At 39.0% G+C, this 57,671-nt stretch carries 57 protein-coding genes, 1 tRNA gene and 1 pseudogene (1 of these 59 running past the window's edge); 21 read left to right on the top strand and 38 right to left on the bottom strand.

Annotated elements, in window-relative coordinates; genetic code table 11:
* The 4 genes from PR808_RS07880 to PR808_RS07865 form a co-directional block, all read right to left on the bottom strand.
* Window positions 1-148, bottom strand: the start of a protein-coding gene (locus PR808_RS07880) for a fimbrial protein (protein ID WP_206082841.1). 392 nt of this gene lie to the left of the window's left edge; 148 of the gene's 540 nt are visible here — the first part of the coding sequence; it begins with the start codon at window positions 146-148; the stop codon falls past the left edge of the window.
* 85 nt (window positions 149-233) lie between these two features.
* Window positions 234-776, bottom strand: a complete 543-nt coding sequence (locus PR808_RS07875) for a fimbrial protein (RefSeq protein WP_206082842.1) — start codon at window positions 774-776, stop codon at window positions 234-236.
* 183 nt (window positions 777-959) lie between these two features.
* The gene (locus tag PR808_RS07870; protein ID WP_206082843.1) at window positions 960-1,280 is read right to left on the bottom strand and encodes a helix-turn-helix domain-containing protein; all 321 of its coding nucleotides are present in this window, start codon (window positions 1,278-1,280) and stop codon (window positions 960-962) included.
* A gap of 520 nt (window positions 1,281-1,800) precedes the next feature.
* Window positions 1,801-2,118 (bottom strand): MGMT family protein, encoded by a 318-nt coding sequence (locus PR808_RS07865; protein ID WP_206082844.1) that lies wholly within the window; start codon window positions 2,116-2,118, stop codon window positions 1,801-1,803.
* Window positions 2,119-2,344: 226 nt separating this feature from the next.
* Between PR808_RS07865 and PR808_RS07860 the strand changes: the two genes are divergently transcribed.
* The 5 genes from PR808_RS07860 (at window position 2,345) to PR808_RS07840 (ending at window position 7,324) form a co-directional block, all read left to right on the top strand.
* Window positions 2,345-3,016, top strand: a complete 672-nt coding sequence (locus PR808_RS07860) for a heavy metal response regulator transcription factor (RefSeq protein WP_272539053.1) — start codon at window positions 2,345-2,347, stop codon at window positions 3,014-3,016.
* The gene (locus PR808_RS07855) at window positions 3,013-4,377 is read left to right on the top strand and encodes a heavy metal sensor histidine kinase (RefSeq protein WP_272539052.1); all 1,365 of its coding nucleotides are present in this window, start codon (window positions 3,013-3,015) and stop codon (window positions 4,375-4,377) included. Before PR808_RS07860 ends, PR808_RS07855 begins: the two co-directional genes overlap by 4 nt.
* A gap of 89 nt (window positions 4,378-4,466) precedes the next feature.
* A complete protein-coding gene (gene msrP / locus PR808_RS07850) occupies window positions 4,467-5,474 on the top strand; it encodes a protein-methionine-sulfoxide reductase catalytic subunit MsrP (protein WP_206082847.1) in 1,008 nt (335 codons plus the stop codon).
* Window positions 5,474-6,082: a sulfite oxidase heme-binding subunit YedZ gene (locus tag PR808_RS07845; RefSeq protein ID WP_206082848.1), complete on the top strand. Its 609-nt coding sequence runs from the start codon at window positions 5,474-5,476 to the stop codon at window positions 6,080-6,082. The genes msrP and PR808_RS07845 overlap by 1 nt, the downstream gene beginning before the upstream one ends.
* A gap of 237 nt (window positions 6,083-6,319) precedes the next feature.
* The gene (locus PR808_RS07840) at window positions 6,320-7,324 is read left to right on the top strand and encodes an FUSC family protein (protein WP_206082849.1); all 1,005 of its coding nucleotides are present in this window, start codon (window positions 6,320-6,322) and stop codon (window positions 7,322-7,324) included.
* Window positions 7,325-7,457: 133 nt separating this feature from the next.
* Here the strand turns inward: PR808_RS07840 and PR808_RS07835 are convergent, their stop codons facing one another.
* The 22 genes from PR808_RS07835 to PR808_RS07730 form a co-directional block, all read right to left on the bottom strand.
* A complete protein-coding gene (locus PR808_RS07835) occupies window positions 7,458-7,691 on the bottom strand; it encodes a hypothetical protein (protein WP_206082850.1) in 234 nt (77 codons plus the stop codon).
* Window positions 7,692-7,739: 48 nt separating this feature from the next.
* Entirely contained in the window at window positions 7,740-8,117 is a 378-nt protein-coding gene (locus tag PR808_RS07830) for a CrcB family protein (protein WP_272539051.1), read from the bottom strand.
* Window positions 8,118-8,129: 12 nt separating this feature from the next.
* Complete coding sequence (gene crcB / locus PR808_RS07825) at window positions 8,130-8,510, bottom strand: fluoride efflux transporter CrcB (protein WP_206082852.1); 381 nt, start codon at window positions 8,508-8,510, stop codon at window positions 8,130-8,132.
* 146 nt (window positions 8,511-8,656) lie between these two features.
* Entirely contained in the window at window positions 8,657-9,256 is a 600-nt protein-coding gene (locus tag PR808_RS07820; protein ID WP_206082853.1) for an ATP-binding cassette domain-containing protein, read from the bottom strand.
* An 18-nt stretch (window positions 9,257-9,274) separates the two neighbouring features.
* Entirely contained in the window at window positions 9,275-10,510 is a 1,236-nt protein-coding gene (locus PR808_RS07815) for an SLC13 family permease (protein ID WP_272539050.1), read from the bottom strand.
* 100 nt (window positions 10,511-10,610) lie between these two features.
* Window positions 10,611-11,786: an ion channel gene (locus PR808_RS07810; RefSeq protein ID WP_206082855.1), complete on the bottom strand. Its 1,176-nt coding sequence runs from the start codon at window positions 11,784-11,786 to the stop codon at window positions 10,611-10,613.
* 31 nt (window positions 11,787-11,817) lie between these two features.
* The gene (yut, locus tag PR808_RS07805; RefSeq protein WP_206082856.1) at window positions 11,818-12,810 is read right to left on the bottom strand and encodes an urea transporter; all 993 of its coding nucleotides are present in this window, start codon (window positions 12,808-12,810) and stop codon (window positions 11,818-11,820) included.
* Window positions 12,811-12,977: 167 nt separating this feature from the next.
* Window positions 12,978-13,943, bottom strand: a complete 966-nt coding sequence (locus tag PR808_RS07800; protein WP_206082857.1) for an urease accessory protein UreD — start codon at window positions 13,941-13,943, stop codon at window positions 12,978-12,980.
* Between the two features lie 2 nt (window positions 13,944-13,945).
* Window positions 13,946-14,578: an urease accessory protein UreG gene (ureG, locus tag PR808_RS07795; RefSeq protein ID WP_206082858.1), complete on the bottom strand. Its 633-nt coding sequence runs from the start codon at window positions 14,576-14,578 to the stop codon at window positions 13,946-13,948.
* A 29-nt stretch (window positions 14,579-14,607) separates the two neighbouring features.
* Complete coding sequence (locus PR808_RS07790; RefSeq protein ID WP_206082859.1) at window positions 14,608-15,294, bottom strand: urease accessory protein UreF; 687 nt, start codon at window positions 15,292-15,294, stop codon at window positions 14,608-14,610.
* A gap of 29 nt (window positions 15,295-15,323) precedes the next feature.
* Window positions 15,324-15,986 (bottom strand): urease accessory protein UreE, encoded by a 663-nt coding sequence (gene ureE, locus PR808_RS07785; RefSeq protein ID WP_206082860.1) that lies wholly within the window; start codon window positions 15,984-15,986, stop codon window positions 15,324-15,326.
* A 62-nt stretch (window positions 15,987-16,048) separates the two neighbouring features.
* Window positions 16,049-17,767, bottom strand: coding sequence for an urease subunit alpha (locus tag PR808_RS07780; protein WP_042848772.1), 1,719 nt, complete (start codon window positions 17,765-17,767; stop codon window positions 16,049-16,051).
* Between the two features lie 62 nt (window positions 17,768-17,829).
* A complete protein-coding gene (locus PR808_RS07775; protein WP_206082861.1) occupies window positions 17,830-18,255 on the bottom strand; it encodes an urease subunit beta in 426 nt (141 codons plus the stop codon).
* Between the two features lie 19 nt (window positions 18,256-18,274).
* Entirely contained in the window at window positions 18,275-18,577 is a 303-nt protein-coding gene (locus PR808_RS07770) for an urease subunit gamma (RefSeq protein WP_206082862.1), read from the bottom strand.
* A 226-nt stretch (window positions 18,578-18,803) separates the two neighbouring features.
* Window positions 18,804-19,583, bottom strand: coding sequence for an ATP-binding cassette domain-containing protein (locus PR808_RS07765; RefSeq protein ID WP_206082863.1), 780 nt, complete (start codon window positions 19,581-19,583; stop codon window positions 18,804-18,806).
* A complete protein-coding gene (locus PR808_RS07760) occupies window positions 19,583-20,389 on the bottom strand; it encodes an ABC transporter permease (protein ID WP_206082864.1) in 807 nt (268 codons plus the stop codon). The genes PR808_RS07765 and PR808_RS07760 overlap by 1 nt, the downstream gene beginning before the upstream one ends.
* Complete coding sequence (locus PR808_RS07755; RefSeq protein WP_206082865.1) at window positions 20,386-21,354, bottom strand: ABC transporter permease; 969 nt, start codon at window positions 21,352-21,354, stop codon at window positions 20,386-20,388. The genes PR808_RS07760 and PR808_RS07755 overlap by 4 nt, the downstream gene beginning before the upstream one ends.
* On the bottom strand, window positions 21,354-22,943 hold the full coding sequence (locus PR808_RS07750; RefSeq protein ID WP_206082866.1) for an ABC transporter substrate-binding protein: 1,590 nt from the start codon (window positions 22,941-22,943) through the stop codon (window positions 21,354-21,356). The genes PR808_RS07755 and PR808_RS07750 overlap by 1 nt, the downstream gene beginning before the upstream one ends.
* Before the next feature lie 103 nt (window positions 22,944-23,046).
* Window positions 23,047-24,291, bottom strand: a complete 1,245-nt coding sequence (locus PR808_RS07745; protein ID WP_206082867.1) for an ammonium transporter — start codon at window positions 24,289-24,291, stop codon at window positions 23,047-23,049.
* 857 nt (window positions 24,292-25,148) lie between these two features.
* Window positions 25,149-25,601: a glutaredoxin-dependent arsenate reductase gene (gene arsC / locus PR808_RS07740; RefSeq protein ID WP_272539049.1), complete on the bottom strand. Its 453-nt coding sequence runs from the start codon at window positions 25,599-25,601 to the stop codon at window positions 25,149-25,151.
* Between the two features lie 10 nt (window positions 25,602-25,611).
* Complete coding sequence (locus PR808_RS07735) at window positions 25,612-26,901, bottom strand: arsenic transporter (protein WP_206082869.1); 1,290 nt, start codon at window positions 26,899-26,901, stop codon at window positions 25,612-25,614.
* A gap of 63 nt (window positions 26,902-26,964) precedes the next feature.
* Window positions 26,965-27,300, bottom strand: coding sequence for a metalloregulator ArsR/SmtB family transcription factor (locus PR808_RS07730; RefSeq protein ID WP_206082870.1), 336 nt, complete (start codon window positions 27,298-27,300; stop codon window positions 26,965-26,967).
* Window positions 27,301-27,663: 363 nt separating this feature from the next.
* On the opposite strand from PR808_RS07730, the gene PR808_RS07725 reads away from it, so the two are divergent.
* Window positions 27,664-28,200 (top strand): MarR family winged helix-turn-helix transcriptional regulator, encoded by a 537-nt coding sequence (locus tag PR808_RS07725; RefSeq protein ID WP_206082871.1) that lies wholly within the window; start codon window positions 27,664-27,666, stop codon window positions 28,198-28,200.
* A 78-nt stretch (window positions 28,201-28,278) separates the two neighbouring features.
* Here PR808_RS07725 and PR808_RS07720 read toward each other — a convergent pair whose 3' ends face one another.
* Entirely contained in the window at window positions 28,279-29,211 is a 933-nt protein-coding gene (locus tag PR808_RS07720) for a DMT family transporter (RefSeq protein ID WP_206082872.1), read from the bottom strand.
* Between the two features lie 220 nt (window positions 29,212-29,431).
* On the opposite strand from PR808_RS07720, the gene dcuC reads away from it, so the two are divergent.
* The 3 genes from dcuC (at window position 29,432) to PR808_RS07705 (ending at window position 33,219) form a co-directional block, all read left to right on the top strand.
* Complete coding sequence (gene dcuC / locus PR808_RS07715; protein ID WP_206082873.1) at window positions 29,432-30,796, top strand: C4-dicarboxylate transporter DcuC; 1,365 nt, start codon at window positions 29,432-29,434, stop codon at window positions 30,794-30,796.
* 26 nt (window positions 30,797-30,822) lie between these two features.
* On the top strand, window positions 30,823-32,097 hold the full coding sequence (locus PR808_RS07710; protein ID WP_206082874.1) for an amidohydrolase: 1,275 nt from the start codon (window positions 30,823-30,825) through the stop codon (window positions 32,095-32,097).
* Window positions 32,098-32,169: 72 nt separating this feature from the next.
* Complete coding sequence (locus PR808_RS07705; protein ID WP_404462689.1) at window positions 32,170-33,219, top strand: asparaginase; 1,050 nt, start codon at window positions 32,170-32,172, stop codon at window positions 33,217-33,219.
* 176 nt (window positions 33,220-33,395) lie between these two features.
* Here the strand turns inward: PR808_RS07705 and PR808_RS07700 are convergent, their stop codons facing one another.
* The 5 genes from PR808_RS07700 to dpaL all read right to left on the bottom strand — a co-directional run bounded on the left by PR808_RS07700 (window position 33,396) and on the right by dpaL (window position 40,320).
* Window positions 33,396-34,742, bottom strand: coding sequence for a cytosine permease (locus tag PR808_RS07700; RefSeq protein WP_206082876.1), 1,347 nt, complete (start codon window positions 34,740-34,742; stop codon window positions 33,396-33,398).
* A gap of 27 nt (window positions 34,743-34,769) precedes the next feature.
* The gene (hydA, locus tag PR808_RS07695; RefSeq protein ID WP_272539048.1) at window positions 34,770-36,176 is read right to left on the bottom strand and encodes a dihydropyrimidinase; all 1,407 of its coding nucleotides are present in this window, start codon (window positions 36,174-36,176) and stop codon (window positions 34,770-34,772) included.
* Window positions 36,177-36,246: 70 nt separating this feature from the next.
* On the bottom strand, window positions 36,247-37,845 hold the full coding sequence (locus tag PR808_RS07690) for an N-acyl-D-amino-acid deacylase family protein (RefSeq protein ID WP_206082878.1): 1,599 nt from the start codon (window positions 37,843-37,845) through the stop codon (window positions 36,247-36,249).
* Window positions 37,846-37,897: 52 nt separating this feature from the next.
* The gene (locus PR808_RS07685; RefSeq protein ID WP_206082879.1) at window positions 37,898-39,088 is read right to left on the bottom strand and encodes a YgeY family selenium metabolism-linked hydrolase; all 1,191 of its coding nucleotides are present in this window, start codon (window positions 39,086-39,088) and stop codon (window positions 37,898-37,900) included.
* 14 nt (window positions 39,089-39,102) lie between these two features.
* Complete coding sequence (dpaL, locus tag PR808_RS07680; protein ID WP_272539047.1) at window positions 39,103-40,320, bottom strand: diaminopropionate ammonia-lyase; 1,218 nt, start codon at window positions 40,318-40,320, stop codon at window positions 39,103-39,105.
* A 347-nt stretch (window positions 40,321-40,667) separates the two neighbouring features.
* On the opposite strand from dpaL, the gene PR808_RS07675 reads away from it, so the two are divergent.
* Both PR808_RS07675 and PR808_RS07670 read left to right on the top strand, forming a co-directional pair.
* Window positions 40,668-42,422 carry a sigma 54-interacting transcriptional regulator gene (locus tag PR808_RS07675; protein WP_272539046.1) on the top strand — a complete coding sequence of 585 codons (1,755 nt, stop codon included), beginning with the start codon at window positions 40,668-40,670 and terminating at the stop codon, window positions 42,420-42,422.
* A 271-nt stretch (window positions 42,423-42,693) separates the two neighbouring features.
* Complete coding sequence (locus PR808_RS07670) at window positions 42,694-44,034, top strand: 2-carboxy-D-arabinitol-1-phosphatase (protein ID WP_272539045.1); 1,341 nt, start codon at window positions 42,694-42,696, stop codon at window positions 44,032-44,034.
* A gap of 82 nt (window positions 44,035-44,116) precedes the next feature.
* Here PR808_RS07670 and PR808_RS07665 read toward each other — a convergent pair whose 3' ends face one another.
* On the bottom strand, window positions 44,117-44,332 hold the full coding sequence (locus PR808_RS07665) for a YccJ family protein (protein WP_047756975.1): 216 nt from the start codon (window positions 44,330-44,332) through the stop codon (window positions 44,117-44,119).
* Window positions 44,333-44,514: 182 nt separating this feature from the next.
* Here PR808_RS07665 and rhaB point away from each other — a divergent pair, with 182 nt between their 5' ends.
* The 6 genes from rhaB to rhaM all read left to right on the top strand — a co-directional run bounded on the left by rhaB (window position 44,515) and on the right by rhaM (window position 50,716).
* A complete protein-coding gene (rhaB, locus tag PR808_RS07660) occupies window positions 44,515-45,963 on the top strand; it encodes a rhamnulokinase (protein WP_272539044.1) in 1,449 nt (482 codons plus the stop codon).
* Window positions 45,964-46,007: 44 nt separating this feature from the next.
* On the top strand, window positions 46,008-47,258 hold the full coding sequence (locus tag PR808_RS07655) for an L-rhamnose isomerase (protein WP_272539043.1): 1,251 nt from the start codon (window positions 46,008-46,010) through the stop codon (window positions 47,256-47,258).
* A gap of 10 nt (window positions 47,259-47,268) precedes the next feature.
* Complete coding sequence (gene rhaD / locus PR808_RS07650; RefSeq protein WP_206082885.1) at window positions 47,269-48,090, top strand: rhamnulose-1-phosphate aldolase; 822 nt, start codon at window positions 47,269-47,271, stop codon at window positions 48,088-48,090.
* A gap of 74 nt (window positions 48,091-48,164) precedes the next feature.
* Window positions 48,165-49,199 carry an L-rhamnose/proton symporter RhaT gene (gene rhaT, locus PR808_RS07645; RefSeq protein WP_004913498.1) on the top strand — a complete coding sequence of 345 codons (1,035 nt, stop codon included), beginning with the start codon at window positions 48,165-48,167 and terminating at the stop codon, window positions 49,197-49,199.
* Window positions 49,200-49,238: 39 nt separating this feature from the next.
* Window positions 49,239-50,390, top strand: coding sequence for a lactaldehyde reductase (fucO, locus tag PR808_RS07640; RefSeq protein ID WP_206082887.1), 1,152 nt, complete (start codon window positions 49,239-49,241; stop codon window positions 50,388-50,390).
* Window positions 50,391-50,401: 11 nt separating this feature from the next.
* Entirely contained in the window at window positions 50,402-50,716 is a 315-nt protein-coding gene (gene rhaM / locus PR808_RS07635) for an L-rhamnose mutarotase (RefSeq protein WP_206082888.1), read from the top strand.
* A 33-nt stretch (window positions 50,717-50,749) separates the two neighbouring features.
* On the opposite strand, the gene PR808_RS07630 is transcribed toward rhaM, so the two are convergent.
* The 3 genes from PR808_RS07630 to PR808_RS07620 form a co-directional block, all read right to left on the bottom strand.
* On the bottom strand, window positions 50,750-51,607 hold the full coding sequence (locus tag PR808_RS07630) for a helix-turn-helix domain-containing protein (RefSeq protein WP_206082889.1): 858 nt from the start codon (window positions 51,605-51,607) through the stop codon (window positions 50,750-50,752).
* Window positions 51,608-51,649: 42 nt separating this feature from the next.
* A complete protein-coding gene (gene rhaS, locus PR808_RS07625; protein WP_206082890.1) occupies window positions 51,650-52,456 on the bottom strand; it encodes an HTH-type transcriptional activator RhaS in 807 nt (268 codons plus the stop codon).
* 830 nt (window positions 52,457-53,286) lie between these two features.
* Window positions 53,287-54,477, bottom strand: coding sequence for a hypothetical protein (locus PR808_RS07620; RefSeq protein ID WP_206082891.1), 1,191 nt, complete (start codon window positions 54,475-54,477; stop codon window positions 53,287-53,289).
* A gap of 306 nt (window positions 54,478-54,783) precedes the next feature.
* Between PR808_RS07620 and PR808_RS20685 the strand changes: the two genes are divergently transcribed.
* Both PR808_RS20685 and PR808_RS07615 read left to right on the top strand, forming a co-directional pair.
* Window positions 54,784-54,939, top strand: coding sequence for an Arc family DNA-binding protein (locus PR808_RS20685; protein ID WP_442960055.1), 156 nt, complete (start codon window positions 54,784-54,786; stop codon window positions 54,937-54,939).
* Window positions 54,940-55,099: 160 nt separating this feature from the next.
* Window positions 55,100-55,297, top strand: a pseudogene (locus PR808_RS07615) (tyrosine-type recombinase/integrase); the annotation flags it as partial.
* 21 nt (window positions 55,298-55,318) lie between these two features.
* On the opposite strand, the gene PR808_RS07610 reads toward PR808_RS07615, so the two are convergent.
* Window positions 55,319-55,395 (bottom strand) — tRNA-Arg (locus PR808_RS07610).
* Between the two features lie 187 nt (window positions 55,396-55,582).
* On the opposite strand from PR808_RS07610, the gene folD reads away from it, so the two are divergent.
* On the top strand, window positions 55,583-56,440 hold the full coding sequence (gene folD / locus PR808_RS07605; RefSeq protein ID WP_272539042.1) for a bifunctional methylenetetrahydrofolate dehydrogenase/methenyltetrahydrofolate cyclohydrolase FolD: 858 nt from the start codon (window positions 55,583-55,585) through the stop codon (window positions 56,438-56,440).
* A gap of 18 nt (window positions 56,441-56,458) precedes the next feature.
* Window positions 56,459-56,671, top strand: a complete 213-nt coding sequence (gene ybcJ / locus PR808_RS07600; RefSeq protein ID WP_206082893.1) for a ribosome-associated protein YbcJ — start codon at window positions 56,459-56,461, stop codon at window positions 56,669-56,671.
* Between the two features lie 47 nt (window positions 56,672-56,718).
* On the opposite strand, the gene PR808_RS07595 is transcribed toward ybcJ, so the two are convergent.
* Complete coding sequence (locus PR808_RS07595; protein ID WP_272539041.1) at window positions 56,719-57,468, bottom strand: hypothetical protein; 750 nt, start codon at window positions 57,466-57,468, stop codon at window positions 56,719-56,721.
* Window positions 57,469-57,671: the final 203 nt, after the last annotated feature.

Raw genomic sequence — 57,671 nt, 5'->3', positions numbered from 1 at the left:
GACTATCAGGATCGATATTACAAGAAGCCTCAATTAACTCGCCTTGCATAACAATATCACCTGGGGTGTTATTTACAGCACTTCCCCAGCTTAATAAGGGCCATAATAAACTAGAGCTTAATGCTATTTTTTTAACTCGAATTATCATGGGTAACACCGCTTTAATTATATTTCTAGGCTCAGTATTGCGGAGTATTTAATACTCCGCATACAATCACTAAATTAATTCCAAATTATTGGTAATCGATTTGGAAGTTAATTGTAGAATCGAAGTTACCTGGAGTAACAGCATTAGATGCGTTATCTGATTTCAGGTATGCAACAAATGGAATTGTTGTTTTACCATTAGTTAAGTTAACCGCTGTAGAAGCCTGGCCCCATACAACATCTTGATTTCCATTATCTCTTAAACCAATACCAGCACCGCTTGCTGTTCCTGAAGTAAATGCAGCTAATGCGCTATCATTCGGATTTACTGTAGATGGCGTGTAAGTAACAGTTGCAGTTTGAGCTACTGTAGTATCACAGCCTTGCAGAACGATATCTTTTTTAACATTACCTGCACGCTCACCATTTTTTAAATTTGATACAGGGATTTGGTAAAAATTAACTTTTACAGGGCTTGACTCTTCGCTTAAACCACAAGCAGAGTTAACAAGCTCACCTGTAATTTCAATTGTACCGTTAGTTGGGGTACCTGTATAAGCGGCCATAGCTGCAAATGAAGCAAAACCTGATGCTAATACTGCGCCGACTACAAATTTATTTAATTTCATATTAATTTAATCCTGTATGATTTATATTTTGCTATAATAGTTGTTCATAACAACTTTAGATAAAAATAATCATTAATCCATATAATGATTATTTTTAATAAAGTTATCACCTTGACAAAGTTAAATTTATTTATTTGTATTATCTGTTTATCATGCCTTGTTCTTAATTGTCATGAGCAAAAATTATCGCCACATTTTTTTTGTATCTTTATCTAAGATCGAATAATAGTTTTTTTCATTCATTACAATGCATTTTAATCTTTCGTTATCATGCTTATCTATTACATGATTAAAAAAATCTCGCCATGACTTATTAAATAGTGCTAAGATGGTGTCCATCATTTCAAACGTTAATTTCGTTTTTCCCGTTTCATAGCGAGAAATTTGTTGTTGACTCACATTTAACTTTTTTGCCAGTTCGCTTCCTGTTAAGTTTTGCTCTTTCCTTATCCCTCGCAAATACTGTCCTATTTCTATATTTATCCCTTTAGAAAAATAAGCCATCTTTATTTAACCTTTATATTAAATAATAAATTTTAGACACTTTGTTAAATTTAGAATGATTATATGTCTGAATATTTAGTTTGTATAATTGATAGTGCAAATCTATTTTTATTAAAAAAAAACACCGCCCTATTAAAATAAGTATTTGTTACAAAAAAATGAAACTTAAAGTAAATAACCATTGAATAACAAAGAGTTAATTTTTTGGTAGTGAAAATACTTAGTTAAATATTTACAAATTGATACAATTTAAAATATCAATATATACTTTTAACCCGCGCCATGTTTATTTAGGTTAAAATTTAACCACTAAAGTTAATGAAATAAAATTTTTCCACTCGTATTTTGGGTTTAATTTTATCTTAAATATTTTTTTAAGACTTATCTTAGCCTGTTAAAAAATGAAGTGTTTAGCTCACTAAGCGTAAAGGGGATTTTTAGAATCATATTTATGTGGTTTTAGAATCATAGTGAGAGGATTCATCAGTGAGGTCGAGAATTGAAGTTCGAAATTTCCCTTCTAGCTAAGCCCTTCCCACAAATATTGTTTCAGCTTTATCTTATCATTTGAATCAAAAATAATGCCTTCACTGATAAGTGCTTTTTTATGTCGCGTATAGCTCTCCCCTTTCACAGACAATTTCCCTTGCCCATTTATAATGCGATGGCACGGCAAAGTACTGTCTGCGGGGATCGTGCGGATCACTTGGCATACTTGTCGTACATAAGTAGAGTAACCCGCCATTTTGGCCAGCGTGCCATAAGTCACGACTCGGCCTTCAGGGATACTACCGATTAAGTGATAAATTATATCTTGAAAAGAGGGAGTGCTATTCATAATAAATTACTTATATTCAATATGTTACTTAACTTAGTAACGTTATTAAGTAGGCCTATATTTAATATAGAAAGCCCATGATACGTCTAAAATCAGAGCAGACAATAGAATGTATTATCACTCTAAATCGCCTTCACAGCCACGACCCTATGATTTTTAATTGTTAAACACACCTAAGTTTCTTTAATATAAAATAAAGTCAAATTGAGGTTACCGTTCGAATTTCATGAAAATACTCTTAATTGAAGATCATACAAAAACCCAACATTGGGTTAAAAATGGCTTAGAAGAAGCAGGTTTTCTTGTGGATACTGCCCAAGATGGCCGTGATGGTCTCTATTTTGCCTTAGAGAATAACTACCAGTTAGTTATTCTCGATATTATGCTCCCTGGCATGGATGGCTGGGACATTTTGAAAATTTTAAGGACATCTAAAAATGTTCCTGTAATTTGCCTCACCGCTCGCGATGCAGTAGACGACCGAATTAAAGGATTAGAGCTCGGTGCAAATGACTATCTCGTTAAACCATTTTCATTCTCAGAATTACTCGCTCGGGTTAAAAATCTCTTAAAAGTTCATCAACCCACATCTACAAATATGGCGGTTGCGGATTTAAAAATAGACCTCACTCGCCATGAAGTTGAACGTAGTGGTATAAAAATCACCTTAACCCGTCAAGAATTTTCTCTTTTACTGTTTTTTGTACTGCATTGTGATGAAATCTTGCCGAGAGCATTAATTGCAAGTGAAGTTTGGGGGATTGATTTTGACAGCGATACCAATGTTATTGATGTCGCTATTCGCCGGCTAAGAAAGAAAATCGATGATAATTTTGACGTTAAACTCATCGAAACGATTCGTGGTATGGGATATCGCTTAAATAGGCCAGAAAAATGAAAAAAAAATCGCTACGCTTTAAGCTTATTTCATTATTTATTGCTTTGATGGTTGTAAATGCAGGTATGGTGACGTGGGTTTTGTATCACTCACTTAAAAATGAGCTCGTTGAACAAGATAACAACTTACTCATTAACCGAGCCCACCAGCTCGCCAAGTTAATTTCCAGTGGTATTGATATCAAAACGCTTCCCATGTATTTCCAAAGCATGATGGATATGCGCCAAGATATTATCCAAATCTCGGATGACGCTGGGCGCGTATTAGTTTCGACAAATAATGCGCAACTTGATACCCAACAACTCAAATTAGTGCCACAAAAACAATTAAATCTCAATGTTATCAACCATGGGAAAACAGCGCAGGGGATCCCCTTTTCCTCCGTATATTTCCTTTCAAACTCCCCACAAGGGCCCTTACAAGTTGTTCTCGGCAAAATATCGGTCGACCGCAGTGGCATCTTAGCCCAATATTTAACCCAAAGTATGCTGGTTTCAGCATTTTCAATATTACTCATGGGGATACTCAGTATATGGCTCTTGAAAAAAGGACTGTCAGATATTCAATCGCTTAGCCAAATCACAGCAAAAACAGATATTTATACATTAAAGAACCCTATCGATATTGAGCAGTTGCCGCAAGAGCTTAAAGAGCTGGGTAAATCAATGAATACCATGCGCCAACGATTGAAGCATGATTTTGTTAAACTCACCCAATTGGCTGATGACTTAGCCCATGAGTTAAGAACCCCAATTAATGCTATTCGTGTGCAGAATGAAGTTACATTGCAGCGGCCTCGTAGTGTTGCCGAATATGAAACGATGATCGTCAGTAATATCGAAGAGTTGGATAAACTGGCTAAAATGATCCAAAACACCCTATTTATTGCCCGTGCTGAAAATAAGAACATTACGTTGAATCGCGAAAACATCGTTTTATTTCAAGTTATTGATGAGGTGTATGAGCTATTTTCCGCCTATGCACAAGAAAAACAAATCGAGCTATCATGTGAGCCATCGTCATTAACCCTTTATGCTGACCCTACACTACTCACTCGAGTTTTCATTAACATTTTCTCAAATGCAATTAAATTTTCTCACGCACAAACTCGCGTACTCACTGAAATCACTACATATCCAAACCACCAAGAAATTAAAATCACTAACCAAGGCGATCTGCTGCAAGATAATGAGGAAATTTTCACTCGTTTTTGGCGGGGGGATAATGCTCGTTCAACAGAAGGCTCTGGTTTAGGATTAGCAATTGTTAAAGCAATTGTTGAATTGCATGGTGGGTCAGTAAGCTTTGAACACTGCTCAGGTACCAGTACAATTACCCTCCGATTCCCTACGATCAAGTAAGATGACAAATTTGTCATCTTACTGTCAGCTTTATTTTTTGCGCGTTTGATATAACAGATTTAATCCACCTTATTACTCTGGAGCGCACAATGAAAAAAACACCAAAAATTCCGACGTCTCAAATCACAGATGAGTCGATTTTTTTTATGAAACGCCGACAACTTCTTAAAGCCTTGGGTATCGGAGCCGCAGGATTAACCCTTGCATCTACGGCAAATGCAGGTTTATTTTCTTGGTTTAGTGACGATACCCCCGCGACTCCAACCGTGCCTAGAAAATCGCTGATATTTATTCAACCTCAGGAATACCAATCATCACTTATTCTGACACCAGAAGATAAAGTGACTGGGTATAATAACTTTTATGAGTTTGGGCTCGGTAAGTCAGATCCCGCCGATAATGCTCATACATTAGTCACTGACGAATGGACTGTCACGATTGAGGGTGAAGTTAGCCATCCAATGACTCTCAATTTAGATGACATCAACACTAAGTTTCCCTTAGAAGAACGTATTTATCGAATGCGCTGCGTAGAAGCGTGGTCGATGGTTATTCCATGGGTTGGTTTTCCACTTGCGAAGTTATTAGCGCTAGTGGAACCTACGAGCAAAGCTAAATATGTCGCCTTTGAAACACGTTACGCCCCCGAACAAATGCCTGGGCAAAAAAGTCGTTATGTTGGTGGCGGGTTAGCCTATCCCTATGTGGAAGGATTACGCTTAGATGAAGCAATGAATCCACTCACTTTATTGGCCACTGGCGTATATGGAAAAAGCTTACCTAACCAAAATGGCGCACCTATCCGACTAGTCGTTCCTTGGAAATACGGCTTTAAAGGCATTAAGTCTATCGTGAAAATCCGCCTAACTGAGCAAATGCCCGAAACAACGTGGAACCTTTCTGCACCAGATGAATATGGTTTTTATGCCAATGTAAATCCTCACGTAAACCACCCCCGCTGGTCACAAGCAACTGAACGTTTTATTGGTGCAGGTGGCTTAGGCCAAGTAACTCGGCAACCCACGTTGCTCTTTAATGGATATGCCGACCAAGTGGCAAGCTTATACCAAGGAATGGACTTGCGGAGATACTATTAATGTCCCAAGAAAATAAACTAACAGTATGGTTAACCAAAGGGAGTATTCACCTTGTTGCTCTACTCCCTTTGTTGTGGTTAATTTTTTTGATAGATACCCAGCAACTTGGCGCCGATCCCACTAAAGATATACAACATTTTACAGGGATCACTGTGTTACGTTTATTAGTTCTGATTGCGTGCATCCCACTTATTGCTCAATTATTACGATTTACCACATTGTTTCAAACACGCAAAGCACTTGGGCTCTGGTGTTTTTTTTGGGCAGCTCTACATTTAAGCAGTTATCTGTTACTTGAAATCGGTATAAATAATTTGGGGTTATTTTTTGAAGAAATTTATTCGCGAGTTTATTTAGTTATTGGCGCTATCGCTTGGCTATGTTTATTTCTGATGGCTATTAGCTCATTAAACTGTATACGTAGTTGGTTAGGTACATGGTGGAAAAGAGTCCATATGCTACTTTACCCTACCCTCTTACTTGTACTTTGCCATTACATTTTGTCACTCAAAACACTCACACCTGAACCTTTTATCTATTTAGGGCTAGTTGGATGTGCATTTTTTTATCGTATAAAGAATCAATGGAAAATGTCTATTTCATCATAAATATAAATTGAAATGAATAAAACCTATCGTTTATTTTTCTATATCTTTTTATGATATGTTTAAACATAATTCGAATACTTTTAAACACCTCTAAAAAATACATGCCAACAAAAATAATTTTATATTTTCAATGTATATTCAGAGTTATCACATACTAAAACAATTCTTTAATTTACGATATAACTCGACTAAGATAGATGGTGAAAATAACTAAAAAAGATAGAGTGAGTAGTTAACATGAAAGATATTAATAAAGAAAATAAATATATTAGCTTTAGAAATAATGGAGTTTTTTTGATTACTGCTATAGTCAATTCAACCATTTGTTTTTCTTTATTTGGCTTCATAGGTGGGACATTTGGTCTTTTAACAACACTATTCTCTAATGTCGTTTATGATACAAAGCCTGATAGTAGTAATATTTTTTATGTATTTTTTTTATTATGTTTAGTTATCGTTGGTGGGGGGATTGGTTTTATACTAAAACTAACAATTTATTTTCATATTTACTTATTTATCCTCTCCTATTGCTATTACCTATTTTACAAAAAAGATGATTACTTAGATCGTACATTTCCATTTTTGATTATCTTTTCTTGTATGGGAACAACACTTGACTCTATTAGCTTTGACTTGCCGATGGCCTTTATCTCAGGGGTTGCTATTAGTCTGCTTACATTTAGCTTACTTAGACATAAAAATTTTGAAAGTCATGCATTTAAAAATGGATTATTTTCAAAGGAAATATATCATAGTGATGAAAAAGTATATATACGCGCTTTCTTATTCAGTTTTTTTCTATTTTTAAGTCTTTCAATACCTGACTATCTAAATTTATATAAACCTTATTGGGCGCCTCTAACATTCATTATGTTACTCCATCCAAAAGAAATGCACATAATAAAGGTTACCTTACTTAGGTTTTTAGGAAGTCTATTGGCAGCCGTTTTTGTTATTGCCATGTTTAGCATAACCAAATCACAGGAAACTTATATTTACTTAGCAGTTTTAGCTTTAATCATATTTTTTATGCCAACACTTTTCCGCTTAAATTATCTACTAAAAACATTTTCTATTACTGTTTTTGTTCTACTTCTTCTTGAAGAAACTCAATTTTTACATAACCCAAGTTACTTACTACCGATATCAAGAGCATATGAGACATTTATCGGTGGTGCTGTTGCAATTCTTGCAAGCTTAGTTTTAAATATTTTTAGGATCCTAAAAAAAGAAAAATCATAAATTAAAATTTATAGTAATAAAAATAAGGAAGCCTTCTTTAAGTAAATGTTGAAGCTTCCTCTATATTTAGACTACCATTGAAGAAAACCATAACAAAAAAATAACTACACTCTTATAAAAGTTTTCATACATATTATTTATTTTTACTTCTATTACAATACCAGTGGCTAAACCAACGTGTAATGTAAATATAAACTAAAATAATTAATGTAATAGTGAAAATATCCATATTTAATGTTTTTGTGTCAAAACCAATTATGCTGATAAATATCACAGGTGATAATACCAAAAGTATTAAATCAAAAAACAATTGTAATCTATAAGGCTCTGAAGTAATTCCATGCCATATTGATTTAGCTATTTTCATTTCAAAACTCCTTGTTCTATTATAAACTTAAAAATAACAGTATCATATTTAACTATATTGCTTATTACTCACTGAGTATCCAATATAGATAGCAGCAAACCCGATAACGACACTTAAAATCAAGTAACTAACTGCCACTAAGAAAGCCCCTGGATACTTCATTATCTCAACGGCGCCATAGACAAAACTAGAAAATGTTGATAACCCACCCATTACACCTGTGGCAAAAAATGCATTCATCCCTTGGCCTATTTTCTTCCTCATTAATAGTCCAGCGACAATACCCAGCAATAATGATGCGAGAATATTTGCTATAAATATGTCAAGGGGAAAGTGATCATTCATGGTAGGAACAGACACCATCAGTAATTCTCGGGAAATTGCGCCAATTGCACCACCAATAAAAACTAAGATCATAATATTCATTTTTAGCCCCTGTTAGTTTGCTAACCAAGCACCAATAAATGCCGCAGCTAACCCAAATAAAACCGAAATTAATAAGTAAAAGAGTGCGAGTAATTTTTGTTTAGTTTGAGTCAACTTCAAGGCATCAAGCTGCATGCTACTGAATGTTGTATACCCCCCCAGTAACCCTGTTAAAATAGCTGATTGTAGAAATGTCCCATAGCGGTCATCCCAATCAATAGAAAAATAACGGCTTAAAAAACCAATAACAAATGCGCCAGAAATATTAATGATGAACGTTGATAATGGAAATTTTCCGTGATAGCTCTCGCCCACTAGGCGACCAATCCACCAACGCAGTAGTGAACCAATACCTCCGCCAGCTCCAACTAATAAAATATCAATAGCTACCATTGCAGCATCCTCTATTTGATATCATAGATATAAAAACATCGTTTCTAGAATTTAAATTAAATACATTAATGTAATATCAAAAATTAACAGTCATTAAATGAGCATAATTAAATAGCCAGTGAATACTTTTGATAATTTAAAATAGTTCACTCTGATATTGTTATATTCCAAATCGATGTACATACCTTTTCTAATAGGAATTTATTGTGGCTAAAAACAATCATCGATAATGGTCTTTCTTCCGAGAGCTGAATTAAAAACTGCCATATATCTTTCTGTAAGTGAGCATCTAATTGTGCAGTGATTTCATCTGCAATTAAGGTTTTTGTTCTCGGGTCTAATGCTCTTAATAAGGCAATTCGAGCAAGCTCTCCGCCCGACAGTTCATTTGGTCTTCTAGCCAACCACTCTGATTTAATAAACAAACGTTCAAGGTAGTATGGAGCAGGCTCCCAAGCATCCTTCACACTTTCACCGACTGTCCGATAAGGGTTAAAGCACTTTTCAGGATGTTGAGGAACGAGCTGAACAGGGCAATATTCGTTTTGAGACAATTTTTTTCCATTAAATAGCACATCTCCTTGCGCAGGTATTTGCCATTGGGCTAATACACGGCCTAATGTTGTTTTACCAAAACCACTCGGTGCTGAAATCCCTAGGCGCTCATTTTTATTCAGTGAAAATGACAGTGAATCCCATAATGTACGGTTATCTTGCTTTATACATAAGTTTTTGACTTCTAACATGTTGAAACTCTCTATAAACTAATAGATGGATAACCAAACAACAGCAATAAAAATACAAATAATGGAAATAATACCGCCTGATTTTGTAAACTCTAAAAACGATATTTTAATACCATGCGCAGAGGATTGCTCAACAGCAATAATCCCTGCAATACTACCAAATATAAATATATTACCCGCAAAACAGGCCCCTAAAATTAACGCAGCACCTAACAAATCGACATTGCCATGAGGGTAAACAAACTGGATCAATAAAATCACCGTTGGTGTCGTCCCTACAAAAATACTCATTACGATGGTGACCAAAAATAACGTAATAGGGCTATTTAGGTCGATACCTTTGCCCAATAGATAATGCAATATCTCCTGAGGGATACCAGTATTAGAAAATGCGGTATTAATAATAAATAACCCCATCATTAAAAGAATTAAGTCTCCATCAACATGCTTTAACATGTCACTGGACGCTATTTTTCTGTTTAACAATAAAAAACAGGCTGCTGACAATGCAACAAGCTCACGAGGTAAATCACTAAATAAAAAAGCGAGAATAACCGCAAATAAAACCGTAGCGGCTTTTATCGTTTCCCACCAATTGAATTCAATAATCGAAGGCTCGCCATTGGACAATGTTGACTTTTTATCGTCAGATAAATACCAACGATTACGGTAAAGCAAAGTGATCACACACCATACAATGGGAATTGAAAATAAGACTGGAATAGCCGTAATATTGAGTATGCCAATAAAAGATAAATCCAATCCTTGTGCCACAACCATATTTTTAGGGCTGCCAATTAAAGAACCTGCGGCACCGTTATTGGCCGCAAAGCAAAAGCCAAGTAAAAATGGAATTGGGTTAAGACCACGAGATAATGTAACGGAAACCAATAAAGGCGTCATCGCCACCACAACAATATCGTTTGTAAGTACCGAGGCAAGAAGTGCGCCAACAATAATGAAAACAGCCATTAATTTAGGTGGGCTAATATTTAAGCTCGCCACTTTTTGTGCCGCTTGGTGATAAAATCCTGATACTGTAAATGATGCAGATACCACCATTAAGCCAAATAGTAATCCAATCGCACTGTAATCAATTGCATTCCAAGATACTTTGGGCGAGATAATCCCAAACCCTATCATGGCCAATGCCCCCGCTACAGATGCACCAGTACGGTCAATTTTAATCCCAGGGAAAGTCCCAAAAGCCATTGCGACATACACTAGAATAAAAATAATAACGGTTAGATCCATAATAAACTCTCTATCTCTTATCTATATTTTTATTTCTTCGTATAAATGATAAAGCTGCAGATACTCCACAGCAGCAATTTTCTATTGGGACTCCAGCATATTATGATTCTAATATGTTGTTTGAAAAAATAATATTTTCCATCACTTGGTTATTAATGTTTTCACCAAAGATCATTTTAATCAGAACTTCACTTCCTAAAGATGAAAGCGAAATGAGTAAATCCGCATGTAGTAGCTGCATGTTTTCGTAGTTTTTGTCATCATTTACAGCAATAACACTTTTAATATTTCCACCAACAATTTCTTTCGCAGCCAACATAGAAATGGTGTTTTCAGAATCAGAGTCACCTAAAATAAATAACGCTTTTGCCTGATCTAAGTTAGCGCTATTTAATGTATGTTTATTAATTTGGGCTGTGACAATAACTTGCGCATTATCTGGATAGCTCTTTTTTTGATCTTCATGACAAAGCACCATGACATCTAAGTCGCGCTTTCTTAATCCGTGGTAGGTGTTTAAAGCTAGGGGGCTTGCGCCAACAATAATATAGTGGTTTTTCATACGGAATAATCTCTTCTTAACAATTTCCTGTGTGCTTTTTGCAAATACCCCTAAAAAATAAACAATAGAGGTTGTGAAAATTGTAATACCTAAAATTACAATCGAAATGGTGAACAGTCTTGCCTCAACGCTAATTGGAATAATGTCACCAAATCCCACCGTCGTCATACATACCAGAGCAAAGTAAAATGCTGATGAAATATCAGTAACATGGGGTTGAAATTGTTCGCCTAAATACAAAGTTCCAAATACAGAATAACCCAATAATACGCTTAAGCTCATGAAAGCAACAAAGCCTGCACCAGATAAGCTATGGCGATTAAATGCTTTCCAATTTGCAACAGCAATAATCAGTACTATCAGTGAAAAAGTTCCAGTCAGGACATTTTCCCTTGCTAATACCAAGTTAATTAACATAATAATAAACAGCATAAAGCAGCTAAATAACCAACCGATCCGCAGGCCTAAATATGTAGGAATAGCAAGGATAATGAGTACAACTCCAATAGCAAATCTTGGAATATCTAATAACTTAACTAATCCTAAAGATTGTAGCCAATCAACAAAACCTAGATGCTGAGGGTATAAATGAAAATCATAAGTTGAGATGATGGGGATAATAATCAATATCCCATCTACAAGTATTAATAATGAGAGCACTAAGCGTAGCATTCTCATATTTTGAATATATTTATATATTGCATTTTTTTTCATAATTGAATACCAAAAAGTTTTAGTGCAAATATTACTGCCGATGCTTAGGCATAATATCTTGATTCGGTACTAGAAATAGCCATGATGCTAGAACAAATGGCATCGTTAAGGTCGGGATACCAAATGGTTCAAGAATAATATCGAGTGCCCCTTGAACAAATACGGTAAATATCACACCAACGATGGCATAAACGACCACTCGATAGCTCGGTTTATTAAAGGTAGAACCTAAAGCAATCGCAGTTAATACAGCGCTAAATGAATATAAACCAGTATGAATACTCGAAAAGTCACCTTTTAAAAGAGTTGCAACAATAAAAGCAAGAAGAGAACCAAATACGGCAAATATCGCTGCCCATATAGAGCTAACCGCAAGACCAATGACAAAAAGAATGCCGACAATCATGCTACTGAGTAAAAATACTTCCGAGACACCACGGAAAATATCAGCAACCAGATCGCTATGAGGAATTAACCCAATGGGTTCAATAAGTTGTTTAGGTAATGCGGGGGTCGGCAATGCAACACCTTCAATACCTAAGAAATTGTAACTCGCGAGTAAAATGATCCATGATACTAAAACAAAAGGGGCTGTTAATGCTGCAACTTTCCAGTTTTTTAGAAAATCCATTAAAGAGATAGTCGCTATAACAGAAACGATACTCCCTAATACGATTGTTACCCAAACAAATGGGGTATTCTCTAAGAAAGTAGGAAGAGCAACCCCAACTAAGCAACCATTGTATCCATAAAGCCCCGAGCGCAGTGATTCAGTATCTAATTTACTAATATAAGCGGTAAGTGTAGCCACAATGGTACCTAACAAACAACCTAAAGCGACTTGCGGCATGCCTTCTAAAAACGCACCGATGAAAATGGCAATAAAAAATAGAAGTCCGGTGAGTGCGTTATTTTGAAACATAACTTGAGCACAGCCACGCAAGACGATATCAATAAATTGTATCGCTATATTTTTGCTGGCTAACTTATTCCAAGCATTCTGATTTATTATTTTTTCCATCATGAAATTCCTTGATAGGAATATCAGTAGAGAAATCATAAAAATTACTCTACTGATAATATATTAATAAATTACTTTGATAACCTAACCGGTTATTTCAGTCACTTTATGACAACCATTACTATTTTGTATTAAATGCAATAATAAACATTTAATGTAATAAACCGCATTTAACGCCATAAAAAAGGTTCTTGTAGCGAAATACCTAATATCTCTTCTCTCGCTATTTGCCAAAAATATCTGACAGCATCCTTCACTTTTGGACTATCAACCCCCAATGCTTTAAATATTAATCCACAGTCATTCGGTAATTGAGTTGCACCAAAAGCAATTTCATTTTTCGGGTCATATATCGCATCTAGACGTTCTAAAATACGCTCATGATGAATTTTAGGTGTCAGTAAAATAACATTGCCAAAAGTATCAAAGCTATCCATAACCGCTTTAAGATTTAACGGTGATTTTTTTGGCTCTAAAATGTATTTCTCAACAAATAATTCTTTATTGAACGATGATTCTGCTCGAATATGGGATGAAAAAACATCAAATCCAAACTGTTCATCTGGGTGGTGATATTTCCTGCCCGACATGAGTATTTCGGAATAAATCATTGTCGCACTTGGATGAATATTAATCCGCGTGTCAGTAATAAACCGAGAATTACGGTGAGGAATTATAGGATCGGGTAAATACTCTAAATACCCATCTTCCTCAACGATAATATTCTGGTACTGTGTGGCATAGTTGGCTTCCATCATATGAACCTTGGTCGCAGATTGCGTTGTCACATGAGCACAAGCACCTTTTTCAACTATAATATCAAGGGCTTGCCTATCACCTTGCAGTAAACTACCAGAGGTAGAGATCATAGTGACGCAGGGTAGATGGGGCATCAACTCATCCCAATACAGCGCTTTTTGCACTAAAGAAGGAACGCGACGCTCCATTTCCACCAGCTCACTACGATACTCTCCTTGAGCAAACCTTAATTTTAAGTAACCACTTTTACCAACAGCACCACTTTGCATTTGCTTCGGTTCATCTTGATATGCGGCGAGTTCAGGTGCATTGCTGCCTAAAATATGAGCTTTAACACGCGTTGGAGTATTTGCTATATCTGCCCTGAAATTCGTCATCTTTACCCCCTTGGTACTTGGTGCGTAAAGAGGAATTTATCCATGATCATATCAACCAACTCAACAACCCCTTCCCCCGTTTTACAGTTAGTCAGTATATAAGGGCGGTCGCCACGAACAATTTTGGTATCATGTTCCATCACTTCAAGACTGGCACCAACATAAGGCGCTAAGTCAATTTTGTTGATAACTAAAATATCGGCTTGAACTAAACCTGGACCATTTTTACGTGGAATTTTTTCACCTTCAGCCACATCAATAACATAGATGTAAAAGTCAGCAAGTGCAGGGCTAAAGGTTAAAGTTAAATTATCACCGCCACTTTCGATCATAATCACATCGCTATCAGGGAAGCGTTCTTCCATATCTTCAACTGCAGCAATGTTCATACTTGGGTCTTCACGTACTGCAGTGTGAGGACATGCCCCTGTTTCAACACCTAAAATTTTCTCTTCATCAAGAATGCCTTTCAAGGTGCGCTTTACTTGTTTTGCATCTTCAGTCGTCACAATGTCATTCGTGATGATTAGCGGTTTAATACCTCTTTCAATGAGGATCGGGGTGATCACTTCAATAATTGCTGTTTTTCCTGAACCTACTGGTCCACCAATTCCGATCCGAGTCATTTTTTTCATCATTTTTCCCCAAAATTTTTAGTTGTTCGTTAGTTCATAAACAAACGGACAAACGATTTAGTGTGTACCGCAGCTAAGACATCAATCACAGGAACATATGAGGACATTTGCTCTATGTCACCATTAGCTGCGATGTCACAAAAAACCTTAATTTCTTCATTTAATTCAAAAAGAATATGCTGTGTTTCATAGTGTGTGATACGCATTAGCCGCATCGCAGCACTCAAAATGGTCATGGCAATACCATATTGGTGCATCACAACAACATCTCTTTCCGCGATCCCTTGAACAGCCATAACAATGGCTTGTGTTACTGGCTGAGTCCCTGGAACCTCATTAGCTTTGATTTTCGCAAGCCACCCACTCACTTGTGGGTTCTCAAAAATATGGACTGAGATTTCAGCGAGTTTTTTCCCCATTCGGGTTGTCATTATGCGTGCTTCTTCATTCAATTTACGGTTATGTACCGCCCAATCAACCTTCGCTAATGTGTCGTTATCTTGAGCAATAGCAGCACGATGAGCCGCCACAATGGCGATACAATCTGAATGAGCTGCGACACTCAAAGACGTATGAACAAAAGATTTCAGCGTTTCTTTGTCGTGAACAACACCTTTTTGAATGGCGGATTCAACCCCATTTGAAAATGTAAATGCACCAATTGGTAGTGCTGAATCACCAAACTGCATAATTCTAATTAGGTCAGATGCTTCCATATCACTTTCCTTACTCATGAACACGAACGTTATTTGTGTGTATGAGTGTGCCCATGGTCATGATGGTGATCATGACTGTGATCGTGGCTGTGTGCATGATCATGACTGTGACTGTGCCCGTGGATCTGCCCTAATTCCACATGAACATGCGTATCTGTTTCCTCTGCACCACCAAATAATAAACGCGCTTCAGAGTGGCTCAATTCAGGTAAAATGCTTTCACCTTTCACAAAGGCAAATGTTTCTTCACCAAAACCATGTGTGCGCATGACCGAACCCATGACTTTTTCACTTACCGTCAGTGGTACGTAAACAAGATCACCCTTTAAAACGGCTTTCCAGTGCTGGTTACCTAATGCATGCCCTAATTCGAAACTAATACGAATATGTTCTTCAGTACTTAGGTTTTTCAGGTGGGACAAATTGACCATCATGACGTCACGTAAAGAGATCTGAACTATCGTCATTGTATTGGTTGTTTCATCAAATAGCAGGACATCACCATCCGACAACAAGACTTTTCTGTCCAGCGCAATACCTAAGTCTTGGCCTTTTTCAGTATTTTTACGACAGCGGCTTTTCTGTGCTTCTCGTTGATCAAGGATCAACGTATCAACGTCAGCATTTTTCTGGCGCGCTTGCCACACTGGGTCTTTTTTAACATTGCCAAGAATATGTTCAATAATGATCATAATATTACCTTTTATGTTAATTCTGCCCGCCACTGGCGGGCAGATAATCCAAACATGTACAATTAGCTAAAGAAATAACGTTGATTCATTGCGGCTTCGCTAATCGGCTGGCAAGTTGCATGTTCACCATTTACTTTTACAGCAAAGGTTTCAGGGTCAACTTCAATATTTGGTGTCTCACCGTTACGCACTAAATCACGCTTTCCAATCGCTCGGCAGTTATTGACAGCAACCACTTGCCGCTCAAGGTCTGCTTTTTCTTTAATGCCATCATCTAAAGCAGCTTGTGAAACGAAAGTCACACAAGTGTCGTTAACGGTTTTACCCATTGCACCAAACATTGGACGATAGAACACTGGCTGTGGTGTTGGCAGGGAAGCATTCGGATCGCCCATTGCTGCCCAGTTGATCATGCCACCTTTAATAACCAGTTTAGGTTTAGCACCAAACATACGTGGGTCCCATAATACGAGATCCGCCATTTTGCCGACCTCAATGGAGCCTAGAATATGGCTGATACCCTGAGCAATCGCTGGGTTGATGGTGATTTTTGCCACGTAACGTAGGACACGGAAGTTATCATTGCCTGGCGCATCTTCAGGCAGCTTGCCACGAGACGCTTTCATCGCGTTGGCTGTCTGAACAATACGTAACCAGTTTTCACCCACACGCCCCATCGCTTGTGAATCACTTGAGAACATCGAAATAGCGCCCATATCATGTAGCACGTTTTCTGCTGCAATGGTTTCAGGGCGAACACGGCTCTCTGCAAATGAAACATCCGACGGGATATTTGGATTCAAGTTATGACATACCATGATCATGTCAAATAACTCTGACTGGCTGTTAACACCGAACGGTAAGGTTGGGTTTGTTGAGCTTGGTAATACGTTAGGCTGGCTAACAACTTTTATAATATCAGGGGCATGTCCACCACCAGCACCTTCTGTATGGTAGGTGTGGATAGTTCTACCTTCAAAGGCTTCGATGGTATCTTCAACATAACCACCTTCATTTAGGCTGTCTGTATGTACTGAGATTTGCACATCAAATTCATCAGCAATACGTAACGCATGGCGAATCGCATTTCCTGTTGCGCCCCAGTCTTCGTGAACTTTTAGGCCAGCAGCCCCCGCAACCAGTTGTTCTATCAGTGGTTCACGAGTATAAGAGTTGCCTTTACCTAAAATACCTACGTTAATTGGTAAACCTTCGATAGCGCGTAGCATGGAGCGCATGTTCCAAGGGCCTGCCGTTACTGTCGTACCGTTAGTTCCATCGGTTGGGCCAATACCACCACCAAAGAAGGTTGTCACACCGTTTGATAACGCCGCATAAGCTTGTTGCGGCGAAATTAAGTGAATATGAGTATCAATACCCGCTGCCGTTAGAATTAAGTGTTCACCGGAGATAGCATCCGTTGATACCCCAACAACCATACCTGGCGTGATGTTATCTTGAATATTTGGGTTACCGCTTTTACCAACACCAACAATTTTGCCTGCTTTAATCCCCACGTCGGCTTTGATCACACCTAAACGCGCATCGACGATGGTGACGTTAGTAATCACTAAATCTAAAACACCGTTATCACTCGTGAAAGTATTATTCGCGCCCATACCATCGCGTAAAGATTTACCACCACCATAGACAGACTCCTCGCCATATCCACGTAAATCTTTTTCGATTTCAATATATAAATCGGTATCGCCTAAACGAATTTTATCGCCAACTGTTGGTCCGAATAAACCGTTGTATTCTTGTCTAGAAATTTTTGGCATGTTATTTACCTTTAACGTTAAGAAGGTGCATTGTTATTTATCATTACTGACATCTAACGCGCTTACTGTTCCTTATGCTTAAAACCACGAGCAATTGCTTTATTTAAAGCGATTGCTTTAGCAGGACGCTCAGTAGCGGCAACGTTGTCACCCGCCCAACCATCAACAAGGTTATTAAACCCATAGACACTTTGCTTTCCACCATAAGGGATCAGAGAAACTTCCACTTCATCACCTGGCTCAAAACGAATTGCCGTTGTAGAAGCAATATTTAAACGCTTACCGTAAGCCGCTGCACGGTCGAACTCTAATGCGTGGTTAACTTCAAAAAAATGAAAGTGGGAGCCAATTTGCACAGGTCTATCACCTGTATTACGAACTTTAATTTTTGTTTCAGGTTTGCCTACGTTGAACTCAATAGGCTCATCTGCAAAAATAACACCACCTAAAGGAGTCGGGGCTTTAATGCTTGTTTTTGAATTACTCATATTTCACCTCACCCTTCATTTATTTAATCGGATTGTGGACAGTTACTAAGCGAGTACCATCAGTAAAAATCGCTTCAACCTGAACATTTGGAATTAAGTCGTCCACACCATCCATAACGTCTTTTTTCGTTAAAACAGTTGCCGCTTCTTTCATCACATCTTCAACGGTTTTACCATCACGTGCACCTTCAAGTGCGGTAACCGTAATAATGGCAACAGCTTCTGGGTAATTTAATTTCACACCACGCGCACGGCGTTTTTCAGCTACGTCTGCGAGTGTGTAAACCATCAATTTTTCAATTTCTCTTGGGGTTAACTGCATAACGCCTCCTCAATTGATAAAGCTTAGTATTGTTAATACTGATAAGTATTCATTTTACGAACCAATAACTCATTTTCATTTGTAAAATATAAATTGAGTTAAATATCCAATAACGACGAGTTAAATAAATAAAATCCTTCTCAATAAACATTCCAATTTAATTAATCCAAATAAGACTGGATACGTATTGGCTATTTATTAAATTCAATTTTTAAATCATATTTATTCACTGGGTCCAATTTATAAATTGTTGTTCGGGCAAAGAATTCCACAGAGATTGAAAACACTTCCCTCCTCCGCCTCGCTTTAATATTTCACTACTGAGTACTTCTTCTAAAACACCATTACGTAATAGCGCAATGCGATCAGCAAAACGCACAGCCATTGCAAGGTCGTGGGTCACCCACAAAACACCTTTACCATCAAAGCAAAGAGATTTGATATGTTGTAGAAGTTGCATCGCATGTTCATCGTCTAGCCAAGATGAAATTTCATCTGCAAGAATATATTCAGCTTGAGAGAGTGTCGCGCTACAAGCGAGTACACGTTTTGCCATTCCCCCAGAAAGCTTATTGGGATAGCTATGGATTAAATCTGCTTGTAAATTATATTGTTGTAAGTGCAACGCGACGTCATGCATTTTAATATGCTGTCCACTTAATACAGCGGCACGTTCAAGTTGAGGGCCTATCTTAATGAGAGGATTTAATGCACTAATCCCTTGAGGGATATAGCACAGTGAATTACCACGATATTGCTGTTTAGATTTTTCTGTTAACTGGCATCCATTTAATACAATATCACCACGACAGCGCATATTTTCAGGTAATAGACCTAAACTACTTTGTAGTAATAAGCTTTTCCCTTCTCCGCTCCCACCTACCAATGCAACCATTTCACCAGGAGCCACATCCAATGAAATATCTTGTAAAAGCGGTGACCACTGTTTTTTGCCTAACCAGCGGAATTTCGCAACATCAATCGTAAGGTTATCAAAACTTAACATCAATCGCTCCTCAACCATAATTGTTGTACCGCTTTAGCAAACTGATCAAATAACAGCACTAACCCAACTAATGCAATGCCTGGAAACACAGCTAACCACCATGCACCTGTACTTAAGTAACGCAATGCATCTGACAGCAAAATACCTAACGATGCTTCATGTGGAGACAAACCAAAACCCAAAAAACTCAGTGCCGCACTATGTAATATCGCATGTGGAAACATTAATAATGACCCCACTAACCATTGTGAAAGGATCATCGGTAAATAGTCATATCGGCATCGGTAGAGCGCACTATTTCCAATCCGTTTCGATAACATGATGTAATCTGTTTGCTGCACTCGGAGCAATTCGGAACGTAAGATCAACGTCAACTTTGGCCAGTGTGTCAACGCAACCGCCCAAATTACCCCCACTTTGCCGCCACCTAATGTAAAGCAAATCAATATCAACAATAACAAGTGTGGCAACGCTAACAACGAATCAATACATCCACGAATAACATAATCCATCGTCTTACTAAAAGAGGATAAACTTGCCATCACTAGCGCTATCACTCCGCTCGATAATGCTGCGATGGTACCAATTTGTAAGCTGGTCGCTATTCCTTGGAATACTCTGTCCCACAAGTCTCGACCTAAATTATCAGTACCAAATAAATGAACCAACGATGGCGCTTGTCGGCGGTCGAGTAAATTCACTTCTACATCAGTTTGGGAAAGCCATGCTGCATAAGCCCCTAAAGCAAATAAGCACAATAAGGAAATAACTAACTTAATTAAGGCCTTATTTGGATTATAAGTCATGGCTCTCGGAGTACTCCTTTGTTCACGCTCTTGAGCAACCTATCAGAGATACTATTACTAAAGAAAATCACTACCGCACATAGCATCACGATCCCCATTAATAAAGGGATGTCACCCCGTAAACCCGCATCAATGGTCGCTTGCCCTAATCCTGGGTAAGCAAACACTTTTTCAGCTAGCAATGCACCACTGAGCAATTCCCCCATTGAGGCAAACTGTAAACATATTGCAGGGGTAATCGCATGTTTTACGACATGAAAGCTGATCATCGGCCATCCTTTATCCCCTTGAGCTTTTGCATAATGGATAAACTCACTGTTCATTACTTCAGCAACTTTAGAACGCGTATGCAGTGCGATATTACCAATACCTAACATCCCTAAAGCCACTACAGGTAACACAAGGTGATGCACTTTTTGTGACAATGTTGATGTTTGTTCATCTAAGCCTATCGGCCAAGCGCAACAAATTGGCGCCCACTGTAATGAAACAGCAAAAAGTGACAATAAAAGTAAACCAACCCAAAAAACAGGAATTGAAGCCAATAAATAAGATAGCGTTGAGATGATTTTATCTGGCCATCTATTTAGGTATCTCCCTGCTATCAACCCAAGTCCAAAACCAATCGCTCCAGAAAATAGCCATGCCGATAATAACAAGGCTAATGAAGGTGCTAACCTATCAGCAATCACTTGTGAAACAGGGGTGTTATAGAGCATGGAATACCCCATATCACCTTGTAATATCTGTGAAAACCAACGCCAGAACTGCATCCATAAAGGCTGATCAAGCCCCCAACGAGCAGCAATCAATGAATATTGCTCAGGGGGAACATGCATTAAATCATTACCAATGTAGGCTTTAATTGGGTCTATTGGTGAATAGCTTAGGAGAATAAAAACCCCAAATGCTGTCACCAATAATAAACAGATAAACCGCAATAAAAGCCCGATGGTTGTCCGCATTACTTGCAGGTCCAAGCCCAGTCATCTACATTATTCAACACTGACCACGAGCCGTGAATTTCAGGTGCGCCCTTTCCTAGCTCGACACAATTATTCAATAAATAAAGATGTTGTACGTTCATTAACCAAGCCCAAGCAGCATCACCTTGAATACCTGTTCCTGTTTTGCCATCCCAATCCACTTTCTGCCAAAATGGAATAGCCGCATCTTGGTCTGGCTGGCGAAGTGCCTCTTCTATCACCTTATCAACAGCTGGATTTTTATAGTAACCCGCATTATAGAACCCTACGCCAGCAGCCTTGCTGCTGTAGTTATGAACCAGTTCCATCGGGTCAAGGCTACCCCAACCAAACAATGTTGGGTTGGCATGCATATATTTTTCAACGGTTTCCCAGCTGCCTGATTTTAAATCCATTTCAATGCCAATTGGCTTTAAGCTTGCTCTCACGGCCTGAGCTAAATCACGACGAGTGCTGTCGCCGCTGGCGTACCAAAGCGTTAGTTTTGCCACTTTGCCATCTTTTTCTCTTAAGCCGTCTTTATTCAGTTTCCAGCCAGCATCATCAAGAATAGTTTTCGCTTTTTCGACATCCCCATCTTTAAATGAAGATTGAGGATTATTCCAAGGCAAGCCTTCAACGCCTGTATATGCAGGGATCGCAAAACCTTCTAACACCGCATCCGCCAATAGCTTACGGTCAATGGCGTAGTTGATCGCTTTACGGATAGCGACATCTGAAGTAATGTCATTTCCAATTGGGTCACCTGCCGCATTTTTCTCTCCCGCAGGTGGAATTGGGAAGGAAATCCCTCGGTTTTCAACACTGTGGCGCTCAATCAACTTCATTCTTTTCACATCTTTTGCATTATTCGCAACGGCTGCAGGAATACGAACAATGTCTAATTCACCACTTTGAGCTGCGGCAAAAGCGCCATCTTCATTCAAGAAGACAAAAACCATTTTATCGAAATCGTTTTTGGGCCCCGCATAAAATGGGTTTCTTTCAACAATTAATTGCTGGCCTGGCTGGAAGTTCACTAAGCGATAAGGGCCTGCCCCGATAGGATTATGTGCGTATTTTTTCGCATCATATTTATCCGCAGAAACAATCCCTAATGAACCTAATACATTAATAAAGGTACTTTGCGGAGCAGATAACGTCATTTTAACGGTAGATGGGTTAACTTCCTCTGCTTTAGCAAAGTTCCCCATATCGACTTTTCCACCACTTGCTGCGGCATTGTTATAGGTAAAAACAACATCTTTTGCGGTTAATGGGGAACCATCGGAGAATTTAAGCCCGTCTTTTAATTTTAATGTCCACTCTTTACCGTCATCTGAATGTTCATATTTTTCAAGCATGTAGCTATGCCATGATAAATCAGCTTTTTGTTTTAATAATGGACTATGCAAAAGTAAATAGCTGCCGTGGCTCCAACCTAACATTGGATCAAACCCCTCGGTTGGCTCAGAGCCTATCGCTAAGCGCAAAGTTTGCGGTTTCTGAGTATCAGTCGCAGCATTTACACTCATCGATAGCCCCATAAAACAAATAGCCTGAATAGCTATTGCTACTTTCTTTTTCATATACCCATCCTAAATTACCAGCTGTATTTAGCAGCTATCCCAACCAGTGGTTCAAATAAACCTACCAATTAGGATAAACTGTAAGAAATAATATATTTGATAACTAATCTGCTTTTTCTCGATATGCGTCTTCATCAAATTCAACGGTATCTAAATTGTCACCAACCGCACTTTGGTCAACTCTGACTGGTGTAAATTTATTGATTATCCAAAGAATTAAGATTGTAAAAACAAAGGACCAAATACTGGTAAAGACAACTGCCACAGTTTGCTTCACAATTTGCATCCCGTTACCTTCAATTAACCCAGCAGGACCTTTCGCATTCCAAACCGTTGATGCAAACACGCCGACTAAAATAGAGCCAGTAATACCACCGACACCGTGCACACCGAATACATCTAATGCATCATCTAAATGACGCCTGACTAAGAAAACACAGGTGTAACAAACGATACTCGCAATAATCCCAATAATTGCCGCAGAACCAATTGAAACATAACCTGAGGCAGGCGTAATAGTGGCTAACCCCGCTACAGCCCCCGTTAAAAAACCAACAAGTTTAGGTTTACCTGTATGGAAACGTTCAATGATAAACCAAGTAATTGCTGCAAATGCCGCGGCAATATCGGTAGTAATAAACGCTGAAACGGTTACGGTATTGACTTGCAGTTCAGAACCCGCGTTAAAACCATACCAACCAAACCACAATAAAGCCGCGCCAAGTGCAATATAAGGAATATTGTGAGTACCATCTGACTTAATGACTCTTTTACCTACATATAATGCTGAAGCAATTGCAGCAAACCCTGCAGTTGCGTGAACGACAATACCACCCGCAAAGTCAACAACCCCCCATTTAGCAAAAATACCATCTGGGCTCCAGACCATATGAACGAATGGTGCATAGACAAATAATGTCCATAAGGTTAAAAAGATGAGATAAGCAGGGAAATTAACTCTATTTGCGAAAGCCCCTGTAATTAAGGCGGGCGTAATAATCGCAAACATCATTTGATATCCAAAATGAACCAGTATTGGCAAACCACCATCATTACCGGTATACATCGTCTGAGGATCAATGTTATTCAAGAATGCATAATAAAGTGGGTCGCCAACAATCCCATTAATTGTAGGACCGAACGATAATGAATACCCAACCGCAAACCAAATAATTGCCACCCACCCCATAGAAAAGAAACTCTGGGACATAATGGTAATAATACTTTTACGCGAAACTAATCCACCATAGAAAAAAGCAAGCCCAGGAGTCATTAGCATAACAAGACTAGTACAAAGCAGCATAAATGCTGTATTTGGGACATCCAAAACTGACAATACATTTTCCATGGATACTCCTAAATTAACATAATGATATTTAAAATTTAGAGATATTTATTACTTCATTAAATGACTAGAATGATTATCACAATTGAAATTACATTCATAATAGAGTGATCACTCAGATAATCAATAAAAAAAAACAAATTAGATAATAAAAAATAATTCATACGTTTTTTAATAATCGATAAATGATTAACCATAAATGACTAATTAACATCGAAAAATAAAAATCATTTTAGCCAGTGAAACATTCATAATTTTCAATCAAAAACAAGGCATCTTCTTAATTAATAACAATCAGATTTAAAAGCATATTTTTTACATTTTCCCGCATTCTTTATTTTAATAGGTATAAAAATAAATCTATCCTCCGAAATCATTCATAAACATTACACTTTCATTACTATTAAATTGAAAAATAGCGTAATTAATTCAGTATACTCAGTTAAAAAACAGAAACCTACACAGCACTAATCAAATAAACTGCAAAAACCATTAGCAACCATAAATACAAAAATAAAACCCCGTAAATTCCTTAAAAGAAAATAAATTAAATAATATTAATTAAAAGAAACCCTACTTAATAAAAAATTCATCATGGTAATTCCAATACCTATAAAGTTAGTATGGTTTTATTACACTTATTTTTAAAAATATAAGAAGGGTTTATTTTTCTTTTCATTATTCAGTGTACTCATTTCATTTTCCACAAATGTACTTATTCTTGATATCTTAAGGTTGCTTCAAGGGATAAGTGCCGCAGCCGCATTTTCTGGGGCAATATCTCATATTTTATTTAATTAACAGCATAAACACATACAGAGTGTTGAAGTTGCCAACAACACCCAATCCCATTTATCTTCTTAATGTTTATGCTTACTAGCCTCTTCATTTGCATTTTGTACATCGTGAAGACCAATCACTATTTGACCATCTTCCTTGATAAATTCACTTTGTTGCTGGTTAGGCAATATATCTAACACTACCTCTGAAGGTCGACACAACTTTACGCCTAGCGGAGTGACGACAATCGGCCTATTAATCAGTAGCGGATACTGCAACATCACATCAATGAGTTGGTCATCTGTATAGCTATCTTTTTCTAAGTTTAATTGCTCATAGGGTTCAACATTTTTTCGTAGTAACGCCCTTACCGTGATTTTCATATCAGCAATAAGTTGCACTAACACATCTTTAGCCAGCGGCGTTTCTAGATAATAAATAATCGTTGGCTCAATACCACTATTGCGGATCATCGCAAGCGTATTGCGTGAAGTGCCGCAGTTTGGATTGTGGTAGATAGTGATCTCATTCATGGGGCTACCTTTAATTTAACAGTGAAAGTCGAAGTACTAAAGCAACGAGTGTGACAATGAGCACAGGGATCGTCATGATAATCCCTGTTTTAAAATAGTAGCCCCATGTAATGGTCATGTTTTTTTGCGATAAAACATGCAACCACAGCAATGTAGCCAAACTACCAATCGGTGTAATTTTAGGCCCCAAATCGGCACCAATCACATTGGCATAAACCATGGCTTGCTGAATTAATCCTGTCGCTTCACTCCCTTCAATGGATAAAGCACCAATTAATACCGTTGGCATATTATTCATAATTGATGATAAAAATGCGGTAATAAACCCAGTACCCAGAGTTGCTACCCATAACCCTTTGTCTGCAAGGTAATTGAGCGCTTCAGAAAGATAATCGGTTAACCCTGCATTTCTTAAACCATAAACCACCAAGTACATACCTAAAGAGAAAATGACGATTTGCCACGGTGCACTACGTAACACTTTTTTGGTATTAATCGTATGGCCTCTGGCTGCAATCACCCAAAGAATTAAGGCGCCAATTGCCGCAATAGCGCTAACAGGAATACCTAATGGTTCTAAGACAAAAAAACCGATGAGCAACAACACCAATACCAGCCAACCTGCTCTAAACGTTGTCATGTCCTTAATGGCTAAAGTCGGTTCACTCAGTTTAGTGATATCATACTGCTTAGGAATATCTTTGCGGAAAAACCAATGCAGCATCGCTAATGTTACAATAATTGCTGCAATATCCACTGGCACCATAATCGATGCATATTCAGTAAATCCAATATTAAAGAAGTCCGCAGAAACGATATTCACGAGGTTTGAGACAATAAGTGGCAAGCTCGCTGTATCTGCAATAAAACCCGCTGCCATGACAAATGCTAATGTCGTGCCTTTGTTAAAACCAAGTGCCAGTAACATCGCAATTACAATGGGCGTTAATATCAAGGCTGCGCCATCGTTGGCAAATAAAGCAGCAACCATTGCACCAAGTAATACAATATAACTAAATAGCAGTCTTCCTTTACCCCCGCCCCACTTAGCAACATGCAATGCAGCCCATTCAAAGAAACCGCTTTCATCTAAAAGCAGGCTAATAATAATTACTGCAACAAATGTCGCAGTGGCATTCCAAACAATATTCCAAACAATCGGAATATCTTGAAAACTGATCACACCAAAGATCAGTGCCAATACCGCTCCTGCCGATGCACTCCAGCCTATACCCAACCCTTTGGGCTGCCATATAACAAACGTAATCGTCAAAACAAAAATTAATGCCGCAATAAACATAACAACCTCGTACTTATTACACTCACAACACATATGTTTTTTCATATGTGTTTATTTAAAAAATTATCTTGCGCAATTACCCATCGAATGTGTTTTCGCTATAGCTGAGAGTAAGTTTGATACCCTCTTTTTTTCTGTTAAATACGTTATATCAATGATATTTTTTACCCACGGTAGTAATGCCGGAGATAATCGATAATGAACCCATTTACCATGTTTTGAATCGAGCAAAAGACCCGATTCTCTTAGCATTGCTAGGTGTCGAGAAGTCTTTGGTTGCGATAAATTTAAGGCCGTATAGATATCACAGACACATAGCTCACCAGATGCTTTCAAAAGCAACACGATATCGAGCCTTGTTTGATCACCTAAAATTTTAAACAGTTGTAGTGGTTCCATATATTCTCCTGAATGCTCTATGGGCATTCTACCCCCTAGAAACATATATGCAAAATCAAATATAACAATAAATACTAAAAAGAATTTTTAAGCTGAAGGATCGCGAGTTAATTTGAAGACCTAATTAGTCGTGTTTCTATAAAACAGTGACTAAGACTAGATTACAAAAAATATACTCGAAAAATCAAATAGTAAGCTAAATATAAAAATAGCGTTTCTACTTCCCCCGCTATTAGTTCTATATCTTGAATAGGGGTAAGTGTGTGAAAAGATCCTTTTTCATGATAAACTTACATTGAAAATATAAAGAGTTAGGTTGATTCAGACTTAGTATAAAAGTAAGCTTAAAACTGGATTTTAGTCATGAAAGAAATCAAAAAAATGTCAGATAAAGACTTTGTTGATACACTAATACAAGAATGGCTGGAAACCGTCCCTACATTGGATTTGAGTGGTTTACCCATTATCGCCCGCATAGTACGTATGAGTCATTATATCTCGCAATTTGTTGATGCGAATTTGGCCCGATACAATCTAAATGTGGGGGAGTTTGAAGTGCTAGCAGCACTTGCTAGAAACCCTGACCGTCAACTTTCCCCCAAAGAACTGCAAAAGAAAATTCTTATTTCCTCTGGTGGATTATCTAACCGAATTAATCGATTAGAAGAAAAGAAATTCATTGTTAGAATTCCAGATCCTGCTGATCGACGTGGTGTTATTGTAAAAATAACACCAGAGGGACGAAAATTGACGCTTGAAGCAGTAGAAACTCACGTAGCGATTGAAAAATCATTAATTCAAGGCTTAGATGCTGAAAATAAAGATCAACTCGCTATGCTACTGAAAAAACTTATTCAATCACAAAAATCTGAGCTCAACGAGAAAAATGGAGCTGAATAAAAAAACACCCCAAAGTTGGAGTAAACTTTAGGGTGCAGCTCACATTGAGCTATTTTCATTCTGACGTAATCATTTCAGCTAAGCTTTTTGCTGGCCCTCAGACTTTAAAACTAACCATAGACCAGCCAAAATCAAACATAATCCTATTACAGCCAGCATATTGACGTTTTCATGCGCAACAACAATCGCAAGGAAAAACGCCACAATGGGCTCAATTAAACCCAACGCCACACCTGTAGGAGCACTGATATGTTTCAATGCTTGGGTATATAACAGATAAGCCACGCCAGTTGTTAATAATCCGAGGTAAAATATCACTGCAATGCTCACCCAACTGACCGTTGGTGTTCCTGCTAATATCCAAGCAATCGGAACCGCAATAAATATAGCAATGCTAAATGTATGCTTAGTAATCGTTAATGGAGAATCAATACTGACCAATTTCTTACTCATCAATGTATAAAGTGCATAGCAAAAACCCGCACTCAAACAAATAAGTAAACCACCTGTATTAATTTGCCAACTACTACTTTGAGAAAGAACCATCCATGTTCCTCCTGCCGTTGCACAAAAAGTTCCAAGCCACCAAAGCAAAGACGGTGATTTCTTCAGAAGAATCGCCTGCATTAAGCCAGCCCAAATAGGGGCACTACCAATCGTTGTAGCCGTTCCTATTGCTATTCCAGTCGCCTTAATACCTGCAAAAAAAGTTAAGTTATATAACCCCATACAGATACCTGCGATAATGATATATCGCCAATATGTCATTGATCCCTTGGCAGAATTATCTGTTTGTTGTTGCTCATTTACGTTTAGTGCTTGGCGGTTTGTAATTCGATAAAAAAACAACAAATGAAAGAATAAACACGCAACAAGCAACCTAAATGCACCAATCCAGTAAGGTGCTGTTGCACCTTGCACAAAACTTTGAGCGGTCCCCGCCGTTCCCCATAAAAAAGCCGCACAAAGCGCCAGCGAGATCCCAATTAAAGATACTTTTTTCATCGTCATTGAATTTTTGCCACCATTTCAATAAAAATATATCTTCACACTAAGATACTTAATGTGAAGATACAAGGGGATTGAAATTAAAGAAGACAAAATAGTAATCATTTATGACAAAAGTCAATAATTGTACGTTTTGTGATTGATATTAAAACACCAATTATTAATATTGATATATCTTCTCGTGAAGATACTTCCAATAAAGAAATAATAATGAGAGGCAGCTATGACTGTTATAATTATCAGTGTAATAGTGTTGATACTAGCGGGTTATGCAATTGCGAAGAACTACGAGGCAAAAATTGTATTATTCACCGCAGGTATTGCGCTGATGCTCAGCGCAGCAATGTTAGGAATGCCTATTTTAGATATAAAACAAAGTACAGGGAATATCTGGCTTGACCCACTAAAACAAATACAACTAGGATTTATCAAACAATTTGGTGGCGCAGGGATCATAATCATGGTCCTATTCGGCTTTTCTTCTTATATGTCACGCATTGGTGCAAACGATGCCGCTGTTCATTTAGTTGCAAAGCCTATTTCAAAAATTCGCTCTCCTTATATTCTAGTTCCAATTGTTTTTTGGCTCGGAAACTTACTGTCGTTAGTGATCCCCAGTGCCGCGTCATTAGCCGTTATTTTAATGGCGACTCTGTACCCCATATTAAGGGCTGCAAAAATGTCATCAATGACAGCGGCGGGGATTATTGCGACCACAGCAACAATTATGCCAACACCATTAGGGGGCGATAATGTTGTTGCAGCTCGCTTACTCGGTTTTGAGCATGTTGTCGACTACGTCACTTTACATCATGCCGTTATCTCTCTCCCCGTTTTATTATTAATGGGTTTTGCCCATTATTTTTGGCAAAAGTATATGGATAAACGGCAAGGCGCATCAGCATTTACTGAAGTTGATGAAAGTAAAATCGAGGGTAATAAAGAGCTACCTCCCTCCTATTACGCCTTATTTCCGCTTGTTCCACTTATTCTAATTATCGTTTTAGGGCTGTGTTTTCGAGAAATCAAAGTAGGGCTTGTTGAAATCACACTATTCTCATTTGTGCTCGCATTTGCCACAGAACTTATTCGTAAAGGCAACCCGAAAGAACAAATGGTTCAAGCAGGACTCTTTTTTAAAGGAATGGGTGAGGGATTTTCTCAAGTCGTTGTCCTGATTGTTGCCGCAGGCACACTAGTAGCAGGTCTTAATGCTATTGGCATCATCGATATGATTTCAGGTGTTGTTAAGAACGTAAATAATGCAGGCGTTGGATTAATGTTTATTTTCTCTGGCTTAACAGCGTTAATCACCTTTATTAGCGGTAGTGGTAACGCGGTGTTCTATTCATTTATTGAATTAATTCCATCTATTGCAAATCAAGCCCATGTTGACCCGATTATGGTTGCTCTTCCAATGCAATTTACGTCTAACTTAGTCCGAGCCATCTCTCCAGTTTCTGCTGTCGTTATTATTGTCGCATCGGTTATCAAAGTGAGTCCTGTTGAAGTAGTAAAAAGAACCTCAGTACCTTTAGCGGTAGGCACGATAGCAACGTTAATTTATGCATATTTTCTGTATGCGTAGAATGGGTTATTAAAAGGAAAACCAAAATGACTACAATAAATAATGCCTCATTAGTTGCATGGCGACGTGAATTTCACCGTTACCCAGAAACGGGTTGGGGGGAATTTTACACCACTGCCACCTTGATTAAACTACTGGAAGAAATGGGACACCACGTATTAACAGGCGAACAGATTATCAACCCTAGTTTTATTCGTGGACGTAACCCATCAATAGTTGAAAAAGCCAAACGCGCAGCCAAAGAGCGTGGCGTAGATGATTCACTACTCGCAAGAATCGGTGACTATACAGGTTGCGCGGTGATCTTCGATACAGGGCGCCCTGGCCCAACGGTTGCATTTCGTTTTGATATTGACTGCGTCAATGTGCAAGAAACTGATACGGCAGAACATATTCCAAACCAAGAAGGCTTTAATTCTACCAACCCAGGTTATATGCACGCTTGCGGCCACGATGGGCACATGGCTATCGGTCTCGGAGTCGCAAAATGGTTGATAGAAAATAAAGATAGCCCACTGAAAGGCGTGATTAAACTTATTTTCCAACCCGCAGAAGAAGGCGTACGAGGGGCAAAACCTATCGCCGAAAGTGGTATTCTCGATGATGTTGATTATTTTGCTTGTGGTCATCTTGGTTGTGATGTCCCGAGTGGCGTAATTGTCGCTGCACCTGAACGTTATCTTTCTACATTAAAAATGGATCTGCGCTTTAAAGGTAAAGCCGCGCACGCAGGAATGGAGCCACATGCAGGCAAAAATGCGTTACTCGCCGCCTGTAACGCAACAATTCAAATTCTAAGCCTACCAACTCACGGTGAAGGAATGACTCGCGCTAATGTCGGAGTATTAAATGCAGGAGAAGGCCGCAATGTGATCCCTTCATACGCGCAAATGCAAATTGAAGTACGTGGCGAAAATGAAAAAATCAACAATTACATGACAGAAGAGGCTTTAAGACGTGCCCGCGGAGTTGCACTCAGTTTTGATGTTGAACTCGAAACTGAGGTCATGGGGGAAGCCGTTGATTTCATTCCTGACGATGAAATGACTGACTATATCACCGAAGTAGCCCAAACCATCCCAGCGGTAGAAAAAGTACAACGTACAATGAATTTTAATGGCAGTGATGATGCCACTCTATTGATTAAACGCGTACAAGCCCATGGTGGAAAGGCGGCTTATTTTGTGATTGGCTCAGACATCAAAGCTGGCCACCATCAAGCCAAATTTGATATTGATGAAAATCAGCTATTCACTGGCTTTTCAATCTTTACAGGGTTACTACAACGCTTATCCGTATAAAAACAGCAAATCAATATAAGCCAATTATAAAACCTTATAGCGGATGATGTTATAAGGTTTTTTTAAGGAAATATGATGAAAAAGACATTATTAAATACATTACTTTCTAGTTTGATTTTATATACCTCTGTTTCACTAGCTGCTGGTGCTATTAAACCCAACGTTACCATTTTAGCCACTGGGGGAACCATCGCAGGAAGCTCAAAATCCAACCTTGATACCACCGACTATAAAGCGGGCTCACTGGGTATTGATGTGTTAATCAATGCTGTGCCGGAGATCAATGATGTTGCTATCGTCAAAGGTGAACAAATTTCTAACACTATCAGTGGCAATATCAGCAGCGAAATCCTATTAAACCTCAGTAAACGCGTTAATCATTTACTAAATGAAGGAAAACAACAAGGCATCGTTATCACTCATGGGACTGATACAATTGAAGAAACAGCCTTCTTCTTAGATTTAACCACTCAAAATGAGCAGCCTATCGTTATTGTCGGAGCCATGAGACCAGCAACTGCTATCAGTGCGGATGGCCCAATGAATCTGCTTGAAGGTGTTGTACTTGCTGCGGATAAGAAAGCTAAAAATCGCGGCGTCATGGTCGTTTTAAATGATCGTATTGGTTCTGCTTTTTATACCACCAAAGCAAACTCAACTACCCCTGATGCATTTAAATCTTATGAACCTGGCTATCTTGGTGTCTTTGTCAGCGGAAAACCTAAATTTTACTATACCCCTGCACAACCCGTTGATCGTACTTTTTTCGATGTCAGTAAGGTAGATAAACTCCCTAATGTCGAAATTATTTATGCATACCAAGACCAGACCCCCGCTATGCTTGATGCTGCTATCAACAACGGAGCAAAAGGAATTATTGTTGCGGGAAGTGGTAATGGAAATGTATCGAGTAACATGGAGGAGGCAATTAAGCAGCTCAGTGATAAAGGTATTCCTGTTGTGATGGCAACCCGAACAGGCTCTGGCTATGTGAGTAGTAAATCATTTGCCATAGGATCTGGCTTTTTAAATCCACAAAAATCTCGCATTCTATTGCAGCTCGCACTTGCAACTGGTGCCGACCTTAAGCAAATATCGAATTACTTTGATAGCCAGCGTTAAAACCATTACTATTTTACGATTAATAGGCGCCTCTAATATAGGCGCCTTTTTATTTATTAATAACTTTAATTCTTAATTAAATTAAATTAAATGTAAAAATTAAAACATAACTCACCAGCCATTTAATTAAATGGATATTAATTTGATTATTAGAAATACGTTTTCTATCTAAATTTTTAAAGACTTTCTTTTTTTGCTAATAGGTAGTAAATAATTGCTGTAATCGGAAATGCAATAAAGAATGCAAAATTATAGCCTATCATACCTGAGATCAATCCAATCACTAGCGCAGTAATACCTGGTTTTCGCCAGTTAGGAATATCATCACTGTATAGATTCTCTAAATTAAGATGGCATTTACGAATAAGATAATAATGCACTAACATAATCGCCAATATAGGGGCGAGTATTGCAGAGAAAATCATTTGTACGTAATCAAGATAACTTAATAATAACCATGGCATCATTAGAATACTAATCAACCCAACTAGCCATGTCGCTTTCGCAAAAGTTAATTTAGGAAAAAAATTAAGCATGATCAATGTTGCGGGGAAAATATTCGCACAAGTATTTACTGTCCATTGCGCAAATACAATAATAATACAACTAACAATTAATATACTCGAGTTATCAGCAAAAGCAATTTGCAACATACCAATTGGATTGTCACTTTTCGTAAGATAAGCACTAATTAATCCTGCGAGAGTCAATAATAACCCCGTACCAACGAATCCGAGTCCAAAGCAAAATATAGTGCGCTTATTACGTGAAAAGAAGCTGTTTGAACTTGTGTTTTCAGGTAGTTTTAACTTTCTGGTTAAGTCGCTACCATTTAGTGCTTCAGATAACCATCCTCCACTAAATATAGCGATAACAGTAACAAAGCTAAACCCAGTCCCTTCTAATGGTGAAGCGGTTATAACCTCTGGTAACGAAATTTGATGTTCTTGCAATAACCAAACGACTAACGACACCAATCCACATGCAAGAATAGGTACTGCTAATGTTCCAAACTTACTCATGCTATCCACATTACGACTTGCATTAAATAACTGCAAAGACGCATAAGTAATAAATATCACCCAGAACATTGAAATTCCTGTGACAATTTCAATAATCGCATTAATCGCTTGTGTTCCTAAAAATAAAATCACACCACACCATGTTAAACAGACAATGGCTCGACATATCGCCCCAATTTTCGCCCCTTGTTTTCCTAAACAGTCGCGAATAAAAATAGTGAAAGGAACGCCATAGCGTGTTCCGATATCACCCGTTAACGTAATTAAAATAGTGACTAATAAAAACCCCAAAAAACATGCCATCAATACTTCTATTGGGGAATATCCTCCTCTTAAAAGTACTTGAGCGGGGATCACTAAGCCAACAACATTAATTACCATTGACGAGCAAAGTACGAGTAAATCACGTGTTTTTAAGGTTCTATCCTTTTCCTGTGTTGGCAAGAGTTCTTCATTGGCTTTAGCAAGCAATTCCTGTGAAATATTCTGTCCATTATTCATGAGTTTAGCCTCATCTTTATTGTCGTTTTAGTTTAATTTCAAAATACGTTTAATAAATTTCCCTTGTCCTTTACTTCCCATAAAGGTGTTGTTATCCATAATAATTTCACCACGTAAAAGAGTTGTTTTTACCTTTCCTTTCGCTTTATATCCTTCATGTAGGCTATAGCCAGCACCACTGTGTAAGTTATTGGCTGAAATAATCCATTCCTCATTCGGATCAAAAATGACAATATCAGCATCAGCTCCTGGCAATAGCGTCCCTTTTTGTGGATAGCACCCCATGGTTTTCGCAATGTTAGTGCTGCATAATGCAACAGCGTGGTTCATCGTGATTTTTCCACTTGCCACCCCCTCAGTTACCATCAAGTTAAATCGGATTTCGAGACCAGATAACCCATTAACAACTTTAGTAAAATCAGGAATGATTTTGCCGTTTTCATCACGCTGTAAAGCCTTTTCTTTTTCCTCTCGAGTAAAAGTACAATCATCGGAGCCTATCAAGGTGATCGTACCGTTCTTAATGCCATCCCAAAGTTCATCCCGCTCTTTACGAGTACGCAATGGAGGCGAGCAAATCGCTAAATGTCCATTGTCAACATCATCATAAAGTTCATCGAAAAGTGTCAGATAATGAGGACCCGTTTCGATATACAGCTTTTGACCGCGCTCTTGTGCTTGCTGTGCAATATCAAGACAAGGGCCATTTGTGGTATGAACAATAAGAAGAGGAACTCCAACTGATTCAGCAAGTTTAGCCACACGACCAAAAGCTTCTGTTTCACAAATAACGGGTTTACTATTGGCAAAATCACGCCAAGTCAGTGTGTTATTTTTGATGCACTCATCCACCGCGGTTTCTGCTATCGCATTACTTTCCGCATGGATCAATGGCATACAATTATTTTCTTTTGCGCGTTTGAAGACCTGCATCAGTGTCATATCATCTGCCATCACACCTTCTTTACGGTAGGTCATAAATAACTTAAATGTTGGGCACCCTTTTGCTGCAAGATGTGGGATCTCATCTAATAACTGTTCGTTCGCTTCAACAAATTTGCCATGAATACTAAAATCAATTGCAGATTCAGTCATTTCCTCAATACGGTCATCTAGAGCCTGAAGGACACTTGAACCTTTCCAAGTATTGGTAAAATCCATATAAGTGGTAACACCCGCAAACGCGGCACAAATACTTTGCTGATAAAAAGTTAGTTGCGGGGAAATCCCTTGAAATGGAGCCTGTGTGTGCATATGAGCATCAATTAAACCTGGTAGAACTAATCGGCCTTGTGCATCAATTTCCTTTTGGCATTCAGCAGATTCGTCAGGGCCAAGTAAAGCCGCGATTTTGCCATTTTTAATTGCCAGATCGGCGCGAACAGTGCCCTCTTCAAGAACCAATTGCCCATTTCTAATAATTGTGTCAAACATAACTATCTCCAACGATTCTTATGTCACAACACAGCGAAAAAGAGGCTGTGTTGCAGCTATTATTGATTGATCAACTCAGCGTTCCTTTCCGTAAAACTTGCCCACTACAGGCATAACTTTCAATATGATTAAACAGCGCAATTCGGCCATTAACCATCACAAGCTCGATACCATCAGGGTATTGATTAGGTTCAACAAAAGTACCTTTATCTGTAATGGTCTGTGGGTCTAACATCACGATGTCAGCTTGGTAACCTTCTTTAAGTAATCCCCTATCGGTTAAGCCTAAAACCTCAGCAGGTTTACCCGTCATTTTGCGAATTGCCGCTTCCCAAGTTAAACACGCTTCTTCGCGTACATACTTCCCAAGCACTCGAGGAAATGCTCCAAAAACACGGGGATGGGGCTTACCAGCCCCCATTAAGCCGTCCGTACAAACATTCTGCTCTGGCCGACACAGGAATTTAATCACATGATCTTCTGTCCCATAAAAGTCCACCATTCCAACTGCGTTATCTTCCTCATATAACAGGTCAAAAGTGGCGTTATAAGGGTCTTTACCGCGTAATTCGCCAAGCTGAACTAAGTTTAAGCCCACTGCATCTTGGTTTTTCTGTTGCTTCACACTGGTAATGAAAATTTGATCTAACCCTGCGAAATCAATGAAGTTATCCCACCCCGGGATTCCTTTTTCTATATCGTCAATCATGCGTTGGCGTAATTCAGAAGATTTCAGGCGTTCGAGTAGTTTTTCCGTGCCACCTGCATGCACCCACGGTGGTAAAATCACCCCTAGCATGGTGCTACCTGCAACATAAGGGTATTGGTCGAAAGAAATACGGATCCCTTCTTGCTGTGCTTTTTCAAGCATCGATAGCATTTCATCGATCAGCGGCCAGTTTTTCTTACCACACACTTTCATATGGGAAATATGGAGCCAAACTCCAGATGCATGAGCAATATCAATAAGTTCTTGAGTAGACTGAATGATGTCATCCGCTTCACTACGCTGATGAACCACAAAAATACCATTATATTTGGCTGTCACTTTGCAAAGTTCGGTGATCTCAGCGGTATCGCCAAATGCACAAGGCATATAGATAAGGCCAGTGGATAGTCCATAAGCTCCCGCTTGTAACTCTCGTTCAAGAATCTGGCACATTTTGGCGACATCTTCCTGCGTCGATGCCTTACCATCCAATCCCATCGCTTCCATACGAATATTACCGTGGGGAACAAGGTAAGCGAGGTTCGTGGCACTTCCTCGCGACTCTAACATGTTGAGATACCCCTCAGTATTCTTGAAATGCCAGTCTATCTCATCAGAGTCACCATCAAGACCAGCAATATTTTTACGCCACGCTGAAATATATTGTTCAGGCAAAGGTGCCAATGCGACGCCGTCTTGTCCCAACAGCTCAGTCGTGATCCCTTGGCGAATTTTGGCGGAAACTGCGGGGTTTAATAACACCGATAAATCAGAGTGAGTGTGTGTATCAATAAAACCAGGGCAAATAATTTTCCCAGATGCATCAATAACTTGGTCCTGAGTGTTGGCGCAAATATCGCCGATTTGAATAATTTTACCTTCATTAACAAGTAAGTCGCCGTGATACTGGCTTTCCCCCGTACCGTCAATGATGGTGGCATTTTTAAATAATGTTTTCATTGTTCTCTTCCTTTATTGATGCCTTAGTAATCACAAAGGCATCAACTGGTAACTATTTGTTATTATTGTAAATATTTGAAATTATGCTGTAGTAACCTTTGGCTGAGCCTGTTAATTGATCTATCTCGATATATTCATCAATGGTATGCGCCAAATTCTCTCTCGAAGGCCCAAAACCAATCGTTGGAATATTAGCTTCCCCCGCATAATGGCTACCATTAGTGCAGAATGAATATTGTGTAACTGTTGGGTCGAGGCCGACTTTTTTGAGGCCTAATAATGCATGCTGAACAAAGTTATCCGATTCGTCTAAGACCCAGCCAGGGAAGAAACGCTCTCCCTCAATCGTATTGCCGGTATAACAAGATTCTGTTCCATAGGCATAAGATACTCGCGCCTTAAACTCAGGATCAGACTGTGTTATTTCATCTAACGCTTTTTGGATAGGTTGGAGCACACTCTCTTTGCTCTCACCGACTAATAACCTGCGGTCATAAGTCGCACGGCAATATTCAGGAACAACTGATGCCCCTGGATATGGAGACGATTTAATGTCTGTTAATTCAAGTATTCCTAACCCAAGAACTGGGTGAATGGTAGGGGGAAGCATTCTAATTTTTTCAATCAATGTAGCCATTTTATAGACCGCATTAATACCCGCTTGTGGGTTTGCAGAATGAGCAGGTTTCCCAAATGTTTCTAACACGACTTCAGCTCGGCCACGTTGACCTATTTTCAAATTAAGTTCTGAGGCCTCACCGATAACTACATAATCAGGATGATATTTATCAGTAACTAGCCGTGCAGCAACGCCTTCAAAGCACTCCTCATGTACAATACAAGCAACATAAATTTTCCCTGCAAACTCACGCAGATGGTCTTGACCAAAAAAGCCAACCGCTGAAATCATAGCAGCAACCGCACCTTTCATATCGGTCGTACCACGGCCATAAATTTTGCCGTCTTTGATTTCTCCGCCAAATGGATCTTGCGTCCATTGGCTTTCATCGACTGGAACAGTATCAATATGTCCATCAAAAACCAGCGTTTTCCCAGGGTATTTCCCTACAATCCCACCAATAATATTGCCGTATCTATCAATATGAATGTCATCAAATTCATACTCTTCCATCATGGATTTAATAACGTTGACAACATTACCCTCTTCACCGGAGTAACTTTTTTCGCGAACTAAAGCCTGACAGTTTGTGATAACTTCGTTAAAACGACTTTCTGAAAACATATTTTTCACCCCGACTAAAATTGACCAAAACTTGGGAACTCACCATCCCAAACAATATCCCGATAACGTTGAATATCCGTGTCGCCCTCAGTACTGATCACCAAAATGCGTGAATTTTCATTCAGCTCCAGCTCGTTGCGTACATCAGCATAATTTTCAGACTGCATTAGAATAGAAAGTAACCCTGTCGTGACCGCACCTGACTCACCCGAAACAATTGGAGGATCAGTCGGTAATGGATTGCCTAATATCCGCATTCCTCGCGTTGCGACAAAATCGGGGCAAGAGAAGAAAGCATCAGCGTAGTCTCGTAATAATTGCCAACCGGTAATATTGGCTTCACCACATGCCAACCCAGCCATAACTGTTTGTAAATCACCGCCAACAGGGATCGCATCTTCATTTTCAGCAACCGCTGAACGGTAAAGGCAATCCGCAATTTGAGCCTCAGCAATAATCACTTTTGGTCTATCTACTCCATAAAGCGCCGTTAACATCCCCTGCACCATGCCAGCAAATGAGCCAACACCTGCTTGAACAAAAACGTGAGTCGGTTTCACTTTATGTAACTGGGACAAAGCTTCAAACATTAGCGTGCTGTAGCCTTGCATAATCCACTGAGGGATCTTTTCATAGCCAGCCCAAGCGGTATCTTGCACCACCACCCAGCCATATTTCTCTGCCATTTCGGCAGTCATACGTACCGCATCGTCATAATTCATATCGACAATTTCTGCTGCCGCACCTTCATTCAAAATGGCATCTAAGCGTTCCTGAGAAGAACCTTTAGGCATATAAACCACTGATTTTTGTTTAAGTTGGCGTGCCATCCACGCCACACCTCGCCCATGGTTGCCATCCGTCGTAGTGGCGAAAGTAATGCCATTTAATTGTTCTCTAACCTCATTGCTGACCATGACGTTATAAGGAAGCTCAGAGATATCTTTCCCCAACTCTTCGGCAATATGGCAGGCCATTGCATAGGAGCCACCTAATGCCTTGAATGCCTTGAGGCCAAAGCGTTGAGACTCATCTTTTAAGTAAATCTGTCCAACTTTTAATGACTTGGCGAGCACAGGTAAATGATAGAGTGGTGTTGGTGCATACTCAGGAATTGAGCGGTGAAATTGCCACGCTTTATGTAATTCAGCTTCCGAAAAAGAGGCAAGGTTCGCCGTCGGTTTCTGCTTAAAACGGCTGTGATTAATGTAGTATTTTAATTGCTCCTGCATGGAAAACCTCATGAACTTATTATTAATAAACAAGACAATTAAGTCTTAATAAAAAATAGGTTTACAACTTAGGTAGCAATACACATGCCAAGATCGCCATTTACGTATAATTATAATGAGGGAATAATGTAATTAGTTGATACAAAACATAATTTAAAATAAACAATATAGAATTATTTTTAATAAATTTGAGATCATTGATTTACCTCATTGATAAATTATCAAATATGATAAATAGTGTGATGGCGGTATATAAATAATTTAATACATTGATTTATAAATATATTAATAATTATCACTTCAATTAAATTTATTAATATTTATCAATCTTGATAATAAGGAAAAAAATGACATCCATTCTGAGTACTATCCAAAATGAAATTTGCCATTATGCAGAAGCCATTTCTGGCGTGACTGGAACAGATGTCGAAATTATTGATGAATATCTGATCCGTATTGCAGGAACAGGTTATTACAAACACATGCTTAATCAAAACGTTTCACGTAACGGCTACATTTATCGTCATGTTTTACGAGTACAAGAAACCGTATTAATTAAAGATCCAGGGGAAAATAACCTCTGCCATCTATGTGAAAATCGAGAAACTTGTACGGAAGAATTAGACCTTAACGCACCGATTTTTTTAAATGGCAAAGTCATCGGGGTCATTGGTATTATTTGCTCGACTAAACAACAGCGAGCCGTATTACTTCAGCAACTCAATAAATTCATCACATTCATCGAACAGATTGCTGAAATGATATCGAGTAAGGTCTTTGAGTGTCTTGAACGCTTGAGAGCCCAAGAATCTTTACATGCATTTCGACGATTGATTGATGCCATGGATAGAGGCGTGATAGCAATTGATAGCAAACAAAAAATTTGGCATACCAACCGCTCTGCATCCCGCTTTTTTAATAAAGATATTATAGGCCTGTCACTGTCCTTTGAGCTAACAGGGGATATTTTATATGGTGATGAAGAAGCATGGCTAGAATTAGAAGGCCAGCGCTATCATGTACTCTGTCGTAATGTCACTTTTACTTCACTGGAAAATGATACGTTAACCATGATCATTTTTCAGGATGCCCGTGATTACATTACTCATGTCAATCAATCATCCGTTGAAATCAGCGAAGTCCCTTCCCAGTTAATCGGTAATTCATTAACCATGATGAACCTTAAACAAACCATCAAGAAGGTTGCTATCAGCCATGCAAACGTGCTGATCACGGGAGAAAGTGGCTCAGGAAAAGAAGTTGTCGCTTATGCTCTACATGCACAAAGTGCTCGACATGATCAGCCCTTTGTCACCATAAACTGTGCTGCAATACCAGAGCAACTCCTAGAAAGCGAACTCTTTGGCTATATCAGAGGCGCATTCACTGGAGCGGATCCCAAAGGGCGTATAGGTAAGTTTGAATTAGCTCATGGGGGAAGCCTATTCCTCGATGAAATTGGTGATATGCCTTTGTTATTACAGGCTAAATTACTGCGCGTTTTACAAGATAAAACCATCACCCGAGTTGGCTCAAATAACCAAATACCTACCGATGTCCGCATTATTGCAGCCACAAACAAAAATTTATTAGAGATGGTCGAGAACAAAACGTTTAGAGAAGACCTATATTACCGATTAAACGTTGTGCCAATCCCTGTTCCTGCATTGCGGGAGCATCGTGAAGATATTGCTGATTTAGCAAAGTATTTTTCTGACCAATTTTCAATACAATATGATAGAGAAAAGCAAAAGATCCCTGATACAGTAATGAATTATTTATATGGCTATCATTGGCCAGGTAACATACGTGAACTGCGCAATGTCATCGAGTATATTTATGTCATGCAAGGCGATCTGCCTGAAATGAACCATAGCCATTTGCCTGAGTATATTACAAAAACAAATTCATCTGTAGAATCATTAGGCTACATCACAAAAACCGCCGCAGTACCTACGCACCATTATGAAAAAGAGACCATACAACACGTACTTGAAAAAACGGGTTACTCCATGAACGGAAAGAAAGAAGCGGCACAAATATTAGGTTTAAGTATTGCAACACTGTATCGCCGATTAAAAAAATACGATATCACCAGCTGATATTCATTTTGGGTACGCATGTTGCCTTCTTCCCCTTTACGCCAATCTGTTTCACTTATCTAAAAACAATCACAAAATGAACAGTCTTTTTGTGATGACCATCTTACCCACTTTGGTTTTTTCGCCAATTTCAAGAATATCTGGCAAAAAAATACAATTAATCCTAATTCATTTTACTTAGATTAGGAGCGCCAATTTATTTTTAATCAATTGGTAGACAGGTTAATTATGCCACTAAGAATGGCATCATAAATAAATTATAGGTGCAAACATGAAAAGAATTAAAACTAAGATTCTCTTGTTATTTTATATACTTATTTCAATAACCTCCACCAGTGCTTTAGCCACATCAGATAACGATGCCCTTTATTTTTACCTTGTTAGACATGGGCAAACTTATTCAAATATTAAAGAAATGACCATTGGCGGAGGTGGTAATGCTCAGCTCACAGCCAAAGGACGCTATGATGCACGTAGCCTTGGTTTAGGTCTAGAAGATGTCAATTTTATTGCTGGATATAGCAGTACATTAGGTCGAGCCCATGAAACTGCCAGTAATATTTTAACTGGCCGTAATATGGATATTATTGAGATTGAGAACCTAAAAGATATATCTTGGGGTAACGCTGAAGGTGGTAGAATTGATGACTTAACGAGCCAATACGGCCATTCTGGTAATGAATTTGAATACTATTTTGGTCACTATAAGGACAAAAACTTCAAATCTATCGTCAACACTGAAAACATGTATGATTTTTCTCAACGCTTCGAGTCTGCATTATTGGATATTGCTAATCGCCATAAAAATGAAACAGGTAATATTTTAGCCGTTGGCCACTCATCAATGGCATTTTATTTGCAAAAATACCGTCAAGATCAACCATTATCAGGGTTAAGCAATACTGCCGTTTCGGTATTAAAATATAAAGATGGGCAATTTACTCTTCTCGACTTTAATAATACGGATTATTTAAAATCAGGTTATGCAAAACAAGAGAAACTTCCGCCTCTTGAAATCTCGATTGTCATCAACCCAATGACTATTTTAAATGATGCCAATATAATGGAAGGTACCTCAGACTCCGATCTCAGTAAATCAGGTGTTGCGGCGGTTAATCAATTGAAACAACGCATTAACCCTACTGACTATTTTGCGGTTTATAGCAGCACATTAAATAGAGCCAAATATACTGCAAACCACCTATTTGAAAATAGCCCCCTACCAATCCAAATTGATCGTAATTTAGATGAAATTTTCCTTGGCCTTTGGGAAGCAGAGAAAATCAGCACATTAGAAAAAGAACCTGAAGGCCAGTTTGCCAAGCTACATTCAGGGACAAATGTGTTAAATTTCGTTTCCCCTGTCGATGGTGAAACTGGGGCTATTGCAGCCTACCGATTAGAAAGCTTACTCAGAGATATTGGTATCCAAAATGAATTCCATACAGGAAAAGTGATGGTGGTTACTCACCCGATTATTTTCAGTGCATTTTTAAATAAAGTTCAGCCAGAGTACCAATTCATCCCTAAAAAAGACTTACAACTGATTACCCTGCAATATAAAAATGAAAAATTCAGTGTCAAAAATATCCAGTCTTTTAATGGTAAATAAGAGAAATTAACACCTTATAATCGCCAATAAAAAACCTCGCCATTGCGAGGTTTTTTATCTCTTCAGAAAAGCTCAAAACGAATTATACATTTTTCCTTTCGATAGTTTCTTCCCCCCAATATAGCCTATCCGCGGTGGTCTTCGAAAAGGCAAGAGGTAAAACCTCATCAGAGCCTTCTTCCCAAATTTGTTCCGCTAGCACTTCATCATTATTCGCTAATTCAAAAATAGCTTGAGCAATTTCAATTGAGGTTTCTCTAACTTTAGCCCATTCGGCTATATGGTGAGGATCTTTCATTATTCGCTCCTGATTCAATGGTTCTGATAAAAATACTCATATATTTCAACTCTGTGAATAAGATCACTGTGACTTTAAATATATTGCCATTTTTCCTTTTTAGTGGCGCTCCATTAAACGCGCTCATTGTTCACTCTCTCTAGTATATGACTATAAGTTAAGTAATAGAGATAAAAAAAGTCATGAATATTCGCCATGTTGTTGCTATTGATTTAGGCGCATCTAGCGGTCGTGTCATGTTGGCTTGCTATGATGTGCATAATAAAAAATTATCGTTAGATGAAATTCATCGTTTTACAAACCATTTGATCACTGAAGGTGAACACTGTTATTGGGATCTGGATGATCTTGAGGCTCAGATACTGATTGGCTTACATCGTGTAGAGCAATCTGGTATCAATATTGACAGCATTGGCATCGACACTTGGGGGGTTGATTATGTCCTCCTTGACCGTGATGGGGCTACCGTTGGTCGTCATTTTTCCTACCGTGATAACCGTACTCAAGGTGTCATGGAACAAGTTCAAGCCGATCTAGGTGTGCAGAACATCTACCAAAAAACTGGGATCCAATTCCTCCCTTTCAATACTTTATACCAATTGAAGTCCTTACAACAATCACACCCTCAATGGCTGGAACAAGCGCATCATTTATTGTTGATCCCTGATTATTTGTCATACCGCTTAACTGGGAAAATCAACCATGAATATACCAATATCTCCACCAGCCAAATGATTAACCTGCAAACGGGCGATTGGGATGATGAATTAGTCGAGTATTTACAGTTGCCACGCCGTTTATTAGGTGAAATCAAGCAACCAGGTAATACCATTGGCTATTGGCACACACCCAAAGGCCAAAAAATCCCCGTGATTGCTGTGGCAAGCCATGACACTGCCAGCGCTGTCATTGCGGCACCGATAACCGATAGCCATGGTGCCTATTTAAGTTCAGGAACATGGTCATTAATGGGCCTCGAGCGCACATCCCCTTGTACTTGTGAAAACGCATTTTCTGCCAACATTACCAATGAAGGTGGGATTAATGGTCACTACCGTGTTCTAAAAAATATTATGGGGCTATGGTTATTCCAACGCATTTGCCTTGAGCACAATGTGCAAGATATTTGCAGTCTCATTACCTCGGCAGAAGCAATTCCAGCATTCACGTATCTGATCAACCCCAACGATAACCGGTTCTTGAACCCAGAGTCGATGAGCCAAGCCATTAAAGAGGCTTGTCGGGAAAACCAACAACCCGTCCCAAATACTGTCGCTGAGCTAGCTCGCTGTATTTTCGACAGTTTAGCGCTGCTTTATCGTCAAGTATTTCTTGAATTACAACAGGTTAATCATTCCCCATTACAACAGCTGCATATCGTCGGTGGTGGCAGCCAAAATGCTCTACTTAACCAATTATGCGCCAACACTTGCGAAGTTCCTGTGAGTGCAGGACCGGTTGAAGCCTCCACCTTAGGCAATATTGGGTATCAGTTGATTGCCCTAAACACCATTCCAGATGTCCCCACTCTGCGCTCCATTATTGCGCAAAATACTGAACTTTGTTGGTTTCAACCTCAAAGCATCGCACTGGATGAACCTTGGAAACGATTTAAAACCATTACGGGCTAACTCAGGTTATTAACCGTATATCGATAAGTTATAAGGAAAATTTCATGTCTAATTACAAAGAAAGTTATCTTATTGCCAAACAACGTTTTGCTGACCTTGGTATTGATACTGAACTAGCGATGCAAGCTATGGCTGACTTGCCTGTATCGATGCATTGCTGGCAGGGAGATGACGTAGCCGGCTTTGAAAAATCAGCAACCGCTTTAAGCGGCGGTATTCAAGCTACAGGTAATTACCCTGGCAAAGCGACTAATGCGATTGAATTACGTGCAGATATGGATAAAGCAATGAGCTTAATTCCAGGCCCTAAACGCGTTAACTTGCATGCTCTTTATCTCGAAGCAGATACTGCCGTTGAACGTAATGAAATTGAACCTCGCCATTTTGCCAATTGGGTTGATTGGGCGAAAAAAAACCATATCGCACTCGATTTTAACCCTTCTTACTTTTCCCATCCGCTCAGTAGCGAAGCAACTCTTACTCATAGCAATAAAGAAATTAGAGACTACTGGATTGGCCACGGACAAGCTTGCCGCCGTATTTCTGCATATTTTGGTAAGTCATTAAACAGCGCTTCCGTGATGAATATTTGGATCCCTGACGGCATGAAAGATCTTCCTATTGACCGCTATGCCCCTCGTCAACGCTTAGTCGAGTCATTGGATGAAATTATCAGTGAAAAAATTGATATTAAATATCATATCGATGCCGTCGAAAGTAAATTATTCGGTATTGGCGCAGAATCTTACACCGCAGGCTCCAGTGAGTTTTATCTGGGCTATGCCATCACACGTAAAACCGCTTTATGTTTAGATGCAGGGCACTTCCATCCAACCGAAGTCATTTCGGATAAAATTTCTGCGGTCATTCCTTATGTTGAACGTCTACTGCTGCACGTCAGTCGCCCTGTACGTTGGGACAGTGACCACGTCATTTTGTTAGATGATGAGACTCAAGCCATTGCCAATGAAATCATTCGCCATAACTTAAAAAATCGTGTGCATATTGGTCTCGATTTCTTTGATGCATCGATTAACCGTATTGCCGCTTGGGTCATTGGGACTCGAAATATGAAAAAAGCGTTACTACGCGCCTTACTTGAACCAACAGCAAGACTACGCCAACTCGAAATTGAAGGGGACTTCACGGCTCGTCTTGCGCTATTAGAAGAACAAAAATGCCTGCCATGGCAAGCGGTTTGGGATGAATATTGCGAACGCAACAATGTTCCTGTCGGCGAAAAATGGTTAGATGAAGTTAAACAATACGAAAAATCAACATTATTAACACGTTAAGGTGAATTGTATGCAAGATATTCTGACATCTTGGTTTGTTCAAGGAATGATAAAAGCCACCAGCGATATGTGGCTCAAAGGCTGGGATGAACGTAATGGCGGTAATGTGAGCTTACGACTCACCGAAGACGATGTTTCGCCATTTAAACACACTTTTCACGCTGACCCACGTTATATCGAAGCGACAGAGCCAGTTAAAGAGCTCGCAAACCAATATTTTATTGTTACAGGCTCCGGTAAGTTTTTCCGTAACGTTGCCTTAGACCCCGCAGATAACTTAGGTCTGGTTCGTATCGATAGCGAAGGCCAGGGTTACCACATTGTTTGGGGCTTTGTGAATGGTGCAATACCAACCTCTGAATTTGCTGCACACTTTCAATCGCATATCACACGTATGCAAGCCACTAATGGCACTAACCGCGTCATCATGCACTGTCATGCAACTAACATCATTGCATTAAGTTATGTTTTACCGCTCGATAGTGCATCCATCACTCGTCATTTATGGGAAATGAGTACCGAATGTTTGGTGGTTTTCCCTGATGGTATTGGTGTGCTGCCATGGATGGTCCCCGGCACAGATGGTATCGGTTTAGAAACAGCGGAACAAATGAAACAACATGGCTTAGTACTTTGGCCATTCCACGGTATTTTTGGCTCTGGCCCAACTTTAGATGATGCTTTTGGTTTAATTGATACCGCAGAAAAATCTGCGGAGATATTGGTAAAAGTTCTCTCCATGGGTGGTAAAAAACAAACTATTTCAACAGAAAATCTGATTGCGCTTGCCAAGCGATTTAATGTCACACCAATGTCTGATGCATTGAAATAAAACCTGTTTCTCTGTGGATACCCCTTTCCTTCCACAGAGAAATTAAAACGATAATAAACAGAGAGGAATAGTTCATGGGCAGTGGAATTTTACTCGGTATTTTTTGGCATTTTGTCGGCGCAGCTTCAGCTGCCTGCTTTTACGCACCATTAAAGAAAGTTAAAAACTGGTCATGGGAAACGATGTGGTCCATTGCCGGTATTTTTTCGTGGATTATTTTACCTTGGACCATCAGTTATATTTTACTTCCTGACTTTTGGGCCTATTACAACTCTTTCAGTGCAAGTATTCTGATCCCTGTATTTTTATTTGGCGCCATGTGGGGGGTTGGTAATATTGGTTATGGCTTGACCATGCGCTATTTAGGTATGTCAATGGGGATTGGGATTGCCATTGGTATTACACTCATCGTTGGTACCTTGATGACCCCTATTATTCAAGGCACATTTGGCGAGTTGATTGCCTCGACTGGCGGAAAACTAACGATTCTTGGTGTCTTAGTGGCTGTTCTAGGGGTTGCTATCGTTTCCTATGCCGGGTTACTGAAAGAAAAGGCAACCGGAGTGCAAGCTGAAGAGTTTAACCTGAAAAAAGGCTTATTACTGGCTGTCATGTGCGGTATTTTCTCAGCCGGTATGTCATTCGCCATGAGTGCAGCCGTCCCTATGCACGAAGCTTCCGCTGCCCTCGGAGTTTCTTCTCTTTATGTCGCATTACCAAGTTACGTCATCATCATGGGCGGCGGCGCATTAATCAACTTAGGCTATTGTTTTATTAGGCTTATTTACCGCCAAGATATCTCTTTCAAATCAGATATCTCTGTCCCCAAAGCCCTACTGATCAGCAATATTTTATTTGCCATTTTGGGTGGTGGTATGTGGTACTTCCAATTCTTCTTCTATGCATGGGGACACGCCAATATCCCATCACAATACGGCTTTATGAGCTGGATGCTACATATGAGTTTTTATGTTCTGTGTGGCGGTATTGTGGGGTTAGCCCTAAAAGAATGGAAAGGCACTGGCAGAAAACCTGTCCGAATTTTATGTTTAGGCTGCTTAGTGATTATCTTAGCTGCAAACATTGTTGGCTTGGGAATGGCAGCATAACGTAACGACTTTTTATTTTAATCGATCGGGAGGTCAGCGATGACCCATAGAATGATACTCAATGAAACCTCATACTTTGGCGAGGGAGCTATTAATCACCTTGTAGAGGAAATTCAAAAACGCCAATTTAACAAAGCACTGATTGTTACGGATGCGGATCTGGTTAAATTTAATGTTGTCAGTAAAGTCACCCAATTATTAGATAACGCTAAATTAGACTACGCCATTTATGATGCCGTTATTCCTAACCCAACCATCGATACGGTCCAACAAGGACTAGAATACTTCAAACAATCTAATGCAGATTATCTTATCGCTATCGGTGGTGGTTCTCCACAAGACACCGCCAAAGCGATTGGGATTATTATCAATAATCCACAATATGAAGATGTGGTGAGCTTAGAAGGTGTCGCTCCTACCCAAAACCCAGCGGTTCCAATTATCGCCATCCCAACTACCGCTGGAACCGCGGCTGAAGTCACGATTAACTATGTCATCACGGACAACAAACTGTGCCGTAAATTTGTGTGTGTTGACCCCCATTGTATCCCTGTGGTTGCGATTATTGACCCTTCAATGATGGCATCTATGCCCGCTAGCCTAAAAGCCGCTACTGGCGTTGATGCCCTCACTCATGCCATTGAAGGCTATATCACGAAAGGAGCTTGGGCACTTACCGATGCTCTGCATCTTAAATCCATAGAGTTGATCAGCAATTCGTTACGGCAATCCGTTAAGGGCGACCCGCACGGCGTTGAAACAATGGCTCTCGCACAATATATGGCAGGAATGGGCTTCTCTAACGTTGGATTAGGGTTGGTTCATGGTATGGCTCACCCACTTGGGGCATTTTACAATACACCTCATGGCGTCGCCAATGCCATTTTATTGCCCCATATCATGGCATATAACGCAAATTATACAGGGGAAAAATACCGCGATATCGCCCGTGCAATGGGCGTAAAAAATATAGACTCCCTACCACTTCAAAAAGCCAGAGATACCGCCATTGCAGCTGTCTTTGCGCTAAACAAAGACGTTGGTATTCCTGAAAAACTGCGTGAAATCGGCATGAAACCAGAAGATATTCCCTCCCTTGCTCAAGCCGCCTTTGATGATGTGTGTACTGGGGGTAATCCACGTGACGCAACATTAGAGGATATCGCTGAATTATATCAAGCGATTTATTAGAGGACAGTATCATGATAAAAAAAGCATTTGTGATGCAAGTTGCTCCTAACGCCCACCAAGAATACCAGCGCCGACACGATGAAATTTGGCCTGAATTAGTGCTTACACTCAAAGAACACGGCGCACATCACTATTCTATTTTCTTAGATAACAAGCGAAATTTATTGTTCGCCTATGTGGAAATTGAATCACAAGAACGCTGGGATAGCGTTGCACAAACGGAAGTATGCCAAAAATGGTGGAAATATATGTCGGATATTATGCCATCAAATCCTGACAACAGCCCTATCAGTGATGAGTTAAGAACGGTATTTTATTTAGACTAATCCCCCCAGACAGTGCTAGCCTTTGGCTAGCACTTACCTCAATTTATTTTTCTGTAAAAAACAGCGTCGATATGCACTTGCGGTCATATTCATTTTTCTATGGAAAACACTCGAAAAATAATTACTATCCTCATAACCACATTGCCCAGCGATTTCACTGATCGACAATGAAGTACTACGTAATAATAATGCCGCTTGGCATAAACGTAGTTGTTGCAGATATTCCATTACCGTCATTCCTGTTTTCGACTTGAATAAACGCTGTAATGAACGAGCGGACACCTGATTTTCCTGAGCAAACTTATCTAATGAAAATGGCGTATTGATACTTAGATTTAAACGGTTTATTAACTGATCCAGTTGATGTAATAAGCTTATTGGCACTTGGTCTGGCTGATACCGTAAACGATAAATATAAATTGCCAGTTGTAAGAATAACCCTTCGCAAAGATGAATGGATGGGATATCAGGTTTTTGGCACTCTAATGCCATTTTTTCAATAATTGGCGTTAAAGTCGATAAACTTGAAGGCGGTAATTTCCAATGCCGAGATATTATCGGCTCATGGCTTAATGGTACATACTGTTCGATAGATTGTTTTATGAGAAACTCATTAGGCTTGTATAATATATTAACTAGCTTTAAATTATTTACAGAGTGATAGCCATGATAATCCTCCGCATTAATATAAAACAGATCTCCACAAGTAATTGGGTAATCAGAACCATTCCAATGATGTAAACCATTTCCTGAAAAAACAATAACAAACTCATTAAAATCATGACGATGAATAATAAAATCTTCCTGAGAATCTCGTTTTTCTATCGTCACAGTATTTTCAGGCCGAATAAAATAATCACCGCTGTTGAGAGACAGAATTTTTTGTATCATGGCCACCTCAGAAAAGAATATGGATGATCATGACGATCTTTGTTAATTGCTACAATGACGCAAGTCACGAGGTGTGAAATTATACTCGCTTTTAAAACACGTCGAAAAATACGCACTATCATTAAAACCATTTTCCAACGCAATATCCGTAATGGTTTTATCCGAAAAACGGATTTGATAATAAGCTTCTGATAACCGCAATTTTATTAAGTAATTTTGTGGCGATATACCTAAGTTATTTTTCATATAGCGATGAAAAGTCCGCAACGAGACCGAAAACTGAGTCGTTAAACTTTCCCAATCAATTTCTTCCGTAAAGTTTGCATTCAACCAGCGTAGCATTTGGATAATCCGTTGTTCATTATTCCCTTCACCTACATAGTTATAACGCCCCTCTTGCAGATTAACAATTAACTGCAAAAAAAGGCTCTCAGTATACGCAAGGTCAGAATCACTTTCATGGAGTTTAACGATGATCTGTTGCGCTCTATTGTAATGCTCTTTATTTAATAGCCAATGGGAAATGTTTTTTTCAGTATCCGCAGGGAAAAAATGACTGATATTATTTAAATAAGTAAAGCTGGAGTCTGAACGATATAACACGTTAGTTAAATTGAGGTTAGAGACATTATCAAATAAGTGATAATCGCTGGATTTAATATAACACACCATACCTGGGCATAATGTATAAGGCCGCCCATTAAGTATATGTAGACCAATGCCCTGAGTTACCAAAAAAATCTCACTAAAATCATGTGTATGTTCAGGAAAAATAGGCTGAGGCACTCTTGGTTCAACCGTAATGTGCTGCTGTGGTGTGATAAAAAAATCTTCGCTATAGAGTTTCATGAAAGATCTCCGAGTAAACACTCCTCCCCCGTAGAACCTACCATGGACTTACTTATCATTCATTAGCCCATCGTAAATACCCTTATATCCCTATTCTAGCGTTCTCATCTAAAATCACCTTGAAATTACTACCAAGCAATCACAAGTTATTGGCTATATTTTCAAGAGTTCATCAAATAAATGTGCAAAATGTGACCTTGAATACACAAAGGCGACTTCATCTAAGATCGCAGTTTTGCAAAAGGGGACAATCACCAGCTAGTTAACTATCTGACTTATCAAAATAGGATTGGTTATCAATAAGCTGTAATCACATGAAAACATAACATTGTATTTTCACTTTTCGAAATGGTGGCCTATGGCTTAGAAGAGTGTAGAATTAATACTTTATAATCAGTCAATTACAGTCTATCTCAGTGTTCAAAAGCTACAAAGAAGATAAAGTAATTCAAAGTTGTTTAAAGTCGTTCAATCATATTCAAACTTGAACGTCACAACCACGTCCTATCATTCCCCTCTCATTTTTTGTATCACAATTTCGGCATAGCTCGTCACAGTAAATTAAACCTAGCAGTTAACAACGTACATATACTTAATTGATGATATATTAAATATCCCTTTAACTTCTAAAATATTGTCGTTACGTATCACTGCATCACCAACCCCGCCGAATCTAATATCAATTGCAATTGAGCACATCGTCCCCCTTCACCACAGGCAGCACATCGAAATTTGTCGTGTTTACTGGTGATAAAATTTCGCACTTCATCTGGTATTTAAACCAAAAACAGCCACTAAGGACTGTTTTAGTTTTATGTCATAGGCCGTGGTTACTCAATAAGAAAATTGACATCTAAACTTCCTCTATAACCCCCTGGTGCTATTTCCCCATTAACACATAAAGCAAAGTTTAGCCCTTGAATAAAATTTTTCCCTACCGTGCTATAAACTTGCTTGCTCTCTGTATATTTAATGGCCTGCGACGAGTCGGTAGTACAAACTTCATTACCTTTTGCTGCCGTTCCTACTGATGTAGCGATATAGGGCAAATCACCAGAATGGCCATCTAACGATTCTAACACCATGCCCGTTTGATTTCCGCTCACCAAAGCGTTATTTGGCTTAACAGACATGAAGTATTTACCTGTATTTGGGCAGCTGACATTAATTTGAGCAAGGGCATTCGCTAAATTTTTCGGGCTTGGATAGGTCCCCGCTAGCTGAGAACCAAAATTAATTTTAGTATTTGTAATTGGAGCAACTTTACATGTATCTACTGCAAATACACCTAAATCTTGATACTCATTAATGAATGTAGCATTCGATTGATTAACTGAAAAACCATCACCAGGGCCATCACGATGCGCCATGATTAACCTATCATCTGCAAAATAACGACCTTTTTTTAGTGGTTGAGGTGCATACGCAGAATAGCTCGTAATAATGCCTGTGAACTGCATAGGAGCAACTGAAGAATCTTGAATCCTATTAGCTAAATAGCCACTCACTCCGCTTTGAGGTTCCAGTCCAAAATTTAATGGATTTGGAAGCGAAGAACCAATAGGTACATGATACATTCTATCTGATGATGTCATTTTTGAGTTTTTCAGCGTAAAGGAAGCGCCTTCCCACATATAACCTGAATTTGCGTCACCAATAACTTTATACCGCAAATATTTCACACTAAATGTGCCATTTATCAGCAAGATTATTCTATTATTTTTGTCAAATTCATTAACTAGCGTAACGCCATATGCCCCTTCAGGTGGATAATAGGTGTATTCCCAGTTAGGGCTTCCTCCCTTCTTCCATGTTATCAATTCAATAAATGGGAAATTTGGATTGATCCTACTTGTTCCTGCTCGCTCTTGAAAATTAACCACCCTCAAAGGCGGTGAAACCTCTCCCAGATAACCTGTAGCTCCAACAGAAACGCGCAAATTATCTCCATACGAAACAGGAGCAAGCGCACTCATAGCGAGTACAGTCACACACACAAAATAACGTATTATCTTATTCATACCTTGCACCATAATTTTTAATCATTTTAAGTTGCATTAATCATATAACCCTTTTATTTATCTGAGTATGAAATACACGCATAAATTGTAACCAGAAATTACTCACACTAAGAGTTTAAAAGGAATTAAATGTCATCAATTGATTAAAAGTAGTGCATGTACTAAAAATAACAACTCTAATAAATAAATCTAACTTAACTCTCTTACCCATTAATAGACTGTGGGTATACACAGTAATACCTACTTAGTACGCATTGATACCTAAAAAACACCTATCTAGAATGAGAGTTTTTGAGGATAGGTGGCATGGAAAGAAAATATAAGCATCCGCAGATTAACCTCAGATTACTGACTGATTTAAAAGATAAAATTCAAGAGTTAGCTGAATGTAATAATCGGTCAGTAAATCAAAAAAATGGTCACAGCTATCGAATATTGGATATTGCGTCATTCTCATGTTGAAGTTTTAACGATTTCCGATGCGGCTGAGCTCATATTCCAACTTGAACGAGAGATGGAAGTCGTTAAGGAAAAATTAGGGATTAAGAAGTAGTCCCCACTATTGAGAGCTTTCTCTCACTCACGATAGTATTGATTTTTACGTCATTTGCGGCACACATGAGCGAGTTGGCTAATTCAGTCTGGCGTCCTACTTTCAGTTCTGCAAGAAATGGGCGGCTGGGAATCAGTTGATATGGTAAGAAGATATGCTCACTTAGCACCTAATCATTTAATTGAACACGCTAAGCAAATAGACACTATTTTTGGCACTTGCGTCCCAAATACGTCCCAGTTAGCAAAAGTGGAGAGTTTTAAATGATGGTAAGTGGTTGAAAATTAATGGTACGCCCTACAGGATTCGAACCTGTGACCTACGGCTTAGAAGGCCGTTGCTCTATCCAACTGAGCTAAGGGCGCATTGTTAATGCAGGCAGCCTATCTGGCTGATGGCGTTGAATTATACGGTTGCTGAGCGCTGAGTCAATGGCTTTTCGCTACTAAAATAGCTATATGCTCATTTTATGTAACAGTTTGAACTGACAATGACGTTAACTTCTGACAAAATAGAGCCATCACCGTGTCTCATATATGGATTAAGTTACAGATGTTAGCAAAAATTATTGATGGGAAAACGATTGCGCAGACAATTAGGCAGGAAGTTGCCCAAAAAGTACAGTTACGTTTAGAACAAGGAAAACGTGCTCCAGGTCTCGCCGTCATTTTAGTTGGTGCGAACCCTGCTTCCCAAATTTACGTCGGCAGTAAACGCCGTGCTTGTGAAGAAGTAGGCTTTATTTCACGCTCTTATGATTTACCCGACACCACCACAGAAGCTGAACTTCTGAAACTGATTGACGATTTAAATCAAGATATTGAAATTGATGGCATTTTAGTCCAGTTACCCTTACCTGCTGGTATTGATAATGTTAAAGTGATTGAACGTATTCATCCAGATAAAGACGTTGATGGCTTCCACCCTTATAATGTAGGCCGGTTGTGCCAACGTGCGCCTCGTTTGCGCCCTTGTACACCACGTGGGATTGTCACACTGCTTGAACGCTATGACATCAATACTTATGGCCTCAATGCCGTCATTATTGGTGCATCAAATATTGTCGGACGCCCAATGAGCCTTGAATTATTATTAGCGGGCTGTACAACAACTGTTACCCATCGATTTACTAAAGACTTAGAACAGCATGTACGCAATGCGGACTTGCTGGTTGTCGCTGTCGGTAAACCTAATTTTATTCCTGGAGAATGGATTAAACCTGGTGCAATTGTCGTTGATGTGGGTATTAACCGCTTAGAAAATGGCAAAGTGACAGGCGATGTGGACTTTGATGAAGCATCAAAACGCGCTGCGTGGATCACCCCTGTTCCAGGTGGTGTAGGCCCAATGACTGTCGCAACACTGATTCAAAACACGCTGCAAGCGTGTGAAGAGTATCACGATATTTAATGTATTTTGGAGTAATTAATGGAAATTTTCAATCTTGAAGGGCACCCACACGTTGAACTGTGTGATTTGCTAAAAATTCAAGGCTGGGCAGAAAGCGGCGCAATGGCTAAAGCCATGATCGCTGAAGGTTTAGTACAGGTTGACGGTGTGGTAGAAACCCGTAAACGCTGTAAAATTTTGGCAGGTAAAGTTGTCTCCATGGGCGACGAAAAAGTCAAAATCGCTGAGTAAGATTTTGGGTAAATAGGTTAGCCTATTTACCCATCTTTCAATCAAGCTTATCCCTTTGATTGACCTAGTTTATTATCAACTCGAATACTATCAAATAAATCCTTCGGCACCCTTTCCCCAAAAGCAAACTGTGAGATACCACCAGCCACTTTATCTGACTGATTTTGGTAATTGTTTCTATTTGGGTAAGAACTCAAGGTACTCCGCAGATCCATTAATTCAAACATACGATTAGTCAGCCCTGCTTTTTCATTTGGCTGCAATTTAATTTCTTCAGACCAATTCGTTACATACATGACTGGTACTGAGTATTGTTGATTATTATGGGTAATCGTTAGGTTATAACAATCCAGATTCAAGTTCCCAATGCACTTCGTCACTGCAGTTTTAAATGAACGTGTTTTCAAATCACCAAACTGTTGCTCTTTAACCCCCTCAGAAAATAGTGTTTTTCCTTGTTTTTCTTGCTGCTGCGCTGATGACCAAACAACAACCACTTGGGGTTTATTTTGTCTAATTTCATTGAGAAATTGTTCAACGGGTGGCGCTTTGGGCTTGCTTGATTCAATCTCTGCGACAACGACCTTTTGATCGTTTTTTATCGGAACTTGGCTTGTATTACTAGACGCTATAGTACTCTCAGAGGGTATCTTACTTGAAATATACCAAGTTGCAGTGGGGATATTCGCTGGTTGCCTTTTAATCCCTACTAGTTTTTGTAAAAAGTTGATAACACTTTTTTTAATCGATGTTGGAGACCATAAACTTCTAACTGAGGTGCTGATTGGTGATGGCATAATTATTACCCTTATTTCAAATAATAGTGCCACCGTATTGTGCGTACTTTGATGGCTGCTGTTGTTCATTAATTGAACTTATTATTTGATAAAAAAAATAATTATTTCTTGCAAATTTAGCCACTAAATAGAAAAACGGCCAGATATTGTATCAATCAATACCTAGCCGTTTAATTTTATCAAACTCTAACTTTTTAACGCAC

This window comes from Providencia sp. PROV197 (assembly GCF_028479625.1).
GTDB lineage: Bacteria > Pseudomonadota > Gammaproteobacteria > Enterobacterales > Enterobacteriaceae > Providencia > Providencia vermicola.
Note: the sequence above shows the minus strand (reverse complement) of the source record. Positions and strands in the feature narration are given on the sequence as shown.

Excerpts from the sequence above, each read along its gene's own strand:
- PR808_RS07875 (WP_206082842.1), bottom strand. The coding sequence starts at position 776 with ATGAAATTAAATAAATTTGTAGTCGGCGCAGTATTAGCATCAGGTTTT.
- PR808_RS07870 (WP_206082843.1), bottom strand. The coding sequence starts at position 1,280 with ATGGCTTATTTTTCTAAAGGGATAAATATAGAAATAGGACAGTATTTG.
- PR808_RS07865 (WP_206082844.1), bottom strand. The coding sequence starts at position 2,118 with ATGAATAGCACTCCCTCTTTTCAAGATATAATTTATCACTTAATCGGT.
- PR808_RS07860 (WP_272539053.1), top strand. The coding sequence starts at position 2,345 with ATGAAAATACTCTTAATTGAAGATCATACAAAAACCCAACATTGGGTT.
- PR808_RS07855 (WP_272539052.1), top strand. The coding sequence starts at position 3,013 with ATGAAAAAAAAATCGCTACGCTTTAAGCTTATTTCATTATTTATTGCT.
- msrP (WP_206082847.1), top strand. The coding sequence starts at position 4,467 with ATGAAAAAAACACCAAAAATTCCGACGTCTCAAATCACAGATGAGTCG.
- PR808_RS07845 (WP_206082848.1), top strand. The coding sequence starts at position 5,474 with ATGTCCCAAGAAAATAAACTAACAGTATGGTTAACCAAAGGGAGTATT.
- PR808_RS07840 (WP_206082849.1), top strand. The coding sequence starts at position 6,320 with ATGAAAGATATTAATAAAGAAAATAAATATATTAGCTTTAGAAATAAT.
- PR808_RS07835 (WP_206082850.1), bottom strand. The coding sequence starts at position 7,691 with ATGAAAATAGCTAAATCAATATGGCATGGAATTACTTCAGAGCCTTAT.
- PR808_RS07830 (WP_272539051.1), bottom strand. The coding sequence starts at position 8,117 with ATGAATATTATGATCTTAGTTTTTATTGGTGGTGCAATTGGCGCAATT.
- crcB (WP_206082852.1), bottom strand. The coding sequence starts at position 8,510 with ATGGTAGCTATTGATATTTTATTAGTTGGAGCTGGCGGAGGTATTGGT.
- PR808_RS07820 (WP_206082853.1), bottom strand. The coding sequence starts at position 9,256 with ATGTTAGAAGTCAAAAACTTATGTATAAAGCAAGATAACCGTACATTA.
- PR808_RS07815 (WP_272539050.1), bottom strand. The coding sequence starts at position 10,510 with ATGGATCTAACCGTTATTATTTTTATTCTAGTGTATGTCGCAATGGCT.
- PR808_RS07810 (WP_206082855.1), bottom strand. The coding sequence starts at position 11,786 with ATGAAAAAAAATGCAATATATAAATATATTCAAAATATGAGAATGCTA.
- yut (WP_206082856.1), bottom strand. The coding sequence starts at position 12,810 with ATGATGGAAAAAATAATAAATCAGAATGCTTGGAATAAGTTAGCCAGC.
- PR808_RS07800 (WP_206082857.1), bottom strand. The coding sequence starts at position 13,943 with ATGACGAATTTCAGGGCAGATATAGCAAATACTCCAACGCGTGTTAAA.
- ureG (WP_206082858.1), bottom strand. The coding sequence starts at position 14,578 with ATGAAAAAAATGACTCGGATCGGAATTGGTGGACCAGTAGGTTCAGGA.
- PR808_RS07790 (WP_206082859.1), bottom strand. The coding sequence starts at position 15,294 with ATGGAAGCATCTGACCTAATTAGAATTATGCAGTTTGGTGATTCAGCA.
- ureE (WP_206082860.1), bottom strand. The coding sequence starts at position 15,986 with ATGATCATTATTGAACATATTCTTGGCAATGTTAAAAAAGACCCAGTG.
- PR808_RS07780 (WP_042848772.1), bottom strand. The coding sequence starts at position 17,767 with ATGCCAAAAATTTCTAGACAAGAATACAACGGTTTATTCGGACCAACA.
- PR808_RS07775 (WP_206082861.1), bottom strand. The coding sequence starts at position 18,255 with ATGAGTAATTCAAAAACAAGCATTAAAGCCCCGACTCCTTTAGGTGGT.
- PR808_RS07770 (WP_206082862.1), bottom strand. The coding sequence starts at position 18,577 with ATGCAGTTAACCCCAAGAGAAATTGAAAAATTGATGGTTTACACACTC.
- PR808_RS07765 (WP_206082863.1), bottom strand. The coding sequence starts at position 19,583 with ATGTTAAGTTTTGATAACCTTACGATTGATGTTGCGAAATTCCGCTGG.
- PR808_RS07760 (WP_206082864.1), bottom strand. The coding sequence starts at position 20,389 with ATGACTTATAATCCAAATAAGGCCTTAATTAAGTTAGTTATTTCCTTA.
- PR808_RS07755 (WP_206082865.1), bottom strand. The coding sequence starts at position 21,354 with ATGCGGACAACCATCGGGCTTTTATTGCGGTTTATCTGTTTATTATTG.
- PR808_RS07750 (WP_206082866.1), bottom strand. The coding sequence starts at position 22,943 with ATGAAAAAGAAAGTAGCAATAGCTATTCAGGCTATTTGTTTTATGGGG.
- PR808_RS07745 (WP_206082867.1), bottom strand. The coding sequence starts at position 24,291 with ATGGAAAATGTATTGTCAGTTTTGGATGTCCCAAATACAGCATTTATG.
- arsC (WP_272539049.1), bottom strand. The coding sequence starts at position 25,601 with ATGAATGAGATCACTATCTACCACAATCCAAACTGCGGCACTTCACGC.
- PR808_RS07735 (WP_206082869.1), bottom strand. The coding sequence starts at position 26,901 with ATGTTTATTGCGGCATTAATTTTTGTTTTGACGATTACGTTTGTTATA.
- PR808_RS07730 (WP_206082870.1), bottom strand. The coding sequence starts at position 27,300 with ATGGAACCACTACAACTGTTTAAAATTTTAGGTGATCAAACAAGGCTC.
- PR808_RS07725 (WP_206082871.1), top strand. The coding sequence starts at position 27,664 with ATGAAAGAAATCAAAAAAATGTCAGATAAAGACTTTGTTGATACACTA.
- PR808_RS07720 (WP_206082872.1), bottom strand. The coding sequence starts at position 29,211 with ATGACGATGAAAAAAGTATCTTTAATTGGGATCTCGCTGGCGCTTTGT.
- dcuC (WP_206082873.1), top strand. The coding sequence starts at position 29,432 with ATGACTGTTATAATTATCAGTGTAATAGTGTTGATACTAGCGGGTTAT.
- PR808_RS07710 (WP_206082874.1), top strand. The coding sequence starts at position 30,823 with ATGACTACAATAAATAATGCCTCATTAGTTGCATGGCGACGTGAATTT.
- PR808_RS07705 (WP_404462689.1), top strand. The coding sequence starts at position 32,170 with ATGATGAAAAAGACATTATTAAATACATTACTTTCTAGTTTGATTTTA.
- PR808_RS07700 (WP_206082876.1), bottom strand. The coding sequence starts at position 34,742 with ATGAATAATGGACAGAATATTTCACAGGAATTGCTTGCTAAAGCCAAT.
- hydA (WP_272539048.1), bottom strand. The coding sequence starts at position 36,176 with ATGTTTGACACAATTATTAGAAATGGGCAATTGGTTCTTGAAGAGGGC.
- PR808_RS07690 (WP_206082878.1), bottom strand. The coding sequence starts at position 37,845 with ATGAAAACATTATTTAAAAATGCCACCATCATTGACGGTACGGGGGAA.
- PR808_RS07685 (WP_206082879.1), bottom strand. The coding sequence starts at position 39,088 with ATGTTTTCAGAAAGTCGTTTTAACGAAGTTATCACAAACTGTCAGGCT.
- dpaL (WP_272539047.1), bottom strand. The coding sequence starts at position 40,320 with ATGCAGGAGCAATTAAAATACTACATTAATCACAGCCGTTTTAAGCAG.
- PR808_RS07675 (WP_272539046.1), top strand. The coding sequence starts at position 40,668 with ATGACATCCATTCTGAGTACTATCCAAAATGAAATTTGCCATTATGCA.
- PR808_RS07670 (WP_272539045.1), top strand. The coding sequence starts at position 42,694 with ATGAAAAGAATTAAAACTAAGATTCTCTTGTTATTTTATATACTTATT.
- PR808_RS07665 (WP_047756975.1), bottom strand. The coding sequence starts at position 44,332 with ATGAAAGATCCTCACCATATAGCCGAATGGGCTAAAGTTAGAGAAACC.
- rhaB (WP_272539044.1), top strand. The coding sequence starts at position 44,515 with ATGAATATTCGCCATGTTGTTGCTATTGATTTAGGCGCATCTAGCGGT.
- PR808_RS07655 (WP_272539043.1), top strand. The coding sequence starts at position 46,008 with ATGTCTAATTACAAAGAAAGTTATCTTATTGCCAAACAACGTTTTGCT.
- rhaD (WP_206082885.1), top strand. The coding sequence starts at position 47,269 with ATGCAAGATATTCTGACATCTTGGTTTGTTCAAGGAATGATAAAAGCC.
- rhaT (WP_004913498.1), top strand. The coding sequence starts at position 48,165 with ATGGGCAGTGGAATTTTACTCGGTATTTTTTGGCATTTTGTCGGCGCA.
- fucO (WP_206082887.1), top strand. The coding sequence starts at position 49,239 with ATGACCCATAGAATGATACTCAATGAAACCTCATACTTTGGCGAGGGA.
- rhaM (WP_206082888.1), top strand. The coding sequence starts at position 50,402 with ATGATAAAAAAAGCATTTGTGATGCAAGTTGCTCCTAACGCCCACCAA.
- PR808_RS07630 (WP_206082889.1), bottom strand. The coding sequence starts at position 51,607 with ATGATACAAAAAATTCTGTCTCTCAACAGCGGTGATTATTTTATTCGG.
- rhaS (WP_206082890.1), bottom strand. The coding sequence starts at position 52,456 with ATGAAACTCTATAGCGAAGATTTTTTTATCACACCACAGCAGCACATT.
- PR808_RS07620 (WP_206082891.1), bottom strand. The coding sequence starts at position 54,477 with ATGAATAAGATAATACGTTATTTTGTGTGTGTGACTGTACTCGCTATG.
- PR808_RS20685 (WP_442960055.1), top strand. The coding sequence starts at position 54,784 with ATGGAAAGAAAATATAAGCATCCGCAGATTAACCTCAGATTACTGACT.
- folD (WP_272539042.1), top strand. The coding sequence starts at position 55,583 with ATGTTAGCAAAAATTATTGATGGGAAAACGATTGCGCAGACAATTAGG.
- ybcJ (WP_206082893.1), top strand. The coding sequence starts at position 56,459 with ATGGAAATTTTCAATCTTGAAGGGCACCCACACGTTGAACTGTGTGAT.
- PR808_RS07595 (WP_272539041.1), bottom strand. The coding sequence starts at position 57,468 with ATGCCATCACCAATCAGCACCTCAGTTAGAAGTTTATGGTCTCCAACA.